Origin of the sequence: Psychroflexus aurantiacus (genome assembly GCF_010820555.1) — a bacterium.
GTDB lineage: Bacteria > Bacteroidota > Bacteroidia > Flavobacteriales > Flavobacteriaceae > Psychroflexus > Psychroflexus aurantiacus.
The window spans coordinates 115,344-172,212 of the sequence record NZ_JAAIKD010000003.1 but is presented as its reverse complement, the minus strand read 5'-3'; the positions used below and the strand labels follow the sequence as shown (position 1 = coordinate 172,212).

The 56,869-nt window shown below is 39.1% G+C and carries 62 protein-coding genes and 1 tRNA gene (2 of these 63 only partly in view); 23 read left to right on the top strand and 40 right to left on the bottom strand.

From position 1 onward, the window contains the following. Positions 1-655 carry the 3' portion of a DUF4382 domain-containing protein gene (locus G3567_RS06245; protein ID WP_164004471.1) on the top strand. 113 nt of this gene lie to the left of the window's left edge, so only the last 655 of its 768 coding nucleotides appear in the window; its start codon lies off the left edge, out of view; the stop codon is at positions 653-655. Between the two features lie 515 nt (positions 656-1,170). Here the strand turns inward: G3567_RS06245 and G3567_RS06240 are convergent. The 6 genes from G3567_RS06240 to G3567_RS06215 all read right to left on the bottom strand — a co-directional run bounded on the left by G3567_RS06240 (position 1,171) and on the right by G3567_RS06215 (position 6,333). Beyond that, complete coding sequence (locus G3567_RS06240) at positions 1,171-1,503, bottom strand: antibiotic biosynthesis monooxygenase (RefSeq protein ID WP_164004470.1); 333 nt, start codon at positions 1,501-1,503, stop codon at positions 1,171-1,173. 241 nt (positions 1,504-1,744) lie between these two features. Beyond that, positions 1,745-2,215 (bottom strand): VOC family protein, encoded by a 471-nt coding sequence (locus G3567_RS06235; protein WP_205521192.1) that lies wholly within the window; start codon positions 2,213-2,215, stop codon positions 1,745-1,747. Between the two features lie 69 nt (positions 2,216-2,284). Next, positions 2,285-2,881, bottom strand: a complete 597-nt coding sequence (gene sigZ / locus G3567_RS06230) for an RNA polymerase sigma factor SigZ (protein WP_164004469.1) — start codon at positions 2,879-2,881, stop codon at positions 2,285-2,287. Between the two features lie 169 nt (positions 2,882-3,050). Next, positions 3,051-3,902, bottom strand: a complete 852-nt coding sequence (locus G3567_RS06225; protein ID WP_164004468.1) for a TolB family protein — start codon at positions 3,900-3,902, stop codon at positions 3,051-3,053. A 23-nt stretch (positions 3,903-3,925) separates the two neighbouring features. Then, the gene (locus G3567_RS06220; RefSeq protein ID WP_205521191.1) at positions 3,926-6,100 is read right to left on the bottom strand and encodes an APC family permease; all 2,175 of its coding nucleotides are present in this window, start codon (positions 6,098-6,100) and stop codon (positions 3,926-3,928) included. A 56-nt stretch (positions 6,101-6,156) separates the two neighbouring features. Beyond that, positions 6,157-6,333 (bottom strand): hypothetical protein, encoded by a 177-nt coding sequence (locus G3567_RS06215; protein ID WP_164004467.1) that lies wholly within the window; start codon positions 6,331-6,333, stop codon positions 6,157-6,159. A gap of 335 nt (positions 6,334-6,668) precedes the next feature. On the opposite strand from G3567_RS06215, the gene G3567_RS06210 reads away from it, so the two are divergent. From G3567_RS06210 to G3567_RS06185, 7 genes are all read left to right on the top strand, one after another. After that, positions 6,669-7,259: a hypothetical protein gene (locus G3567_RS06210; RefSeq protein ID WP_164004466.1), complete on the top strand. Its 591-nt coding sequence runs from the start codon at positions 6,669-6,671 to the stop codon at positions 7,257-7,259. Beyond that, positions 7,256-7,555, top strand: a complete 300-nt coding sequence (locus G3567_RS06205; RefSeq protein WP_164004465.1) for a winged helix-turn-helix domain-containing protein — start codon at positions 7,256-7,258, stop codon at positions 7,553-7,555. The genes G3567_RS06210 and G3567_RS06205 overlap by 4 nt, the downstream gene beginning before the upstream one ends. Positions 7,556-7,645: 90 nt before the next feature. Then, complete coding sequence (locus G3567_RS06200; protein WP_164004464.1) at positions 7,646-7,978, top strand: potassium transporter KefB; 333 nt, start codon at positions 7,646-7,648, stop codon at positions 7,976-7,978. Between the two features lie 56 nt (positions 7,979-8,034). Next, positions 8,035-8,322 carry a hypothetical protein gene (locus G3567_RS06195; RefSeq protein ID WP_164004463.1) on the top strand — a complete coding sequence of 96 codons (288 nt, stop codon included), beginning with the start codon at positions 8,035-8,037 and terminating at the stop codon, positions 8,320-8,322. Positions 8,323-8,508: 186 nt separating this feature from the next. Next, positions 8,509-8,841, top strand: a complete 333-nt coding sequence (locus G3567_RS13330) for a hypothetical protein (RefSeq protein WP_205521190.1) — start codon at positions 8,509-8,511, stop codon at positions 8,839-8,841. 33 nt (positions 8,842-8,874) lie between these two features. Further along, complete coding sequence (locus tag G3567_RS13325) at positions 8,875-9,609, top strand: DUF4153 domain-containing protein (RefSeq protein WP_205521189.1); 735 nt, start codon at positions 8,875-8,877, stop codon at positions 9,607-9,609. A 270-nt stretch (positions 9,610-9,879) separates the two neighbouring features. Further along, on the top strand, positions 9,880-10,083 hold the full coding sequence (locus tag G3567_RS06185; RefSeq protein WP_164004462.1) for a dodecin family protein: 204 nt from the start codon (positions 9,880-9,882) through the stop codon (positions 10,081-10,083). Positions 10,084-10,243: 160 nt separating this feature from the next. On the opposite strand, the gene G3567_RS06180 is transcribed toward G3567_RS06185, so the two are convergent. The 12 genes from G3567_RS06180 to G3567_RS06125 all read right to left on the bottom strand — a co-directional run bounded on the left by G3567_RS06180 (position 10,244) and on the right by G3567_RS06125 (position 24,141). Then, positions 10,244-11,158: a M14 family metallopeptidase gene (locus tag G3567_RS06180; protein WP_164004461.1), complete on the bottom strand. Its 915-nt coding sequence runs from the start codon at positions 11,156-11,158 to the stop codon at positions 10,244-10,246. A gap of 110 nt (positions 11,159-11,268) precedes the next feature. Then, entirely contained in the window at positions 11,269-12,318 is a 1,050-nt protein-coding gene (locus G3567_RS06175) for a glutathione synthetase (protein WP_164004460.1), read from the bottom strand. Beyond that, positions 12,315-14,162, bottom strand: a complete 1,848-nt coding sequence (locus tag G3567_RS06170; protein WP_164004459.1) for a flavohemoglobin expression-modulating QEGLA motif protein — start codon at positions 14,160-14,162, stop codon at positions 12,315-12,317. Before G3567_RS06170 ends, G3567_RS06175 begins: the two co-directional genes overlap by 4 nt. A 230-nt stretch (positions 14,163-14,392) precedes the next feature. Continuing rightward, positions 14,393-15,412 (bottom strand): sodium:calcium antiporter, encoded by a 1,020-nt coding sequence (locus G3567_RS06165; protein WP_164004458.1) that lies wholly within the window; start codon positions 15,410-15,412, stop codon positions 14,393-14,395. 268 nt (positions 15,413-15,680) lie between these two features. Then, positions 15,681-16,802: an AI-2E family transporter gene (locus tag G3567_RS06160; protein ID WP_164004457.1), complete on the bottom strand. Its 1,122-nt coding sequence runs from the start codon at positions 16,800-16,802 to the stop codon at positions 15,681-15,683. A gap of 109 nt (positions 16,803-16,911) precedes the next feature. After that, positions 16,912-18,075: a baeRF7 domain-containing protein gene (locus G3567_RS06155; RefSeq protein ID WP_235923500.1), complete on the bottom strand. Its 1,164-nt coding sequence runs from the start codon at positions 18,073-18,075 to the stop codon at positions 16,912-16,914. Between the two features lie 297 nt (positions 18,076-18,372). Then, positions 18,373-19,188 carry a non-homologous end-joining DNA ligase gene (gene ligD, locus G3567_RS06150; RefSeq protein ID WP_164004456.1) on the bottom strand — a complete coding sequence of 272 codons (816 nt, stop codon included), beginning with the start codon at positions 19,186-19,188 and terminating at the stop codon, positions 18,373-18,375. Next, positions 19,185-20,192 (bottom strand): non-homologous end-joining DNA ligase, encoded by a 1,008-nt coding sequence (ligD, locus tag G3567_RS06145; protein ID WP_164004455.1) that lies wholly within the window; start codon positions 20,190-20,192, stop codon positions 19,185-19,187. Before ligD (G3567_RS06145) ends, ligD (G3567_RS06150) begins: the two co-directional genes overlap by 4 nt. Continuing rightward, the gene (locus G3567_RS06140; protein WP_164004454.1) at positions 20,189-20,785 is read right to left on the bottom strand and encodes a DNA polymerase ligase N-terminal domain-containing protein; all 597 of its coding nucleotides are present in this window, start codon (positions 20,783-20,785) and stop codon (positions 20,189-20,191) included. The genes ligD (G3567_RS06145) and G3567_RS06140 overlap by 4 nt, the downstream gene beginning before the upstream one ends. A 42-nt stretch (positions 20,786-20,827) precedes the next feature. Next, positions 20,828-21,460, bottom strand: a complete 633-nt coding sequence (locus G3567_RS06135) for a protein-L-isoaspartate(D-aspartate) O-methyltransferase (RefSeq protein ID WP_164004453.1) — start codon at positions 21,458-21,460, stop codon at positions 20,828-20,830. Between the two features lie 227 nt (positions 21,461-21,687). Continuing rightward, positions 21,688-22,986, bottom strand: coding sequence for an erythromycin esterase family protein (locus G3567_RS06130; RefSeq protein WP_164004452.1), 1,299 nt, complete (start codon positions 22,984-22,986; stop codon positions 21,688-21,690). Between the two features lie 12 nt (positions 22,987-22,998). Then, a complete protein-coding gene (locus G3567_RS06125) occupies positions 22,999-24,141 on the bottom strand; it encodes a hypothetical protein (protein WP_164004451.1) in 1,143 nt (380 codons plus the stop codon). A 307-nt stretch (positions 24,142-24,448) separates the two neighbouring features. On the opposite strand from G3567_RS06125, the gene G3567_RS06120 reads away from it, so the two are divergent. After that, the gene (locus G3567_RS06120) at positions 24,449-24,784 is read left to right on the top strand and encodes a DUF202 domain-containing protein (RefSeq protein WP_164004450.1); all 336 of its coding nucleotides are present in this window, start codon (positions 24,449-24,451) and stop codon (positions 24,782-24,784) included. On the opposite strand, the gene G3567_RS06115 is transcribed toward G3567_RS06120, so the two are convergent. Beyond that, the gene (locus G3567_RS06115) at positions 24,759-26,543 is read right to left on the bottom strand and encodes an SLC13 family permease (protein WP_164004449.1); all 1,785 of its coding nucleotides are present in this window, start codon (positions 26,541-26,543) and stop codon (positions 24,759-24,761) included. The two genes, G3567_RS06120 and G3567_RS06115, sit on opposite strands and share 26 nt — an antisense overlap. A gap of 417 nt (positions 26,544-26,960) precedes the next feature. Further along, a complete protein-coding gene (locus G3567_RS06110) occupies positions 26,961-27,350 on the bottom strand; it encodes a response regulator (RefSeq protein WP_164004448.1) in 390 nt (129 codons plus the stop codon). A gap of 293 nt (positions 27,351-27,643) precedes the next feature. Between G3567_RS06110 and G3567_RS06105 the strand changes: the two genes are divergently transcribed. Beyond that, a complete protein-coding gene (locus G3567_RS06105; protein WP_164004447.1) occupies positions 27,644-27,796 on the top strand; it encodes a hypothetical protein in 153 nt (50 codons plus the stop codon). Between the two features lie 337 nt (positions 27,797-28,133). On the opposite strand, the gene G3567_RS06100 is transcribed toward G3567_RS06105, so the two are convergent. Both G3567_RS06100 and G3567_RS06095 read right to left on the bottom strand, forming a co-directional pair. Continuing rightward, positions 28,134-28,207 (bottom strand) — tRNA-Arg (locus G3567_RS06100). 63 nt (positions 28,208-28,270) lie between these two features. After that, positions 28,271-28,720, bottom strand: coding sequence for a GatB/YqeY domain-containing protein (locus G3567_RS06095; protein WP_164004446.1), 450 nt, complete (start codon positions 28,718-28,720; stop codon positions 28,271-28,273). A gap of 132 nt (positions 28,721-28,852) precedes the next feature. On the opposite strand from G3567_RS06095, the gene G3567_RS06090 reads away from it, so the two are divergent. Then, positions 28,853-29,656, top strand: a complete 804-nt coding sequence (locus G3567_RS06090) for a sulfite exporter TauE/SafE family protein (protein ID WP_164004445.1) — start codon at positions 28,853-28,855, stop codon at positions 29,654-29,656. Between the two features lie 206 nt (positions 29,657-29,862). On the opposite strand, the gene G3567_RS06085 is transcribed toward G3567_RS06090, so the two are convergent. Continuing rightward, the gene (locus tag G3567_RS06085; protein ID WP_164004444.1) at positions 29,863-30,975 is read right to left on the bottom strand and encodes a porin; all 1,113 of its coding nucleotides are present in this window, start codon (positions 30,973-30,975) and stop codon (positions 29,863-29,865) included. 336 nt (positions 30,976-31,311) lie between these two features. Here G3567_RS06085 and G3567_RS06080 point away from each other — a divergent pair, with 336 nt between their 5' ends. From G3567_RS06080 to G3567_RS06050, 7 genes are all read left to right on the top strand, one after another. Beyond that, complete coding sequence (locus G3567_RS06080) at positions 31,312-32,514, top strand: DUF4856 domain-containing protein (protein WP_164004443.1); 1,203 nt, start codon at positions 31,312-31,314, stop codon at positions 32,512-32,514. A 74-nt stretch (positions 32,515-32,588) separates the two neighbouring features. After that, on the top strand, positions 32,589-33,704 hold the full coding sequence (locus G3567_RS06075) for an imelysin family protein (protein WP_205521188.1): 1,116 nt from the start codon (positions 32,589-32,591) through the stop codon (positions 33,702-33,704). A gap of 71 nt (positions 33,705-33,775) precedes the next feature. Further along, positions 33,776-35,140, top strand: coding sequence for an HTTM domain-containing protein (locus tag G3567_RS06070; RefSeq protein ID WP_164004442.1), 1,365 nt, complete (start codon positions 33,776-33,778; stop codon positions 35,138-35,140). Beyond that, entirely contained in the window at positions 35,121-37,550 is a 2,430-nt protein-coding gene (locus G3567_RS06065; protein WP_164004725.1) for a TonB-dependent receptor domain-containing protein, read from the top strand. The genes G3567_RS06070 and G3567_RS06065 overlap by 20 nt, the downstream gene beginning before the upstream one ends. 99 nt (positions 37,551-37,649) lie before the next feature. Next, the gene (locus G3567_RS06060; protein WP_164004441.1) at positions 37,650-38,246 is read left to right on the top strand and encodes a Crp/Fnr family transcriptional regulator; all 597 of its coding nucleotides are present in this window, start codon (positions 37,650-37,652) and stop codon (positions 38,244-38,246) included. Between the two features lie 76 nt (positions 38,247-38,322). Continuing rightward, entirely contained in the window at positions 38,323-38,610 is a 288-nt protein-coding gene (locus tag G3567_RS06055) for a hypothetical protein (protein ID WP_164004440.1), read from the top strand. After that, positions 38,607-38,999, top strand: a complete 393-nt coding sequence (locus G3567_RS06050; protein WP_164004439.1) for a group III truncated hemoglobin — start codon at positions 38,607-38,609, stop codon at positions 38,997-38,999. The genes G3567_RS06055 and G3567_RS06050 overlap by 4 nt, the downstream gene beginning before the upstream one ends. A gap of 61 nt (positions 39,000-39,060) precedes the next feature. Here G3567_RS06050 and nadA read toward each other — a convergent pair whose 3' ends face one another. From nadA to G3567_RS06035, 3 genes are read right to left on the bottom strand one after another with little or no spacing between them, the layout of a single operon-like run. After that, positions 39,061-39,984: a quinolinate synthase NadA gene (nadA, locus tag G3567_RS06045; RefSeq protein WP_164004438.1), complete on the bottom strand. Its 924-nt coding sequence runs from the start codon at positions 39,982-39,984 to the stop codon at positions 39,061-39,063. Between the two features lie 12 nt (positions 39,985-39,996). Further along, entirely contained in the window at positions 39,997-42,003 is a 2,007-nt protein-coding gene (locus tag G3567_RS06040) for a glycyl radical enzyme family protein (RefSeq protein ID WP_164004437.1), read from the bottom strand. Between the two features lie 60 nt (positions 42,004-42,063). Next, on the bottom strand, positions 42,064-42,495 hold the full coding sequence (locus G3567_RS06035; protein WP_164004436.1) for an RrF2 family transcriptional regulator: 432 nt from the start codon (positions 42,493-42,495) through the stop codon (positions 42,064-42,066). A gap of 76 nt (positions 42,496-42,571) precedes the next feature. On the opposite strand from G3567_RS06035, the gene G3567_RS06030 reads away from it, so the two are divergent. The 4 genes from G3567_RS06030 (at position 42,572) to G3567_RS06015 (ending at position 45,169) form a co-directional block, all read left to right on the top strand. Continuing rightward, complete coding sequence (locus G3567_RS06030; RefSeq protein ID WP_164004435.1) at positions 42,572-43,030, top strand: hemerythrin domain-containing protein; 459 nt, start codon at positions 42,572-42,574, stop codon at positions 43,028-43,030. 152 nt (positions 43,031-43,182) lie between these two features. Next, positions 43,183-44,109 carry a DnaJ C-terminal domain-containing protein gene (locus tag G3567_RS06025; protein ID WP_164004434.1) on the top strand — a complete coding sequence of 309 codons (927 nt, stop codon included), beginning with the start codon at positions 43,183-43,185 and terminating at the stop codon, positions 44,107-44,109. Next, positions 44,096-44,395 carry a chaperone modulator CbpM gene (locus tag G3567_RS06020; protein ID WP_164004433.1) on the top strand — a complete coding sequence of 100 codons (300 nt, stop codon included), beginning with the start codon at positions 44,096-44,098 and terminating at the stop codon, positions 44,393-44,395. Before G3567_RS06025 ends, G3567_RS06020 begins: the two co-directional genes overlap by 14 nt. A gap of 30 nt (positions 44,396-44,425) precedes the next feature. Continuing rightward, the gene (locus tag G3567_RS06015; RefSeq protein ID WP_164004432.1) at positions 44,426-45,169 is read left to right on the top strand and encodes a VIT1/CCC1 transporter family protein; all 744 of its coding nucleotides are present in this window, start codon (positions 44,426-44,428) and stop codon (positions 45,167-45,169) included. Between the two features lie 100 nt (positions 45,170-45,269). On the opposite strand, the gene G3567_RS13460 is transcribed toward G3567_RS06015, so the two are convergent. The 11 genes from G3567_RS13460 to G3567_RS05965 form a co-directional block, all read right to left on the bottom strand. Continuing rightward, complete coding sequence (locus tag G3567_RS13460) at positions 45,270-45,734, bottom strand: hypothetical protein (protein WP_235923499.1); 465 nt, start codon at positions 45,732-45,734, stop codon at positions 45,270-45,272. A gap of 72 nt (positions 45,735-45,806) precedes the next feature. Next, positions 45,807-46,526, bottom strand: a complete 720-nt coding sequence (locus G3567_RS13455; protein WP_235923497.1) for a hypothetical protein — start codon at positions 46,524-46,526, stop codon at positions 45,807-45,809. Between the two features lie 9 nt (positions 46,527-46,535). Beyond that, positions 46,536-47,255, bottom strand: coding sequence for an iron-sulfur cluster repair di-iron protein (gene ric, locus G3567_RS06005; RefSeq protein WP_164004431.1), 720 nt, complete (start codon positions 47,253-47,255; stop codon positions 46,536-46,538). 79 nt (positions 47,256-47,334) lie between these two features. Further along, a complete protein-coding gene (locus G3567_RS06000) occupies positions 47,335-48,117 on the bottom strand; it encodes an ABC transporter permease (RefSeq protein ID WP_164004430.1) in 783 nt (260 codons plus the stop codon). Then, positions 48,110-48,817 carry an ABC transporter ATP-binding protein gene (locus G3567_RS05995; RefSeq protein ID WP_164004429.1) on the bottom strand — a complete coding sequence of 236 codons (708 nt, stop codon included), beginning with the start codon at positions 48,815-48,817 and terminating at the stop codon, positions 48,110-48,112. Before G3567_RS05995 ends, G3567_RS06000 begins: the two co-directional genes overlap by 8 nt. Next, positions 48,811-50,058, bottom strand: coding sequence for a nitrous oxide reductase family maturation protein NosD (locus tag G3567_RS05990; protein ID WP_164004428.1), 1,248 nt, complete (start codon positions 50,056-50,058; stop codon positions 48,811-48,813). Before G3567_RS05990 ends, G3567_RS05995 begins: the two co-directional genes overlap by 7 nt. A gap of 1 nt (position 50,059) precedes the next feature. Continuing rightward, positions 50,060-50,512 carry a nitrous oxide reductase accessory protein NosL gene (locus G3567_RS05985; RefSeq protein ID WP_164004427.1) on the bottom strand — a complete coding sequence of 151 codons (453 nt, stop codon included), beginning with the start codon at positions 50,510-50,512 and terminating at the stop codon, positions 50,060-50,062. 1 nt (position 50,513) lies between these two features. Further along, complete coding sequence (locus G3567_RS05980; protein ID WP_164004426.1) at positions 50,514-51,119, bottom strand: hypothetical protein; 606 nt, start codon at positions 51,117-51,119, stop codon at positions 50,514-50,516. Between the two features lie 81 nt (positions 51,120-51,200). Then, positions 51,201-53,168, bottom strand: a complete 1,968-nt coding sequence (nosZ, locus tag G3567_RS05975) for a Sec-dependent nitrous-oxide reductase (RefSeq protein WP_164004425.1) — start codon at positions 53,166-53,168, stop codon at positions 51,201-51,203. Between the two features lie 17 nt (positions 53,169-53,185). Beyond that, positions 53,186-53,785, bottom strand: coding sequence for a fasciclin domain-containing protein (locus G3567_RS05970; RefSeq protein ID WP_164004424.1), 600 nt, complete (start codon positions 53,783-53,785; stop codon positions 53,186-53,188). 19 nt (positions 53,786-53,804) lie between these two features. Beyond that, positions 53,805-54,323 (bottom strand): c-type cytochrome, encoded by a 519-nt coding sequence (locus G3567_RS05965; protein WP_164004423.1) that lies wholly within the window; start codon positions 54,321-54,323, stop codon positions 53,805-53,807. Between the two features lie 509 nt (positions 54,324-54,832). Between G3567_RS05965 and G3567_RS05960 the strand changes: the two genes are divergently transcribed. Further along, entirely contained in the window at positions 54,833-55,561 is a 729-nt protein-coding gene (locus tag G3567_RS05960; RefSeq protein ID WP_235923496.1) for an energy transducer TonB, read from the top strand. A gap of 66 nt (positions 55,562-55,627) precedes the next feature. Here the strand turns inward: G3567_RS05960 and G3567_RS05955 are convergent, their stop codons facing one another. The 3 genes from G3567_RS05955 to G3567_RS05945 form a co-directional block, all read right to left on the bottom strand. Beyond that, positions 55,628-56,041 (bottom strand): nuclear transport factor 2 family protein, encoded by a 414-nt coding sequence (locus G3567_RS05955; protein ID WP_317164164.1) that lies wholly within the window; start codon positions 56,039-56,041, stop codon positions 55,628-55,630. Between the two features lie 312 nt (positions 56,042-56,353). After that, complete coding sequence (locus G3567_RS05950) at positions 56,354-56,749, bottom strand: PUR family DNA/RNA-binding protein (RefSeq protein ID WP_164004422.1); 396 nt, start codon at positions 56,747-56,749, stop codon at positions 56,354-56,356. 75 nt (positions 56,750-56,824) lie between these two features. After that, positions 56,825-56,869, bottom strand: the final stretch of a protein-coding gene (locus G3567_RS05945) for an ABC transporter ATP-binding protein (RefSeq protein WP_164004421.1). Its footprint extends 1,716 nt past the window's final position; 45 of the gene's 1,761 nt are visible here — the last part of the coding sequence; its start codon lies off the right edge, out of view; it ends in the stop codon at positions 56,825-56,827.

Sequence of the window (56,869 nt, the reverse complement as noted above, 5' to 3'; positions counted from 1 at the left end):
TGATGCTCCGGGAGACTATGAAAATGTATTCATAGATGTCGTTGGTGTTGAAGCTATTGTTGACGGTGAAATTGTAATGCTGGATACCAACGCTGGTGTTTATGATTTGCTTACCCTTACAGGTGGTAATTTTGTAAGCCTTGTGAATGAAGATATCCCGTCTGGAGATTTGAGCCAGGTTCGTCTTGTTTTGGGTGCAGATAACAGTGTTGTCCTTAACGGTGGTGAAACCATAGCGCTTCAGACCCCAAGTGCTCAACAATCAGGTTTAAAACTGGAAGTAAATTATGACTTGCAGCCAGGTGTAACCTATGAATTTATCATGGACTTTAAAGTCGATGAGTCTATTGTTGCACAAGGCAATGGAGGTTACTTGCTAAAGCCTGTTATTCGTATCACAACAAGTGCAGAAAGCGGTGCCATAGCTGGTTCTGTTGAACCTTTTGATACTGAAACTAAAGTGACTGCAACCAATGATGCTTCAGGAGAAGAAATCAGTGCGTACACAGATGAAACAGGTGAGTTTTTACTTTACGGAGTTCCTGAAGGAACGTATACCTTAGAAGTAGAGTCTGAAAGCGGTCTTACTGCAACTGTAAACGACGTAACGGTCGTGATTGGTGAAACCACTGTCCTTGAAGTTATAGTGCTTTAAGACATAGTTTAAAACCAGAAGGTATTAAAACCACTCTTTTAGAGTGGTTTTTTTATGGAATCAAATTCGAAAACAGGAATTTTGATTTTAGTTTCTGGAAGCGACTGCGCTTATGACCACGATCAGCATCAGAACCGCAAGAATGATAAAGCGTAACTCTCCCAAATCCTGACCGGATGTTGAGGTACAGGAGATCAACGAAATCATCAAAATTAAAAAAAAGAGGCTGTTTTTTTTTCATGTGAATCAACTTCAAAGCTTAAGATATTCATTTTAGTCTTTGACCCGAATAGCTTGAATTTTTGAATGCTTCTGTTTTATAAGCAGGTATTGATTCTTACTGTCATAATTTAAATGACTGAAGTGATAAATGCCTAAGATAAGATATACAAAACCACTCCAAAATATAAAATATTCTTTCGAGAATAAAGTCAGAATCCAAAGGGTAATAAATAATAGACCTGATATGAGGTTTGCATACAGTCTTTTTTTGGAATGGTTTATCTTCATTTGCTTTATAAAACGAGTTCAGTTTTCAACTCAAAATGTTCGGCAGTTGCCTCATACCGCTCTAAAACGCGTTTTGCATGTTCAGGAATATAGGCCTGCTCAACATCTTCTCCTGCAAAGGCTCTGACCGAATCCATGTTATCAAATTGAAGCGTAAGAAAGAATTCGACTTCATCGGTTTTGGTTTTAGTGGCAATGCTCACCTTTTCGAGTCCGTCAATCCCCTTCTTTTTTATCGTCGGAAACACGTCATTCACTAAAAGCGCTTCATACACAGGCGCATTTTCTAAAGTCGTCCAGCCTTTCCAGGTTCTTATGATTTTTGATGTGTTATTCATGTGGAATGCGTTGAAATTTATAAGAGTTAGACACAGCTTAGATATTCATCCTATTACGTCTTGCGAAAAACCCAACTTTAATGTAGCGTTTTTCTGTTTGATAAATCATAATACCACAAAAATCTTGTTCCCTTTTCTTCAATTTAATGCCTTAGTTTCGAAAATGACAGGCCTGGTTTAATACTATTTTCTCATGCTATTTTTGCCCTGCTCTAAGAGTATAGTTTCCACTCTCAAAAGTCTATTCCAAAAGCTTAGTCGTTTTTAGGTCAGCACTTTTTCCATCGTTTCCAGTCCATTGCTCCATGACTTCAGGCGCCGGTTTTGCATTGATACCCTCACCGTAAACCGTAGCTGTACCGTGGGTGAAAAAAGCTTCCCAATCCACCCCCTGAGGATCTGTTATCCAGCTTTTTTGGGATTTAGAATAGCAGCAGGTGCATTCTCCTTCTTCTCTTAGCGTCCCTTTTGCTTTTTGCATGTTTTCATACACCTGCTGCAATTCTGCTTCGGTTTCCAACTGTAAGCCCAGGTGTTCAATACCATGTTCAGTATGCCCTGTTGAAATGGCAAAATTTATTCGCGGGTCTTCGAGCATCCATTTGGCATAATCACCTTTTAAAAGGCTGGGTTGCTGGCTGAAAAGGGCATTGTAAAACGCAGTGCTTTCTTCAATACTTTTTACTCTGACGTGAATGTGAAATCGTTTCATTGTTCTTGATTTTAAGTGTTACTATTTAACTATACAATCAAGACGCAAAGGGTTTAAAAAAGACGCAACTTAGCGTTCAGTTTTTTTAATAATTTTTTGTAAGGGCTCGCAACTTTTTTTGATTTGAAAGGAAATCAGGCTTCCCTGTTTATCGGTTTCAAAATGACAGCAGGTCACAAATTCAGCTTTCAGCAATTTTCTTGCGCGTTGAATGCGCGATTTTGTTGCTGATAAGCCAAGATTAAGTTTTTTGGCGATGTCGGCCTGTTTCATATGATCAAGGTCTGAAAGCTTCAACGGAATAGCATATTCTTCCGGTAAAAAATTGAGCATGGGAAGAATGAAAGTTGTCGCTTCGGCAAAAGCTGCGTTCTCATCTTCGTTATCTAAGCCAGTAAGATCGTCTACTCCTGTAAACTTTTTCTGTTTACGGTAATGGTCGGTAATCGTGTTTTGTGTAATTTGAAATAGCCAGCTTCTTATATTTCTCACTCCTGAATTTGAAATGCAGAAATTATAAACCTTGATCAAAACGTCTTGCAAAATATCATTTGTCAGGTCCTGGTCTTTAACTCGTTTCAGAATAAAATTTCGCAATTCGTTTTTATGAGTTTGCCAAACTGCTGGAACATCACAATTCGTTTTTATACCTGCTTGCGTTGTCATTGAAATATTCTGTTTTTTTTGAGGCTTTTGTATGGCTCATGCTCCCTATAAAAATAAGCTTTTATCTGATTTCTTGAATTATAAATGAAAAATTAAGTCAGTTATGAATAAGCTCTGGCGGTGGGCATTTCAATTTAATAGACGCAAGGGATAGTGAAGTCATTAAAATTTAGCCGTTTTCATACGAGACAAAGGCAAATCGTCTGCCGTCTGGTGACCAGGAAGGCACATTGATGCTTCCTTGTCCGCCAGTGAATTCACATAAGGTTTTAATGGTGTTTGTTTGCAAATCAAAGAGTCTTAAGGCAACCCTTTTCATTGGCGGGTGGGCCTCCTCCTGGTCTTCCAGGTAGGATAAAAACACAAAAGAACCTCCCGCCGGGGAAGGATGTGGAAACCAGTTGGAGTACCCGTCACGGGTCAGTTGAGCCTTTTGACTGCCGTCTGTTTTCATTCTCCAGATTTCCATGCTTCCGGATTGCATAGAGTTGTAGTAAATGTAGCTGCCATCGTGAGAATAATCAGGGCCATCATCCAACCATTTACCGCCAGTTAATCTGGTTTCTTTCCCTCCCCGGAGGTCGATGCTGTAAATATCAAACCCTTCTTTTCGCTTGGCGGTATAGACCAAAGTTTGACCATCTGGCGACCAGCCGTGCCAGAATGAAGCTTCTTTGGGGGTGATGAGTTTGGGGGTGCCACCTGATTCTGAAAGTATATAAATCTTAGAGGTGAGCCACTGCTCTTTACCTGCTGCCTGGATAGCGTCAGCAGAACTTATGACTATCTGTCTGCCATTTGGCGAAATACCGTGGTCGTTGTTTAAGTCTTTGGCAAAGCCCGTGTCAACCTCAGTTTTCTTTTTTGTTTTCAAGTCCAACTTAAAGAGCCGACCCTCGCCATTCAATAGAAGATACTCGTTATTTCTACTCCAGTTAGGCGCTTCAAAATGTCCAATTTCATCATAAATCACTTCTCTTTGGTCTGTGGTTATCTCATAAATTTCTAAAATTGATTTCATTTCTTTTGCATGATTAACGGGTATCAATTTTTATTTTGCTGATCGTCATCCTCTTCTTCCTCCACTTCCTCAGCAGGGCTGTCTTCAGGTTCGGTATCTTCTTTCTGAACGCGTTCTTCGAGGACGACCAATAGGGGACATTCAATTTTGTCACTGATTTCTTCTCGTATTCTATTGATGAAGTTTTCCCGTTCCTTGGTATTAGCCTCTACCAGGATCACAAGATCGTCAGACCCACTTTTTTCCTCTACGGCTTCAGATATGTTACTAACCTTTACAGAACCTGTCTCAATCTGCTTTCTTCGAACTCCAGCCTGTTTTAGCCTGTTAAGAGCTTCACTTTTCATGTTGGAAATATCTTTAGCTTCTTCGTTTTCAGAGTCTTCTGAATTTTCGGGGCTTTCAATAAACATCAGGCTAGCAGGCAGGTTACTGGCTTTGGTTAATTCATAGATAACCGTTGCGTATCGTTTACTGAGTTGATTGATATCATAGACAGGAATCAGCAGTCGGTTGAGTTCGTCGATGGGTTTTACCACGAGTAGGGCCTGACAGTCATATTCTAAGATCACGTTGTCGATGGCCTGAGACACATCGGGAGTGAATACCAATTCGGTTATGACGTCAAAGGACTCATCTTCCAGTTCTTTTTTGACTTTATCCAGCTCCTTTTGAGATTCTCCATCGTCCTCTTCTTCAAATTGTTCAGGACTGATTTGTTCCTTCAGTTCCTTATAACCCAGCAGCAAAACTTCAAGGTCTGTAAAATTCCGCAAAATGGCTAACGGAATAGGCTTCTCAAGAGGAAGAGCAATGGGTAGCAAAATCCGTGGCTGACGCAACTGGGGTTCAATATGAGGCGGGGAGGGGTTGGTGAGCGTTTTTCCCTTGGCAAAAGCCAGATAATACAAGGCGCTCACCAGAAGAACACTTCCTCCCAGCATCAGTGATAAAGGTTTCATGAAAACTATAAGTCCAAATCCAGCTAGCATACCTATTGCGGGGATAACAGGATAGCCTGGCGTTTTAAAACCAGGGACATACCAAACCGGTCGTTTTTTACGCAATTTTAAAACACAGGCACAAATAAGTCCGTAAATCACCAAGTGGAGTAAGGAGGCCGTTTCTGCAAGAACTTCCAGTTTCCCTATAAATAGAATTCCAACAATGGGCAAACCCACCAAAACTAAAGCGCGATGAGGTGTGCCAAAACGTTCATGTATGGAAGACACCCATGCTGGTACAAGCCCATCCTTACTCAAGGCAAAAATGGTTCTGGAAGAGCTGAGGATGGACGCATTCGCACTGGAAAAGGTAGCCAGTAAACCTGCAAAAAGCACAATCAAAGCACCGATATCCCCAATGAGACTTCTAGCGACTTCCACAATAGCGGTTTCTCCCAGATCTTTAAGTTGATCTACAGGAAGTACAGAATTGGTTACAAACAGTGCTAAAAGATACAGGCTGAGAACGATAAGCACACTAGCCACCAAAGCCCGAGGCAGATTTCGCTGAGGATTGATGATTTCTCCTCCCACCGTTGCGATTTGAACAAAGCCCAGGTAAGAGGTGAAGATAAGTGCAGAAACCCCAAAGACGGGGCTGTAACCCATGGGTGCAAAAGGTGCTGGTAAACTAGACTCCCCTATAATTCCTAAGGCCTGGAGCACACCGTACATAAATAAAAGTGTCAAAATTCCGGTGAGTACCAAAACCACGTTATTCTGTAATCTTCCGGCGCTTTTGGTTCCCAAAACATTGATAAAGGTAAGAAGCAGTGCAGTGGCTAAACCGATAAGAATAATAGGGTCTCCGGGTTGGTAACCGATTTCTTTGAGTAAATCCAACAGGTAGCTCCCAAATCCATAGAGGTAAAAGGCACTGGCAAAGACAAGACCTAACCACTGTCCAACCCCAATGAGCATTCCCCAGAAGGGGCCAAAGGTTCTGGACACGAAATAATATCCGCCGCCGCTTTCAGGCATGGCCGTCGCCAGTTCGGCCGTAGATAAGGCCACAATAAAAGCTATACTGCCGGCAAGCAGGAAAGATAACATGGCGGCTGGACCGGCCTGCCCCGAAGCTATACCGGGAAAAACAAAAATTCCGGCTCCCACCATAATGCCAACACCAATGCTGATTGCTACGCGCAGGGAAAGTGTTCTGGATAGGGAGGAGTGATTAGTAGTCTTGCTCAAACCTTGTTTTAAATCGATTTGTTTTTACTAGTAAAACTTAATTTAGTCTTTGTTTTTCAGGTTCTTTCTCTGAAAGTTACATCCATAAATAGAACCTTGGTGAGCTGTACTGCGATTTGAACGGCTATTCCAATCAGAGCAAAAATTCCGGCTCCAATCATTGCGCCAACTCCAATGGAAGTTGCACTCCAAAGGCCCATTGTTTTTTTATTGCTATTTTCTTTTGATGACATTAAAAATTTGATTTTAAAATGAAAAGCGATGTTACTTTTTATTCTTGAAAAGATTCCAACGCGCAGTCACCTTAGACAAATGTAAAAATATTTAGTATTCTTAGTCGGGTATTTTAGAACTGTTTACAAACTGGTCAGGAGGAGAAAATCTATTAAACAATTTTTTATGTAGCTCATTTAAAGATAAAAGGGGGAGTACATTTAAAATCGAAAACCTGAGTTATTTTTTTTAAACTAAGCTCTACTCTTCAAGCTTACATGGCTATCTATATTTTTTTAAAAGATGGATAATCATATCAAATTAAATATTAACTTTGTATCACAAAGTACTTTCTATGAAAACGGAAAAAGATTATCTTAACGACTTAACAGAGATTCGCTCTCTTATGGAACGCTCCTCCAAGTTTTTATCGCTTACGGGCTTTTCCGGTATACTCGCCGGTGTGTACGCTTTAGCAGGGGTTTACGTGGCCTATATCTGGATTTATGATTCAGACAAATCGGCAGACGTTTTGAGTATTTTTAGTTTAGGAGTGCTGATTCTGGTGCTGGCCTTATCCACTGCAGTTGTTCTGTCTCAGAAAAAATCAGCTAAAAACGGGGAACGCCTTTGGAATCCAGTTGCCAAGAGACTGGTGATGAATCTTGCGATTCCGCTGGTTTCTGGAGGTATTTTTATCCTGATTCTTTTTTTGAAAGACAGACTTGAGTTGATAGCGCCAGCCATGCTCATTTTTTATGGGATGGCGCTTGCCAATGCCGGTAAGTTTACCTTTGAAGAAGTCAAGTTTTTTGGAATTATAGAGATTTTACTGGGATTGATAGCAGCCTATTATACGGATTACGGACTTTTATTCTGGGCTATTGGATTTGGATTTATGCATATTGTTTACGGTATTTATATGCATTGGAAGTATGAACGATGAAAACATTTATAAACGATTTACATAAAGCCTTTGAAAGCAGGGTTCGTTTGGGAATCATGGCTGCACTGGCGGTAAACGACACCCTGGACTTTAACGCGCTTAAAGATTATCTGGAAGTCACCGATGGTAACCTTGCCAGTCATCTCAAGGCTTTAGAAAAATTTGGGTTTGTAGAAGTTAGAAAAGCATTTGTGAAACGTAAACCCAATACAAAATACAGCATGACTACCTCGGGAAAAAAAGCTTTTGAAACCCATATCAATGCTCTTGAACACCTGATTAAATCGCAGCAATAGACGCTTATTTTATCCGTGCAATCCGGATTACAAAGTGAAACCTAAAATTTAATGCATTATAAATAAAGAATCAACCTTAAATCAAAACTTATGAGACAAAATCAAAATTTAGACAGAAGTCTTTTCAGCAGACCGCTTTTATATAAAGCAATGCTGGGTGCAGGAATGGCATTCATACTTATCCTGGCCTTCATTACAGGGGCAGAAACTCAGGCGGACTGGCCCGAGTACTGGAGGGTTCGACCAGTCATCATTACGCCTTTATTTGGTGCTTTTGGGGGAGTGTTTTATCACTTTACAAGTCAATTGCTGCCTCAGATAAGCATCCCCAAACCGATAGGGTATATCCTGGGTCTGATAGGTTTTGTGATAGCGCTATGGCTGGGTTTCGTTTTAGGACTGGCCGGAACGCTTTGGGATTAAGCCACTTTTAGATTATTAACATTTCATAGCCTTATTCATTTAAAACAGTAATCAAGATGAAAACAAAAAAACGGTTTTTCATTATCCTGCTTATAGTAGGATTCATACTTCTTATTCCTTTTATAGCCATGCAGTTTACAGACCAGGTGAACTGGGAAGCATTTGATTTTTTAATCATGGGAGCGGTTTTGCTGAGCGCGGGTATTCTTGCCGAGTTTGTTCTTAGACAGGTAAAGAATACTGAATACCGTATAGGTATTTTAGCTATTCTCTTAATGCTCTTTCTTCTGATCTGGGCAGAATTGGCTGTAGGCATATTTGGGTCTCCATTTGCAGGAAGTTAATTGAATAGCTCAACAGGATACTCGAACGCTTTTAATCTGAGGGGACTATGAGAAATCAAATTTTAAATGCTTTGAGCGAGCCTCAGAAATTGGAGGAACTCTACCGATCCGATAAAACTAAGTTCCGCAGGATCTTCAAACGTCTCTATCCGGAACTGAAAGAGGTTCCAATGGCTAGGTTTTGGCATGAAAGACTCAATTTTCGACAAAAAAACGACGAGTAAACCCACTGTTAAAGAGATTTTAAGTGTGGTATTGCTGGCCTTACTGGCAGGGAGCATGGCTAAACTGCCATACATTTTGAGTATAGATGAGGAATTTTTCTATCCCCGAAATATAGGCTTTATCATTTTTCCCGCTTTAGCAGCTTACGTGGACTTGAAAAAAAGACTATCGCTTCTTAAAGTCATCAGTACAGGTTTGGTTTTCATCCTTTTTGCTATTTATATAAATCTTCTTCCGAAAACCCTAAGCGATGATATGCTCATGTTAGTTTGCATTCATCTGCTCGTACTGTAGTGGTTTGTTTTTGCTTTTAGCTTTGTTGGAGACATGAGAAATCATCTGGAAGAGCGTCTTTTTTTTCTAAAGTTTAATGCCGATCTGATTGTGATGTCGGGTCTTTTATGCATTGCTGGTGGTATTTTAAGCGGGATGACTGTTGGACTTTTCAACTTTATTGGTTTGGATATTGAAAATTTATATTTTGAATACATCGCTATATACGGTCTTGCTACCGTTCCAGTTTTGGCAGCCTATCTCACGCAAAACAACTCCAATTTAGTCGGTCGGGTTTCTCCCGTCATCGCCAGGATATTTAGCCCAGTCGTACTGGTCATGCTGGTGATTTATCTGGCAGCAATCTTCTATGCCGAAAAGGACCCCTTCTCAAACCGGGAATTCTTGCTGATTTTTAATTTACTACTGATTGGCGTTTTGGCGATCTTATTTTTTTCTGTTTCAGAAAATTCCGCATCTAAAAAAAGCAACCTGGAGTATGCGGTGCTTTTCTCACTTTCATTAGTCACGACGATTGTGAATCTAATCGCATTACTGGCTATACTGATGCGTATTTCAGAATGGGGGTTTACACCAAACCGACTGGCGGTTCTTGGTGCAAATGTCTTATTTCTCATCCATTTGATTTGGGTAGGTTTTGGACTTTTCAGGGTATGTATTCAAAAAAAGAAGCCTGAGCTTGTTGAGAAAAGCATCGCTTATTACCTTCCGGTGTATGGGATATGGGCCTTCATAGTCAGTTTTTTATTTCCATTGATTTTTGGATAGATTGATATTAGATTCAGAAGTAAGAAGGGCAATGCGCAAAGAAAAGGAAACATAAAGCCGTTCTTAAGTTTTTTTTAATTCCTTACAGGGTTCTCTATTATGCCAGTAGTCTGTCAGACTATTCTAATGGTAGCTAAATACGGGAACTAACACCTTTAAAAATAGAGTTTTAAGATATTATTTTAACTTTTTGTTATAGTTCGTTAAATACAATTCGTTTTCTTATTGTTTTTGTTATTTTAGTAGAGAACCATTAAAAAAACAAACATTATGAGCATTGTAAAAGTTATAGAAGTATTAGCAACTTCAGATAAAAGTTTTGATGACGCTGCACAAAATGCAGTAACTGAAGCCTCAAAAACCGTAAAGAATATACAATCGGTTTATATTAAGGAAATGAATGCCAACGTGACTAACAATCAAATCGTTTCTTATGCAGTAAATGCAAAAGTTTCTTTTGAAATTGAAAGCTAAATCGATTTCGTTCTCCTAGTAAAAGCGGTAGGATTTTTAATCTTGCCGCTTTTTTTTGAATAAATTTTGAGTTTCCAGTATTCTATTTCTCTTCAATTTAACCGGAAACTGTCCATAGCAAAAGTCAAAACCAGCATTTCATCAAATCATTACTTTTACTTTATTCTACTTCTTCAATCACAAAAAAGCCGTCATTTCCCTGTGACTGATAAAGCGGCATAAAAATTCTTGCCTCCCACTCACTTCTAACTTCATTCCCGTTTTGTTTAGCCAGAAGTTCTCCCTTTTCAATCTTTTGAAAATTTTCATACCCGGGTTCCATTTCAAAAATGTCTGAATCTTCAAGCCCGTGTCTGTGAATCAGTTCAAAGGTTTTTTGCTTGGGCGCATTTTTTTCGGCAAATCGATTGACGCATTTCGGATAGGTTTCAATTTTTGAAAGATCGAGATGGCAGGCTTCTTTTAAAGCCAGCCAGATGACCCCTTCATGATTTTCCACAGAAGTTTCATCTTCGTGTTGTCCGGCTTCGAATACAAAGCCCGTCATTCCAATTCGACTGAGGTAATGATCTATATCACCGGTAATGATATCGCTGAATCCGCGAATAATGTAGGTAGGAAATTTATGCGCCCACTCATCATTATCATTGACGACCTGGACAGAAATATAGGGTAAACTGGGGGAGGAGGTGGTATGGCAATCCAGGAAATAGCGTTTGGTAAATTCTTCTTCGGGATACTGATTCAGAACACCAATAATTTCCCACATCTCTTTCTGCTCATGGGTTTCGGCTTTTTTCTGCTCAATGTTTTCTTTGGTCCATACCCTGTTCAGGTCTTCGTCGATGTAACGCTTGTTTTGATTAAGTGCCTTGTGATTTCCAGAAATACCAACCAGTTTTCCTTCGATGTCGGGTTTGCTTCTTTTCAGCTGTTTAAAAACTTCTTCCAGGGCTTTTACACCACTGGGTTCGTTACCGTGGATTCCTGCGCTTACAAAAAGCAGTGGACCTGCTTTATCGCTGGTATATTCTCCTATTATTCTTGGGATATGTTGATCGTCTTGTTGACTCATTTTTCAATGGTTTTAAAATTTTAATACTAGTAGCTAGCGTACGAGGTTTGAACTCGTAGAAACTAATACATAAACTTTAGATCTCGTCTGGAGGTCTGTTCTGTAGGCATTTACTCCATGCAGGCAAGTTCCCTGTTTTTTAATTGGTGGCCGTAAAGCTTTTTATATTCCACTTTACGTTCAATGGCTTTCACAATGACAGGGGTAAAGTCGGGAAGCCCTACTTCGTCGAAATGCTCCATACCGCCAGGGCTCAATACGTTGATTTCTATCAATTTATCATCTACTACATCTAAGCCCACAAAGAAAAGGCCGTCGCTTATAAGCTTGGGAGCAGTTAATTCAACTATACGTTCCATTTCCGGGGTCAGATCACTGTGGTCTGCAGAGGCTCCAAGCGCAAAATTACTTCTGAATTCACCTTCACCACTCACACGCCTTATGATGGACTGCTTATCCTCCTTTACCATAACCCGACCGTTCATCAGCAGGATACGCACATCCCCATTCTTGACGTCTGGTAAGAACTCCTGAGCGATGATATACCCATGCTGACTGATGGTTTCAATGATTTGATTTAGGTTTTTTTGGTTCTCATCCACAAGAAACACGTTTTGCCCACCAGAACCTTCCAGGGGTTTTAAAACCATTTTTTTATTATTTTCTTCCCAGAATTTCAGAATGTCTTTCTTATTTCTGGTAATGATGGAATTTGGTTTTATTTCCTGAGGAAGTTCTTCAAAATAAAGTTTGTCTATAAAGGCCTGAGACAGGGCATACGCATCGTTTAAAACCAAAACGCCTTGCTGCTGTACGAGTTTTCCAAAAGCAATACCGGCATGTTCAGCCCATTCCCGACCTGATCCTTCCTCGGTGGGATTGTTTCTGATGAATAATACATCCAAGTCCTGAGAGGTTATATTTTTTTGGAGGGCTTTCGAATTTTTTAAAGCCTTCAAATAGTCCTGAGCAGTATCGATTTTTGCATCTTTAGGAACTTGAGTACTGTTGATACGAATAGGTCCGCCATGATGAAAGTTGAAATCACCAACGCTCATGGCATAAACGTCATGCCCGCGGTCATGGGCGGTCTTCATGATCATGATAGAGGTTCCATACCTCTCATTTTCAATGTCGTTTAATACAAAGCAGATGTTCATTTTGTTATCATTTTTGAGATGGGAAGCCCATCTCTGATTGAATTTAATTTTTCAGTTACGTCTTCGGTCATTAAATAACTTGGCCGAAGCGCAGCAGGTTCTAATATTTTTCTTTCGGTTAGTTCATTTATAATTTTAGTGTGCTTTAAGGCAAATTTTCCGCCCAGTAAGGGTTCGTATTCTCCACCATTCTGAAGATGCTCACGCAGCTGCACCAGACCTTTTAAATAAATAATGTCTTTTAAAAAACCGCCTCCCTGCATAATTCTGGAAGTGATATTGAAGGACCGTTCAGCTGAAAAGCCGTACTCCAGTTTTAAGAGATTGAATATCTCCTGAAATCTGCCTCCTTCCAATCGGGCGGAACCTGCAATAACTCGTCCTGCCAGGGTCCTTAACCTATTGGCCGTTAATCCGCCTACCAGATATTCAGACATGACTGCCAGGCCTTCCTGAAGCGGGTCATAATCTGCCAGGCCACTACTCAGCAAATCCAGGGGTTGGCGCATACCGTTGTAATAGGTGAGTATATGCGTACCCACCTCATGCTGGATGAGCGCCCTGGCTTCAATTTTGTTCATTCGGTAGTCAGCAGGTATGTAAAGCTCACCCTTATTTACCATCATAATGTTTACATCCTTACGAATGTGAATCTTACTTTTAAAATCTTTATGCTGTTTCGAAAAATAGTCAAATTCTCTGCGTGCCAGACTGGCAAAGCCTTTGGCATCTATAAAGTCTTCATTTTCATTTTCCTCTTCCTCATCTACTTCAGTGAGTATTGATTTAGCCTCGTTATTCAACTTTCGGCTAATTCCTTTGTAAAGTCGTATGCTGTTATAGAAAAAATTGGAAGTTCCACGTTCATTCAGCATGGTGATTTGATGATCCAATTCCTCACGTTTTTCTCGAAAAATATGAGACATGGCCGGGTCATCGATGTCTTCAATTCTAAGGTTATACAGTTCTCTTTTCAGAATATCGGGATCGATAGGGAGAATACGATAATGGTAATCCAGAACCTTTTCGTAATGACTTTCAAAAAAGCTGGTTTTGATGCTATGAATATTAGCAGGTGAAACCAACCATAAAAACTGATAAGAGCGTTCTATTTTTGCTAAGGCCTTATCGATCTCAAAGACCTTATCCTTTAAGTGTTCTCTACCCATCGACAAATAACTCTCCATTCTACAAGAGGTGTGAATCCGCACATAATCAAAGATGATTTTATGAATAGAATCCAAAAGATAGTCTTTAAACTGCCTTAAAAACACAGGATAAACATCACCGTCTTCACTGCGGTAGACCGGTGGAACTTCCAGTCCCAAGACGACAGCTCCTAATCGTTTTGCATCCTCAACGCTCATGAGTTCGGGATCTCCCTCTTTCTGGCGGTTTGGAGTGTCCTGAACTTTAATTTTTAAATCCAGGGCTTTAAATTTTTTGTTTAACTCGTTCAGCTCCTCTTCCAGCACTTGAACCGTGCTCCTTATTTTTGTAGCCGGAGCTTTTATGCTAAAACAAGTGCTGGGCTCTCCAGCGTAGATTTCAAAAATCATATAGGATTTAAAATCAGTGCTAAGCCTTTTGACCAGGGCGTGAATCAGAGTTTGGTAATCTTCAAAGTTCTTCCGACCAATCAGCAGGTAAGAAGCTTCACTTAAGACTAATTTCTCAGTACCTGCATCCGCCTCCCTTTCTCTGTAAACCATCAAATAAGGCAGGTTTTCTTCGATATGAAGTAAGCCTCCGCCAGGTAAACTCGCACTTATTTTTCCCTCTTCATCAAGTGTTTTTAAAATCAGTTCTATCGATTTTTTTGATAATTCAGATATTTTCAGCATTTCAAATCTTATTCTGGGTTGTCATTAATTATTTAAGAAAACAGACGTATGTCTTCAACTAAACAGTGAACACTTCTAAAAATAAAAATAAAATAAGACATAAGCGTCTGCAGCCTCAGTTTAGGTTTTATTTATGAGATAGGGCAGGGTGGTAGCAGGGGTTAACTACTTGTGACAGTATTTTTCTCCCCGAAGCATCGAATAAATCTACCTGCGCCGACTAGGGATTTTTAAAAAAAAGTATATAGGACCACATTTCCCAGGAGGAAAATTAAAATGATGAGGGCGCTTTCCCAGCCAATATTTCCTATGCCTTTGCGTTGCCTGTGAAGCAAACCCATAATTAAGATACTCGCCATAAGCATGGTCATGGGTACGAGAAAGGATTGATAGGTTGTGATATTATGCAGAATACTTCCGTCCTGATAGGCTATATCGGAAAAAGCAACAAAAAGCACATCAAAAGAATTCCCTCCAATGATATTGCCAACGGCAAGGGCGAGTGCCTTCTGCCTTACAGCGGCTAAAGTAACGATGAGTTCCGGAAGCGATGTGGCTATGGCGGTGAATATGGAACCAACGAAGCCTTCACTCAATGCAGTGGCATTCGAAATGCTGATTCCGGATATACCAATCGCATAGCCTGAAAACCCGACCAGAATCGACAACAACACAAATTTGATGATAAGATGACTCAATTTTGTTTTTTTGATATTTTTTTGATCCGGAGTGTCTTCAACAGTAGAGAGAGTAATTTTAGGATTCCACATCGGTTTTTCTTTTGCCATGGAAATCATTCGGGTTCCAAGCAAATAGGCGATAATGATAGTTATGGAAATGGGGTGAATGTTGAATAGCGTGTAATTTGGACTCGCCACACCCAGTAAGACGAGAGTCAGTAAACCGATAAGCAAAACGCCTTGCATTAAATTAGTTAACGAGGCAGATGCATGTTCCAGATTAATCTTTCTATAGGTAATATCTGCAATGGAGAGAAAAAGAGTCTGGGCTGCAATTCCTCCTATCGCATTGCTGATAGCCAGTTCAGGATGGTTGTTGTAAGCCGCTGAGACGGAGGTGATAATCCCAGCAATAGAAGTAACTCCCCCTAAAAAGACAGCACCTACCAAGGCTCCACCCAGGCCCGTTTTATCTGCGAGCTGATCTGCATATTTTGTCAGTGCAGTTCCGGCAACAACGATAACCAATGTTGCCACACTGAAAATTATAAGAGACAGGGTTAAACTCATGCGTTAAGGTAAATTTTTTGTATTTCAAAACAGGTCATGGTATAATTCCTTTTCTCAGCATTCCTTTTTAGGGCGAAAGTTTGATGTAGTTCTCAATTTCAATATTTTTTTTCCACTTAAAATTCAACAGGTATTTAAAAAAATAAAGTTTTTCAACCCAATAATCCTAAAGCTCAGATACTATTTTTTGTGAATTTCCAGTTCCTTAAAATCAGACTCGAATGTAGCAAATGAAGTTAGAACTATTTTTTTTTACTCACTTACTCACTTACTCACTATTTCCGTTTCCCTTCTCTCGTCCCATAATTTTATTTTTCCAGTAGGATAAAAATTTCAGCTTAGCGCCACTTTCTTCGTAACCTATAAGGAAGCCTGCCGGTTTAAGTTCCGGAGTATGATCAAAAATTATTTTCATGACTCCAAACAAGGGAACAAATAGGATCAGGCCTGCAAAGCCCCATATCGCTCCCCCTAAAACGATGGCTATAATGATAAATAACGGACTTTGTTTGACTTCAGACCCAATAAGTAAGGGCTCTAGCACATAACTTTCGATGAGTTGAATAATAATAATCAGAATGGTGAAGGATATGATTTCAGTAGAATTTTGACTAATTACCAGCATAAAAAGTATAGGTAAAAGTCCACTTAAAAAAGGACCGATATAAGGTATAATGGTTACCAAAACTCCGAAAATAAGCAGGAGAGCAGTATACTCAAGATCATAAGCCAGGAAGGTAATAGCGTACATTAAACCCAGGACGAACATCACTTGAATTCTTCCCCACAAATAGCGATTTGCCACATTTTTGGCTTTATCCAGAATTTGCTTGGTGTTTTGTTTTTTCTCTTCAGAAATATATTTCATGAGAAAGCTGTGAAATTTCTTTCGGTTGATCAGAAATAAAAAAACATAAATCAGCGTAAGTAAAAAGCTAACGAGAATATTTATGAACTCGCTAAAAACATTGGATAGATGGGTTTGAACCTGTTTGAGCATGCCGTAAAGGCGTTCGTTGAACATTTCATTTTGCTGCTTGAGGGTGAATCCTGTAGAATCCACAATTTGCTGTCGAACTTTATCTACAAATCCAAATACATCGCCCTTACGTTCCAACAGGTCATTTATAAATAGGTTGAGTTGACTGAATAACAAGAAGAAAAGTCCGCCAATGACAATAAACAGGAGGAATGTGCTAAGGAATGATGCGATAATTCTTCCCAGGTTTAGTTTGTTCTCCAGAAAGTTGCAAATGGGTATCATTAAAGTTGTTAAAAATACACCGAAGGTTAGGGGTATCAAAAAAGGCGCACCATAGTATAATCCAATAATCAATAAGAAGGAGAATAATAAAACCGAATTTATTTTTTGCAATTTACTTCTGGCCATTTTTTTAGAGTTTGAACTAAGATAGGTTTTAAATCAAAAATGACAGGAAATAGTGGTTTAAAACCAGCATGGTTTCCTGTCATTTTAGCTATTTTATAAAAAAGATGAATTAATATCTATAGACAGCATTTACTGTTTTATGATTCTCATCTGGCATCTCTTCCTTTTCTAGGATATAGATACTTCCGCCTTTCTCAAACACTTTTATGGCGATGAGGTTCAATAACGACACATTAGAATCTGTAAGTTCTTTTTGAACATTAGCTTTCTGCGTACTGCTATCGTATTCGCCAAATAGTTCAGCTCCGTTTTGTACAAAAAGGGTGTCAATTTTACCTTCTATCGCCGCTTTAATAATCATATTGACATCTGCAGATGCTTTTCCTGTTCCGATATACTCATTATAAAGCTTCAGTTTTTCTTCACGGGTTTTATTAAAGTAAGGTTGTAATAAATCCCATGCTTCGTCATGTAGCTGATGTATATTTTTATCTTCAGGATTTCCTGATACATGTTCTTCATACAGATTATTGTAGGAGTTTACCTCTTTATAAACAGGGAATTGAAAATCCTGGCAACACACGACCAAAGGCGGATTTTGATCCTCATGTAACATCTCCATGATGCCATCATTTACGGCTCTAAAGTAACGCTTCATCTCATTTAAGGCTTCTGCATTTCCTTCGCCGGCACCATGATACATACCTGCCTTGTTATCGCCTTGTTGTCCGGATCTGAACTGAAGGTTTTTTTGTTCATAATCATAACCCACTACATCTTCTAGTCTCGAAGGAACTTCTTCGGGAGTGATAACTTCTGTCATGGTGTGTCGTGTACCCTCGTAAAATTTAACTTCATCTGCTTTCAGAGTGAGAACATAAAATAAGCCGTTACCATTGAATAAAGGCATCAACGGTTTTAAATAAAATTCGTCGGATACGTAATTGAATTCTTCAAAATGAACGGGTACTGTGTACTTTTTGAAGTTGTTTTTTGAAATGAAAAGCGCCAAGCCATCCGATTGGTGTCTCCAAAAATCACTGTCGTCCACGAGCTTATTTACAGGCTCTACGAACTCTTCAATTTCTTTATCACTTAAACCCAAGTTTTCAAGTTTTGCTTTAACCTTTTTAAGCTGTGTTTTAAGTTTAATTTCGTCATGCCCTTCCAGGGTCTCTTTTCCTGCACGATGAGTAGGAATAAATATAGAGACACAAGGAGATTCATGATCGCTTGCTAGTTTTAAAACTTCGTTTTTTGTAATCATTGCCATTTTATTAGTTTTTTTAAGTGGTTGTAATAATTGACTACAAATTCATTTGTAAATGAATTTGCAACTTGCTTCAAGCTAATAAACACAGAGGCTACCACCTTCTATTTAAGAATATTTTAAAATAAATTGACGTAGATTGTCTCTTTGCCGTTTACTTATCTGTACAATCCGGCTTTGAACAAATATCCTGGTATGTTGAGATGTGTCGAAAATCATTTCAGTTGAAATCAAAAAAAATGAATCTCCTATAGGTGCCGTCGGGATGTAGCGAGAACTTGTTTTAAGAGTAGTCTTGTCTCACCCATTTTTTTGTCCCAGGCGTCTGAAAATATTAGAAAACCGATACTGGTCTGGCTTTTTGATTTTAGATAATTCTTCCCAGTCTAAGGGTGTAGCAACACCAGCTGATGGAATCGGTCTAAGGGAATATGGACAAACGGAAGTCTGACCGTAGGCATTGCGCAGGTAATCGATAAACACTTTATTGTCCCGGTTATCTTTTCTGGTAGCTGTAGTCAGGATTTCAGGATGTTCTTCTTTCATCTTTTCAGCAAACGATTTGGCTTCTTCCCGGCGTTCATCAAAATCTTTGGTTCTCCTGATGTCATACCAGACATGAAACCCACTTTTCCCTGTGGTCATCACATGAGGGTTTTTTCCTTGTTTTTGTAGGAAGGCACCAATGTTCTGTGTAGCCTCTTTCACTTTTTCAAAAGCATCTTTAGGAGGATCTAAATCAAAAATAACTTTGTCAGGTGTATTTAGTTTTTCTTTTTTTGATAACCAAATGTGGAAGGTTATGACGCCCTGATTTGCTAAATAGATAAGCGTTTTTTTGTCATTGCAAATCACCTGTGTATTACGTCCCTCTTTGGTTTCTATGGAAATGGTTTCTATAAACTCCGGAAAATAATCCGCCGCGTTTTTTTGATAAAAACCGTCAGATTCAATGCCATCCGGAAAGCGCTGAAGAGTGAGTGGCCGGTCCTTAAGGTAAGGCAGCATTTTGTCAGCGATCTTGTCGTAATAGGTTACCAGATCCAGCTTGGTAATTTCCCTGTCCGGAAAAATGGGTTTGTCGGGGTGTGATATGTCGATGTCTTCTATTTTCATTTTGGGACTTCTTTAGTTACCTGTTTTGCTTCTTTATCATCGCGAATGCCTAAAAATCGGGGATGACGTAGCTTATTATTGTCGGTCCATTCTGTGAAACCAAATTCTCCAACATAGTTCGGTTTGATCCAGTGATTGAATCCGTTTTCGTCGTCACTAAAATTTTCAAAAGGACTGGAATCCTGTTCTATCTGATCAAATTTTTTTCGCCATTTCTTAAGAAACTCATCGTCATATCCGGTTCCGACTTTTCCAGCGTACATCAATGCATCCTCTTCGTAATAGCCAACAAGCAGAGCTCCAAAGCCCACGCGTTCGCCTTCAGGCTCGGTAAAACCACCTATGACCAGTTCCTGACCTTTAGCGCATTTAAACTTGAGCCATTTTTTGCTACGGCTGTGTACATAAGCAGACTCCCCGTCTTTAGCAATAATACCTTCCCAGCCTTTTTTACAGGCTTTTTCATGGTAGGTTTTCCCGTCTTCATTGCGATGAGAGACATAGCGAATGGGGTCTTCCCAGTTAAGCACTTCTTTCAGAACTTTTTTTCGCGTTTTCAAGGGAAGTTGCTCGAGTGCAAAATCCTGATAATACATGATGTCAAACACATATAAAAAGACCTTCACATCAGAGTTTTTCGCTTTCTCTGAATTCTTGAGTTGCATTCTATCCTGTAACTTGCTGAAACTGGTTACATCTCCATCAAAAGTGACTATTTCACCATCCAGAATAAGATTAGGATAGTTTTCTTTTTCCAAAGCTTTTTCAAACTCAGGATAGGTCGAATTCAGTTGCTTTTCATTTCTGGAAAAGATAGAAACCTTTTCATTTTTGATTAAAATTTCACAGCGTTCGCCGTCCAGTTTTCTTTCATAAATCCACTGCGGATCATCAAAGTAATCCTCCGTTAACGTAGCAAGCATGAGCGGCATAAAGCCCGATAACTTTTTCTTTTCAGCTTTTTTTAAAACCTCTTCTGCCAGGATGTCTTTCAGAGCTTTCATGAGTCGCTTTCTTCTTTTTCAATGGCATCCAGGGTCCTTCCTGTTTCAACACTTTTTGGTTCGGTGCTGGTAGGGTTTCGCCGCGCATCGGCTTCATCATCTTCCATTTTGATGAGTAACCAGTTACCTTCCATTTTTCCGCTATCCATCTCGACCAAAGCATAGCCCCCTTTCAGTTTTTCTCCATGCAGCTTAATTTCAATCGTTCCTTTTTTTAAAGACTCCTTGAGACTTAAAGCATTTCCATCTTCATCTTTTTTGATGTTTTCAAAGGTGCCCTTATCCCAGATCATAACCGTTCCGCCGCCATATTCCTCTTCTGGAATTACGCCTTCAAAATCTGCATAATCAATGGGATGATCACCAGTAGGTATCGCCATTTGCTTATCGCTGGGATCAGTGCTTGGTCCTTTTGGGACAGACCAGGACTTCAGGGTACCATCTATCTCTATTCTGAAATCGTAGTGAAGCTGACTTGCATCGTGTTTTTGAATGACAAAAATCGGTTGATCACCACTGCTTTTTTTCTTACTCCCCATAGGCTCGTCAGTTTTATCAAAATCTCTTTTTTCTTCATAATTCTTATGTCCCATCTTTGTTTGTTTTTATTACATTAAGGATTGAAATCTCCAGGTCTATTCTTTTTGAGCCTGACCGGTCATAGGAACAAATCTGACCATCAATAAATCTTTTTCTTCGAACTTATCTTCTTCGAGGCGCTCTATTAGAACCAACCGTTGCGAAGAGGTTCCTACAGGGGCTAAAAGTTTACCGCCAATTTTCAACTGTTTTTTAAGGGTTTCAGGAATTTTTGGGGGTGCTGCTGTAAGTTGAATCGCATCAAAAGGCCCTTTTTCCGGCCAGCCTTCATAACCATCAGCGTGGCGGGTCTCTATATTGTCGTGATCTGTTTTTCCCAGATTTTCTTTAGCCAAATCGGCCAGCCACTCTATTATTTCTACCGAATAGACCTTGTTAACCAGCCGAGATAGTACGGCAGCATTATAACCGCAACCTGTTCCTATTTCAAGGACCTTGTCATCTTCTTTCAAATCTAAAGCCTGGGCCATATAAGCAACGATATAAGGCTGACTAATCGTCTGAGATTTACCTATTGGCAAAGGACTATCCTGATAAGCTTTGTCCTTCATGTCATCAGGTACAAAAAGCTTTCTATCCACTTCCTCCATAGCTTTTAAGACTGCCGGATCTTCAATATCTCTGTTTTTAAGTTGACGTTCTATCATGTCTTTTTTTGTACTCATCATATATTATTTTTTAATAAATCATCCTTTCATTGAACTACAGCAACTGAATTCATTTTTTCACTAATTTTTAAAAGCATTCATTGCAAAGCGCTTCGCAAGAAGGAAAATTTATAAATCACTGACACGCTATACTTTGCGTCTTTTTTACTCATTTTTTCTGAATTTGTTTTCAATTACTAGTATATGCTCTTTTTCTAATCTTAAGCTTTTTACTAACACATCATGACTCACAAGCCATAAGGATAGGTTTCAGGAATTTTAGAATTCTCAACAGAAACATCTATAGGATTTAAAGCTTGTGTTTTATCAAAAAACAGAAAGTGATCATAACGTTCTGTGATTAGTGTAGGCACATAATTTCCAAAGCGCTCATGTTTTGGGTTATATACTACACCCACTGCTCGGTGTGGAATCCTTTCCTGTAATTCAGGAATATGTTTAAGATCATCCATGTTAATGTGAAACTGATCTCCGGCGCGATGACATAGATCTTCCCAGCTATCCTCACGTCCTTCCGGTAATTCCATGTCCTGAACTGCTGAGCCCCAGGAGCTTCCTGCCAGTACGCTTCCGCGGTAACTTCCAAACCCAATAAGAGACACCTCATCTTTACCATATTCTTCTCTGCCAAGCTCTCCTATATTGTATAAGCCCTGTCCGGCCATATCGGTAAAAGAAGCATCTCCAATGTGTGTGTTATGGGCCCAGACAATACCCTTGGCATGTTCACCGTGAAATTTCATAAGCCGGCTTAGGGTATCCATCATGTGTCGGTCTCGAAGATTCCAGGTAGATTCATCTCCGGAAGCCATGATGCGATAATACTTTTCAGCGTTTTTGGTGACTAGTGCATTTTGTTCGGTGCTAAAAGCATGTTCCCGGTCTGAATTGTAATTCGTGGCATTTTGGCGTATTTCAGAGAGTAACTGAGTCACTTCTTTGCTGCAGCCCTCGGGAACCAATCTGGTGGATAGGGCATATTTTTGTCCACCTTCATCGCGATGAGGCTCAAAACAGCGAATGGCCGTTTTTGCGGTTTCCAGGGCAGAAGGGTCTTCTTTTTTCAGATACTCCATAATGGCATCCAGCGACTCCCATAGGCTGTAAACATCCAGGCCATAAAAGCCTTTGCGTTGATCTGAAGGAAGCTCTTTGTTAAATTCTTTTAGCCATTGTGCCCACTCATGGACTTCCCAGTTGGCCCACATCCAGGACGGCCATCTTTGAAACTCCTTAAGTACTTTTTTTGTTTCTTCTTCCGCATCTTCATAGTTTTTGACATGGCGATTGAGTTCATAGCATGCGGGCCAGTCTCCCTCAACCGCTACAAAATCAAACCCATGTTCTTCCATCAATAGCTTAGAGATTTTGGCTCTCCAATTGTAATAGTCATGAGTTCCATGAGAAGCTTCACCAATCATCACAATTTTTTTGTCTTTGATAGACTGGATCAAGGCCTTTAAATCTGCTTTATCCTTAAAATCATTTTTAGTTTCCTGTAGTGTTGCAATAACTGAATCTTTCATAAGTTTATTTTTTTAATGTGTTCTGGTATAAATGTGAGGTGCTTTACGGGCTAGCAAACTAGCCGCCAGGCTCACTTCATTGATATCCAGGTGATCCTGAAATGTAGACACCTGAGTATGTTCCGGGTTAAGCCAAAAGGCTTCTATGTCATCGGCAATACTCCAGATTTTGGAGTCGATGTCTGGTATTAAACCATTTTTTTCCAGGAATTCTAAATTTCCTTTTAGACAGCGAAGCCCTAGTGAAAGTCCACATTCTCTAAAGGCCAGACGATACTCTGCCGATTTTTCGGGCTCATAAGATCTATAAAAAGCCTTTAGGCTTTGTTCTGTAACTCTTAGCAGTCTTTCCGGTTTTACAGCATCCTGCAAGTCAAATGTTTGCTGAAGTTCTGTAGCGCGTATGACATTTAAAAGTAAACCGCCAATTCCCAGCGCATCTTCAGTCTGCCAGTTGGAGTAGTGGCAAAGCGACTTCAGCTTGTTGATGTAAGCATCAAATTCTTCAGGGTAAACACCCGAGATGTCCCATGCTTGCAAGGCACAAAGCAAACCCTCCAAAGGATCGTGTGCGCCCATGCCAGGGACCAGAGGTCGCGAAAGATCCACACTCATTTTCCAGTGCATGCTTAAACTTTCCTTTTTATCTTCTATAAAATGAGCGCCTGCTAAACTGAGTTCTACTGCCCATCTGAGAAATTCTTCTTTCTCTAAGGCTTCCCCGGCTTTTACCAGTGCTGAAATCCAGCGCGTATGGTAATGGTAATACTGTCCGTCTCTTTCCCATTCCAGTTGCCGGTTATAAGGTTCATCCGGCTTACGTTCGGGAAGTTGTTTACCTATTCGAAGGCCTTTAACGGTGGGGTGATTCTTCGCTTTTTCTTCAGGAAGTTCACTTATCCAACCGGTTCTGGGGTCGTTTTTTGCGAATTTTCCTAAATGATGATGAACTTCGTGGATGAGTTTTAAAGCTGAGTCCTGGTTTTCATTACTCTCGTCACTTCTTTTAAGCGCTAAAAAGTTGAATAGAGCAAAAGCATCGGTCCAGAGATAGCGCTGGCTGGTCTGGCCATTTTCAGGACCAAGTCCTGTTCGTTTTGCAAAGCGCTTCATCAGCGTATTTGCATCCTTAAGTATTTGTTCCGTACCATGCATTGATAAAAAGATTTAAAGTTTGGATGTTAGTCAAAACATTAAATTTTAAACTTTTTCACTTTCATTAGTTAAGTTGTATTACACTTCAGAAAGCTCGATTTAATCATCGTCTGAAACCAGGATCTGATGATAAACCCCGCTATAATTCAGTATAAAGTACCTTATTAATCATAATTTATTATGAAATACTTAGTTTTTGTTCAAATTAGCTACTAATGAAATAAATTCAAAGCTTTTAAGAGTATTATAAGAAGATTTGAAAATCCCATACTTTTTTTTAAATTGAAATGCATCTTAAAGATTAAAAATGAAAAGATTTAGACGATTTAGAAGTGACTTCAGGAATAATGAAAAAATAATTCTGCGCGATTTTTTAGCCATGGAACGAACCACGCTGGCCAATGAGCGAACCTTTTTTTCTTACATCCGCACTAGTTTTTATCTGATCATCGCGGGTATAGCTTTCGTAAAACTGGAAGACTTTGAACCCTTAAGCTGGGTAGGCTACGCCTTATTTTTCATCAGTGCTTTTTTACTGACGTTTGGGATTATTCGCTATCAGCTTTTACAAAAAAAATTAAACCGGTTTTACGATGATTCTGAAATAGAAGAACGTTTTAAAACGGATAAAAGTAAGGAATAAGAATACTGGCTACTATCAGGAATGTAAGGCTCAGTGGGGCGCCTACTTTAGTGAAGTCGGTAAACTTGTATTTACCGGCACTAAAAACCATGGTGTTGGTCTGGTAACCTATAGGCGTCATAAAACTCGCACTTCCAGCTATGGCAATAGTCACTAAAAGCGGTAGAATATTGGTGTCCAGGCTTCCTGCAACAGAAAAGGCTATAGGCACCATCAAAGCAGCAGAGGCATTGTTACTCATCGTTTCTGTAAGTAAAGCTGTGAATAAATAAAAAATAGCCACAATAAGCATTTGGCTTTGGTACTGGCTGGTGAAATTTAAAAGCAGTTCACTGATATTTTCAGATAGGCCACTACTTGTCATTGCGGCACCTAAACTCATGGAACCCGCTAATAAAAAAATAACTTTCCAGTCTACCGCTCTGTAAGCCTCCTGCATAGTGATAACCCCAAAAATGTTTAAGACGACGACTCCTGCAAAAGCTGAAATAACCAATGGTAAAATATTGAAAGTAGCCAGAAGAATGACAGATAGAATGACTGAAATGGTAATGTAAAGCTTCTTGGGATCCAGATCGCTTAGTATTTTTTCGCTCACGGAGATAAATGGTGAATTTCGTTTTTTCTGACTTTCTTCCAAAAGCTGATACCCGTTTTTGTTAGTCAGCAGAACTAAGATATCACCGGCTTGAAGTTTAACTTCTTTCAAATCTGAGAGTTGCTTTTCACCTCTTTGGCGAATGCCAATAACATTTGCGTTATACCGATTGAGAAAATCCACCTCTTCAAGTTTCTGACCAATTATTTCAGAATTAGGTAAAAGGATAATTTCGACCATGCGGGTTTCTTCATCCGGGAATTCCTTGTCCTCAAAGTCTTCTGCAAGACTCAAATAATCTTCTTTAATCAATTTATTGATTTCCTTAAGTGAACCTTCAATGAGCAAGGTGTCTCCTTCTTTTAACTCCTTAGATTGATCAAGATCTTTTTCGGTCTCTCCATTCCTTTTCAGTATTTTGATTTTGATGTCATTTTCCTCAATGAAATTATTTAGAGTCAATTCTTTCTCTTCAGATTTTTCTTTTATCCTAACCTCAGCCAGGAACTGTTTAATTTCTTCCTCTTCTTCCATCAAGTCCTTGGTTCCCATATCTGGTAACAGATAACGACCAACAAAAATCACATAAATAACCCCTACGATTAACAAGCAGAGTCCTACCGGAGCGAGGGTGAACATTTCGAAACCTTCAAATCCTCTGTCGGATGCCATACCGCTTACCAGCAGGTTGGTAGACGTGCCAATCAAGGTACACATCCCTCCAAAAATGGCTAAATAAGAAAGTGGAATTAAGTACTTGGATGGAGGATGCTTGAGTTTTTTTGTGGTTCTGTTCACGACCGGTATAAAGGTTGCAACCACCGGTGTGTTGTTAATAAAAGCGGAGATACCTCCCATCATAAAGGCCATACTCAATATAGACGTGCTATACGTTTTGTTAAGCATCTTTTCCATAAACGGACCTAAAAAGTCAATTAAATTTGATTTTAGCAATGATCGGCTGAGTATGAACATCGCTGCTACAGCCAGGGTAGCCTGATTGGCGAATCCGGAAATGGCCTCACCCGCATCAACGACCCCGGTGATGACTAAACTGACCATGATGCCAAGCGCTACCAAATCTACCGGAATAGATTCCTTCATAAAGCAGAACATACTAATGCCAATAATGGCGAGTGTGATATAAGCTTCCAGACTCATTGTTGAAAATTTTAAACCTAAATATTGAAGTTAATTAAAATGAATTAACGCGCTAATTTTTTTTCCAATTTATATCTCTTCGAGTAATCTAAGGATAGGATTGCCTCAATGTATTATTAATATTTCTCAACAGTGAAAATTGATTAATGCTCCAATTTAGAAAGAAAAGCTAGTGATGAAAATTTGAGGACCGGCGTGTAATTTTTGCGTGTCTTCTTTTTGTGTTGAATCGACAAAAATCTGCTTTGATATTATTCTATCAAATTCTTTTTTCGAGTCTAAGCAAGGGGATACTTACCTGTGCCCCGGTTTTAGTTGTTTTAAGCCCAAGGTTTCGAGTAGTATAATAATATAAGGTTTATTCAGAACCCCTGACCTAAGCTAGTTTTACCACTTTTTTCAATTCCTCAGTTAGGTTTATGAGGAAATCGATTCTAAAATTGGTAATAATTTACTTTTGTTGAGTGGCTTATCGATGTATGAGTTGACGAAGTGATAACCTTCAGCCCTTTTTTTATCTTCCTCTGATATGGAGGAGGAAAGCATATGAATTTCGAAATTGAGTGAAGAAAAATCGCTTTGCAGAATATCCATGAATTCCCAACCATCCATCTCTGTCATATTAATATCTAAAAAAATGATGTACAGAAGATTTTTATCAACACCTTCAGATCTCAAAAAATCTAAGGCTAAAGAAGCAGACATAAAATCGTAGGTATCCTTTACTGGATATTCATTTTTAAGATATTTTTTATTGATAAAATTGATCAGAAAGTCGTCATCTAATAACAATATCTTGGTTTTCATAGAAGTAAATTTTACCTAGTGATCAAATTCAAATTTATAAGAAAAAAAACAAAACTTATCAAAATTTAAATAAAAGTTAAGGTATAGTGGATTTCAACTTTTGGGAATTTTTTTGAAATGTAATACATCTAATAAAACTACGTTATACTGTGTTTTTCTTTGAAATCATCTTAATTTTTTTTTAAGAATTTTGAATTGATTATTTAAATATATGCATGTGCCAAGATGAGTTTTACAACTCTTAATGGTTTTAGCTTCTGAGTTTTCAATTGATCTATAGCAAAAATAAATGAATGAATGAAGTCGAACGCCTCGAGGTGCTTCAAGATTACCAGGTATTAGATACACTGGAGGACCGATACCTCAATGAATTAACACAGATAGCCTCTGCTATCTGTGAAACCAAAATAAGCTTCATCAGTTTGGTGGGTAAAGACCGGCAGTGATTTAAACCTGTGCATGGCATTAATACTAAAGAAACTTCTCGTGAGTCTTCTTTTTATCAGCATGTTATACCGGATCCCTATAGGTTATTTTCTCTAAAATCAGAAATCAGAAATCAGAAATCAGAAATCAGAAATCTCAAATCAAAAATGTAAACCCTGCCTGCCAAAGGCCAGTCAGGCAGGCGTGGCAGGATTGCATATCCTTTGCGTTTTCTTTTGCAAATAGCAAACCAAGGACTATCGTCCTGGTTCTTTATTTTATTTCAAAACCTCAAACTGCGTTTGGTTTTTCATAAAACAAAGAACCACGCTTCTCAGCGTGGTTTTCTGCTTGTAGTGACCGCGGCAGGATTCAAACCTGCAACCCTCAGAGCCGAAATCTGATATTCTATTCAGTTGAACTACGCGGCCTTCAATTTCCGTGTTCACGGAAATCTCTTATTTTGAATTGCAAAAATACAATACTATTCTGCTTTAAGACAAATTCTCTTTAACGATTTTGGAAATTGTTTTGCCATCTGCTTTTCCAGCCAGGCGCTGGGTCGCCAATCCCATCACTTTTCCCATATCTTTCATGGAGTCAGCCCCCGCTTCTTCGATAATGGCTTTCACTTCTTTACTGACTTCCTCCTCGCTTAGCTGCGCCGGAAGAAATTGCTCGATAACTTTAGCTTCTTCCAATTCGGCATCAGCCAAATCCTTACGGTTTTGCTCCAGATATAAGTCGGCACTGTCTTTTCTCTGTTTTACCAGTTTTTGAACCAGCTTCAACTCGTCAGCTTCAGTCATGTCCTCTTTGCTTGAAGTGGCCGTTTTAGCTTTCAGAATCTCACTTTTTATAGATCGTAAAGAAGCCAGGGCGACTGTATCTTTAGCCTTCATCGCTTCTTTCATTTTTTGCATTACCTCTTGTTCTAGTGCCATTTCCTATTTTTTCGCTAAGATAAATAATTATCTTTCAAAATCAATTTAAAGCCTTACTTTCAATGTAACCAAAGTTACTGCCCCGGCTTTGGCCGGGTTCTATCTTTGCCGCTTTCAAATGAAATTTAGCTTATGGAATTCATAGAATTATTAGGATTTTTTGGCGCCCTGGTTATAGGTGTGGTACTTGGATTAATTGGGGGAGGTGGCTCCATACTTACCGTTCCTGTGCTGGTTTATTTGCTTTCCGAAGATCCGGTTACCGCTACAGCCTATTCGCTTTTTGTGGTAGGTACGGCCAGTCTGGTTGGGGCAGTCAGAAATATGCAGAAAGGACTTGTAGATCTAAAAACAGCCACGGTTTTTGCCATCCCTGCTTTTATCGCCGTTTACCTCACCCGTAAATTCGCCATACCGTCCATACCCGAGTCCATATTTACCATTTCTGGCTTCGAAGTGACCAAGGATATAGGTATCATGTTGTTTTTTGCCCTAATTATGGTATTGGCATCCTATTCCATGATCAAAGACGAAAAGGAAGAACTGGAGGAAGCCGAGGTGGAAGTGAAGTATAATTACCCGCTTATCATCGTAGAAGGTATTGTTGTGGGTTTCCTTACAGGAATTGTTGGGGCAGGAGGTGGCTTTCTGATTATCCCCGCTTTGGTATTGCTGGCCAAACTGCCCATGAAGAAAGCGGTTGCTACCTCATTACTGATTATAGCGGTGAAATCCTTAATTGGGTTCCTGGGCGATGTTCAAAACCTGGACATCCAATGGGAATTCCTGGGGATGTTCACCGGGCTTTCGGTCATCGGTATTTTCGTGGGTATCTGGCTGAACAAATATATTGATGGTGGCAAACTCAAAAAAGTCTTTGGTTGGTTTGTCCTGCTCATGGGGATTTATATCGTGTATAAAGAATTTACGCACTAGGATGTGAAGTGAGATATCAGAAGTAAGATACTAGGTATTAGAATTGCAATGTTAGCAGTTAAATATTTAGTCTCTATACCTGGCTCTTGTTTCAAAGATTAGCGAGTACTGAATAAAAAATATCAGATAAAAAATATTGATTTTTTTTAATTTCAGCTCACGGCTCACGGCTCACGGCTCACGGCTCACGGCTCACGGCTCACAATTTACTTCCCAAGGATCTCCATAAACTGAATCGCCACAGATCCTCCTACGAAAAAGTTGGAAGTAGTATTGTTATCGGGAGTTCCAAAAATGGCATCTTGACTTTCAAACCAGCGGGCTTCGAGTCTGCAGGCCAGGTTGGGAATGGGAGAATAGTCTACATTTACAGACAGACCGGTGGTTTTAAATCCGTTGGTTGTCTCAGTGGGAATAATCACCCCGTTTTCATCCTGATAATATTCTAGTCTGAAGGCGGTACTCCAGGTCTCGTCAATGATATACTGACCAATTATGACAGGGGTATACCACAAATTGTAACTTGAACTGTCCTTCATCTTCTGTTGAGCGCCCAGGTCGAAACCTGCTATAAGGTTAAAGCTTTCAGCCAGTCGAAACTGAGCATACATATTGCTGAAATAACGCATACGACGGGTTGCATCGGGATCATCTGTGCCTATAAATGTACTCCAGTTGAGACTGAGTTTGTCTGAGGCTGCGTAATTCAGTTGAGTCCCAAAAGAGGGTAATGAATTACCTTCAAGCCTTTGAATCCGTTGCCAGCCGTTAAGCATGAGTCCGGTAAGCTCTAATTTTTCACTAGCCTTATAAGTCACTTTAGCACCTGCTAAAAAGTAAGGAGAGCTTTCTGCTGAAAGTGAACGCGTTAGCGTGAAATTATCGAGTGAAATAGCACTTTCAAATCCTAAATGCGAGGGAAAAATTCCTACATCCAGCCATAGGTTTTGATTGGAAGTTAAGGCGACACCAACGTTAGCTTCAAAAAGGTTTTTAAACACCCCGGATTCCTCTGCGTAATTATCATTGGCATAAGTTCCTGTCTGAAAAGCCAGGTTAGCTCTGTATCTGGAGTGATTCAGACCCAACCGGATGAGGCCTAAATTTAAATTGTATTCATTATGCCTGTTGTGATTAAAAAGAAAAGACTGTCTTTGTTTAGTTTGTGGTTCGTTGAAGTCATACACGTAAAAGGCATCCACAAACCCATAAAGACTAAGAGACGGTTTTTCTTTCCAGGATTCATCGAGTTGTGCGAATGTTTGTATGCTGAACAAACAACACATAAAGACAGGACTATAACTAAGAAGCTGTTTCATTTTGAAATAGGTTGAAATCAGATTATCGATCATTTGATGATCTCAAATTTAATATTTTACCACTAAATCCCGCGTTCGGGATGGAAGTGGAAAGCCCGTAACCCCCAAAGCATTGGGGGGCGGACTTGTAACGGACAGCCCGTTAAAACGCCCAAAACCTTTTTTAAATGGATATCCAACTGGCTGGGAATTCTAAAGCTTCGGATTTCACCTTAAATTTTAACTATCCTTATTTAAACTTAATATAAATAAACTTTGTTCAAATTAAAATGAATACTATATTTGCACTGTATTTATAACAAGTCTAAATTAAAACAAACAAATTAAAATCAAGAAATGAAAAGGTCAAATGTAATTACAAGTCTATTTTTAAGTGCTTCAGCTTTAGTATTTATGTCCTGTAGTGATGATGATATAATCATTGATCCTGTTGTAGAAGTTCCAGAAACTTACAGTTTTGAGCGTAATGGAACGAGCACCGTGAGTTATGATGGACAAACCACCAGGATTTTGATGGCGAATGAACTGAAAAGCTCTTTACTAGACAATACTAAAACAGAAACAGAATTGCTTTCCATGTATGCGCATCAGGAAGGGGACAGTGATTTTTCAGATGCCGATTTAAATGCATCAGGTAAGAATTTAAGAAGTAAAACAGCAGCATCCAAAGACTATTTTTCGGCCAATACTACTCAAGCCCTAGCCATAAGAAACCAAGTTGACGCATGGATCAGTGCCCAGGCCAACGATATTTTTACGAATTGGAATACTAACGCTACAGTTGGTGTGGCAGGTCAGATTCAAGAAGCTGGCGGAGGAAGCATCAGGTACGTGAATGCCAAAGGACTGGAGTATGACCAGGCTATCATTTTAACGCTTTTAGGCGGTGTAATGACCGATCAGATGCTTAATAATTATTTGAGTTCTTCTGTATTGGATGAAGCCGATAACATCGAAAACAACAATAACGAAATTACGGTAGACGGTAAAAGTTATACGGTAATGGAGCACAAATGGGATGAGGCCTTTGGATACCTTTATGGTACCGATAATAAAGACAATCCGCAATTCGGACAGGATCAATACTTAAACAAGTACTTGGGCAGAGTTGAAAATGATCCTGACTTTACCGGTATTGCAGATGTGGTTTATGACGCTTTTGTATTAGGTCGCGCAGCTATCGTTGCTGAGGATTATGATTTAAGAGATCAGCAGGCAGAAATCATCAGAGAGCAGATTTCTAAAATCAGTGGTATCAGAGCGGTGTATTACCTGCAGCAAGCCAAAAGCAGCTTAGCCAACGATAAAGGGGCCGCTTTTCATGATTTATCTGAAGCTTACGGATTTATCAACAGTCTTCAGTTTACTAGAATGCCCGGGTCTGTGAGTCCTTACTTTTCTAAAGCAGAAGTCGATGCCATGCTATCTACTTTGATGGAAGGCAATGGATTTTGGGATGTAACTGAAGCCACCTTAGATGCACTTTCTAACCAGATAGCAGCGCGATTTAGCTTTACTGTAGAGCAGGCTGGAAGCTAATTTAGAATTAGTTTAAGATTAAATTAATTAAGCAAAGATCACTTTACTTTTATATTTGCAAAAAAAATAAGCATATGATTAAGAGAACATTTTTAGCCTTATTTACAGGTGTCATATTCATGTTTTCCTGTAGCTCAGATGATACTTCTGGTGGAACTGATAATCAAACGGATAACTTTGATCGTTCCGCGATGCTCGTCAACTGGGCCGATAATATCATCATTCCCGTTTACGAGGATTTGAATTCCAAGCTTGAAATTCTGGCAGCTGAAAAAGAGGTTTTTATAGCTGAGCCAACGCCAACAAACCTTTTCAGTTTAAGAACGGCATGGCAGGATGCTTATAAAGTCTGGCAGTATGCAGAGATGTTTAACGTGGGTATGGCTGAAAACATCAACTACATTTTTCAGATGAATGTGTACCCTACAAACGTTCAGGACATCCAGAACAATATCGAATCTCAGGATTATGATTTGTCAAGTGTCAACAACAATGATGCTGTAGGTTTCCCGGCTCTAGATTATATGCTTTATGGTGTAGGAAGTACAGAAACGGAAGTGGTGGATTTTTATACTACCTCTGCTTCAGCTGATAAACGCAAAATCTATCTTTCCGATTTGACCGATAGAATGCAAAGCTTAACCCAAACCGTTTTGGAGGACTGGAAAAATGGCTATCGGGATACATTTGTTAGTAGTACGGATAATACAGCCACGGGTTCTATCAATTTGGTCGTGAATGATTTCATTTATTATTATGAAAAAGGGTTCAGAGCCAATAAATTTGGAATTCCGGCAGGTGTTTTTTCTCAAAACCCTTTACCAGACCGCGTAGAAGCTTATTATACCTATGATTTTTCTAAGGTCCTGGCTTTAGAGGCTATGACTGCTGTTCAGGATTTCTTTAATGGCCGCGCGTATCAAAGTGGAAGTGATGGCAGGAGTTTAGCTGATTATCTGAATTCCATCAACGGCAGTGAAGATTTAAGTACATCCATCACGTCTCAGTATGCTGCAGCCCGAACCAAAATTAATACCCTGAACGATAGTTTTGCTGAACAGGTGAACACCAATAATGTCGCGATGACCGAGACCTTCGACAGCATTCAGCTGGCAGTTGTGTTATTGAAAGTCGATATGCTTCAGGCTTTAGATATCAGTGTGGATTATGTTGATGCAGATGGAGACTAATCATTTTTAAGTTTATCAATTTTAAATTTAAAAAGGGATTTTCATAGTTTTGAAAATCCCTTTCTTTACCTATGTTAAAGCACGTTAAAGCCTATTTCAATCAGCAAAATTCAGCCGCACCTTTAGCGGTTTTTAGGATTGGTTTTGGTTTGATGATGCTTATTAGCATTATTCGGTTTTGGAGTTATGGCTGGATTGAAAAGCTGTATCTCGATCCGAAATTTCATTTTTCCTATTACGGTTTTGAATGGATAAAACCCATTGGAGACTGGACGTATCTCATCTTTATCCTCTGTGGACTCTCTGCTTTATGTGTGGCGCTGGGGTTGAAATACCGTCTGGCTATCATTCTGTTTTTTTTGAGTTTTACCTACATAGAACTCATGGATAAGACGACTTATCTCAACCATTACTACTTTATAAGTCTTGTCAGTTTTTTAATGATTTTTTTACCGGCCAGTGCTTTTTATTCAATCGACACTCTATTTAAAAAGAAGCAATACCTGCTCATACCCCAATGGACGATTGACTCTATAAAATTATTACTGGCTCTGGTTTATTTTTATGCGGGTTTAGCAAAGCTTAACAGTGACTGGCTGTTTAAGGCGATGCCCTTAAAAATATGGCTGCCCTCTAAATATGGTCTGCCGTTTATCGGTGGAAATCTGATGCAGCAGGAGTGGTTTCACTTCGCCATGAGCTGGTCTGGAATGTTATATGATCTCTTCATTCCGTTCCTGCTCCTGTATAAAAGAACCCGAATCTTTGCCTTTGCACTGGTTGTGTTTTTCCATGTGTTTACACGTGTCCTTTTTCCCATAGGAATGTTTCCGTACATCATGATCATTGGAAGTTTGGTGTTTTTTGACCCTAAAGTGCATCATAAAATCATTCGCAGCATTCAAAAGTTTCTAAAGCTGTTCAGCATAAAACCGAAACCCATTGCTACTGGAACTTTTAAGTATCCAAACCCAAAAATAATCATTTCGGGTTTGGCTGTGTTTTTTGTCATTCAAATGCTTTTACCATTCCGGTACGTCTTATATCCCAGCGAATTGTTTTGGCGAGAGGAAGGCTACCGGTTTTCCTGGCGAGTGATGCTGATGGAGAAGCGAGGATATGCCAATTTCAAGGTGGTGAATCCTGAAGAAAACACCTATTTTTATGTGGATAACACAGATTTTCTATCTTCGTTCCAGGAAAAACAAATGAGTACACAACCTGATTTTATTTTGGAATATGCCCATTTTCTGGGGGAGCAGTTTAAAGCCCAGGGTCATGAGCCCATCGAAATTTATGTAGAAAGCTATGTAGCGCTCAATGGCAGAAAAAGTCAGCCTTTTATCGATCCCGATGTGGATTTATTAAAACAATACGAATCATTCCAGCCCAAAAGCTGGATACTACCACTCAATGATGACATTAAAGGACTTTAGTATAGTAATAGTTTTGGTTTTATGTTCAGTCCAAGGACGGGCTCAGACCTATACCGTTGAAGGTTATGTATATGAAAAAACCAGCCAAAAGCCACTGAAGTCGGTCAATGTTTACGATAAGGAAAAAGGCATTTTAGCACAAACCAATGCCTCGGGCTATTTTGAGTTTGAAACCACTAAACCCGAATTGAATTTAATTTTCTACGGACTTCAGTACGAGATTCTTGAACGGACTATCAATCCGGCTGAAACGTCTTCACTAAAGGTTGAACTGGAAGCCCTGTCTGAAGAGCTTTCCGAAGTTCAAATCATCGCTCAAAAAGAGAAAGTCTTTGCGCTCAACCGTCTTAAAGATGTGGAGGGGACGGCTATTTATGCCGGGAAGAAGACGGAAGTTATTCAGGTAGACCAGTCCATGGCCAATTTGGCGACCAATAATGCCAGGCAAATTTACAGTCAGGTTGCCGGCTTAAATATTTTTCAAAATGATGATGGCGGCTTGCAGCTAAATATAGGAGGCAGGGGGCTAAATCCGAACCGGACAGCCAATTTCAATACGCGACAAAATGGATACGATATCAGCGCTGATGTTTTAGGTTATCCTGAAAGTTATTATACCCCGGCATCTGAAGGTTTACAACAGATACAAATCATTAGGGGAGCGGCTTCACTCCAATATGGAACTCAGTTTGGCGGGCTTGTCAATTTCATTATGAAAGAACCTAATCCGTATAAGACGCTTGAAGTTGTTACGCGTAATACAGCCGGCAGTTTTGGACTTTACACCAATTTCACCAGCCTAAGTGGTACCAAAGACAACTGGAGTTACTATACTTACCTGAATTATAAGCGGGGTGATGGTTTCAGACCCAACTCTGAATACGAATCCATCAACCTGTTTTCGCATCTGGGCTATGAATTTGACGAAAAAACGAAACTGACTGGCGAAGTCACCTACATGAATTACCTCGCCCAGCAAGGCGGTGGTTTAACCGACGCTATGTTTGCTGAAGATCCTTACCAAAGCAACCGGGAGCGCAACTGGTTTGAGGTAGATTGGTTATTATACAATCTTAAGCTTTCGCATGAATTTTCAAAACAAACCCAGTTTACCTTCAATTTTTTTGGTCTTAATGCTGAAAGAAATGCTTTAGGCTTTAGAACCAACAGAGTCAATCAAATCGATCCTAACCAGGAGCGTGATTTGATTGTGAGTGATTTCAGCAACTTTGGATTTGAAGCTCGGTTGTTGAGTGAATACAAACTATTGGAGAACGATGCCACTTTTTTGATTGGAGCGAAATATTACGATTCGGATAACCAGGAACAGCAGGGGGCCGGTTCTGATGGATTTGGTCCTGATTTTAGATTTAGAAATGACGATTATCCGGGGTATCCCAACCAATCCGAATTCGATTTACCCAATACAAATGTGGCGGTGTTCGGGGAAAATATTTTTTATCTAAACGACAAATTCTCAGTAACCCCTGGTTTCAGGTTTGAATACATTAAAACGGAAAGCGATGGGTTTTTCAGGCGTATCAACACCGATGCGGCCGGAAACGTGATCGATGACCGAAGCATTCCGGATCAGCGAAGTTTTGAACGTTCGTTTGTGCTTTTAGGCCTTGGTTTGAGCTATAAGCCCATTGAGGATGTAGAAATGTATGCCAACATTTCAGAAAATTACCGGTCGGTTACCTTTTCCGATATCAATATCAGCAATCCTGCTTTCTCTGTAGATCCCGATATCACCGATGAAGAAGGTTTTACAGCCGATTTAGGTCTAAGGGGAAACTTTAATAATTTCCTTTCGTACGATGCCAATGCATTCGCTTTAGCTTATCGAGACAGAATTGGATTCGTACAAAAGGTTTTGGACGATAATCGAATAATTAGTGAACGTGGAAATGTAGGCGATGCCATGATCTATGGCGTAGAGTCCTTATTTGATTTTAATCTGAAAAAGATTTTAAGCTTAGGTTCATCGTATAGTTTGAATTATTTTGTCAATACTTCCGTAATCAATTCAGAATACACCAATTCTCAACGCCCGGGAATAGAGGGGAACAACGTTGAATTCGTCCCTGATTTCAACCTGAAAACCGGAGCCAGATTTGCGTTCAAAAATTTTGGAGCAAGTATACAGTATTCTTATTTATCAGATCAGTTTACAGATGCGACCAATTCAGTTGAGGCCGGCTTAAGCGGCGTTATAGGTGAAATTCCGGCCTATGATGTGCTTGATTTTTCTATGTCCTACCGCTATAAAAATTTTAAACTCGAAACAGGGGTTAACAATCTTCTGGATGAAGCCTATTTTACCAGGAGGGCAACAGGCTATCCGGGACCCGGAATTATTCCTTCCGCCCCCAGAAACTGGTATGCAACTTTAGAGATTGAGTTTTAAGTTCGAAATTCATTTAGGATTGCAGTACTGCTTTAATTTTTTCTATGTAGTCAAATGACCTGAAAAATTAGCATCTTTAATATTGATAAAACAATTCTTATGATTGATATGCATTTATTAGAGCAATTTGATGCCGAACGTATTGAAATAGAGAAGGGGAATGTCATTTTTGATTACGGGAGTAAAGCGCAGTATTATTTTCAGGTGAAATCCGGTGAGGTAAAAATGAATAATTTCAACCGGGACGGCAAGGAGTTCATCCAGGGTATTTTTTATGCAGGTCAAAGTTTTGGTGAGCCTCCCTTATTTGCAGATGTGACTTACCCTGCCGGAGCTGAAGCTATCACAGATGTTGAACTATACCGTTTACCAAAAGACGTTTTTTTCGAATTATTAAAAGAAAATCCAGAAGCCCATCTCAGGGTGTCTGAAGTCCTGGCTTCCCGGCTTTACTACAAAGCGATTATGGCTTCAGAAATTTCATCTCAGGAACCCGAACACCGTATCCTGCGCTTACTGGACTATACCAAAAAACATATCCATGAGCTGGATTCAACAGACATTCTGGAAGTGGACCTAACGCGTCAGCAAATCGCTGACCTTACCGGCTTGCGGGTGGAGACGGTGATACGGGCATGTAAGGCCATGGAAAAAAAGGGCGAAATCCAAATCAAAAAGCGTAAAATCTTCAGATAAATGGCTTAATTAGGCTAACCTGATTCAAATCATAACTAGTGCTCATGTGACTTTGTACTTTGTAAAAAAAAGTAACATGAACAGTACTGAACGATTATCTAAAGATTTTGAGAGGTTTTATATGGCCAATTCCATTTTGGGCATCATTGTTTCCAGTTGTCTGGGGTCTATAGCTGCTATGATGATTTTGGCAGATGGGAATTCCATATACCATGTCATCCACTTAAGCTGGATTGTTATCGCCGCTATGATTTATAATGCTTCCGTTTTGGTTGGTTTAAAATCTAAAATAGTCTTTTTTCTTCAGGTCTTCAGTGTATTGTCAAGTGTGCTTAGCATTGCCTATTATATTTTTTTCAGATGAAAACAGATTTGAAAACAAGGGATGATGTTTCTAAATTAGTGCATCAGTTCTATACAAAAGTTCGTAAAAACGAGGAGGTTGGCTATTTTTTTAATGAAAGCATTGAAGACTGGGATGCGCATCTTGAGAAATTAACCGATTTCTGGGAAACCAATTTATTTTTTAAACGCAACTATAAAGGCAATCCGAAACGTATCCATCAACGTGTTGACCAGGATTTTAAGGAAAGCATCGGACAAAAACATTTTGGGGTCTGGTTAAATCTTTGGTTTGAGACTGTAGACGATTATTTTGAAGGCGATCTCGCCGATCGTGCCAAAAACAACGCGAGAAATATGGCCTCTCTTATTTTTATGCAGATGTATATACACAGAAAGACCGATTCCTAAAAGCTAATATTAGTTTTAAAAAAAAACTTAGAGCGCGAACCCCAAACAGCCTTTTATTGCTTTAGTGGTTACTAAGCATTTCTTGTAAGGGCAAGGCTGCTTTATAAGCGATTTCATGATTGAGTTGTACTTCTGGTTTTTCATTTTTTAAACAGTCATAAAGCTTTTGTAAAGTATTCAGTTTCATAAAATCACATGCCCTGCAGGCACATGAAATATTGTCCTGAATCGGGGCAGGGATTAGTTTTTTATGGGGAACTAATCTTTGCATCTCCTGAAGAATTTCAGCCTCAACAGCGATGATAAATTCTTGATATTCCATCTGTTTTACATACTTCAATAGCTTTGAAGTAGTACCGACAAAATGCGCTATTTTCAAAATTTCAGCATCACTATCGGGATGCGCAATTATTTGGACATAAGGGTATTCCATGATTAAATCTAAAATTTTATTGTAATAAAAAGCCTCATGTGGAAGACACGACCCATCCCAGAGTATTATATCTCTTCCGGTTTCTTTAATCAAGTAATTTCCTAAATGTTCATCTGGAGCAAATAATATTTTTTTATGCTTAGGAATGCTGTTAACGACCTCCAAAGCATTGGAAGATGTACACACTAAATCGCTCATGGCTTTAATTTCTGCATTACAATTGATGCTAGCGAGGATAAGGTGTTCAGGATAGTTATCGATAAATTTTTTAAAATCTGTTGCTTTACAATCATCTGCCAAAGAGCAGCCGGCCTCCAGATCGGGTACTAAAACTTTTTTAGATGGATTTAAAATTTTAGCGGTTTCAGCCATGAAATGAACACCTGCAAAAACGATTAGTTTTGCAGATGTTTCTTGGGCTTTTTTAGCGAGTTCGAGACTATTGCCAACGTGGTCTGCGATATCTTGAATAGACGGATCCTGGTAATAATGCGCTAAGATCACTGCATTTTTTTCTTCTTTAAGTTGTTTAATCTCTTTCCTTAAGTTCATTATAGTCAGCATTTATATTAAACAGGTATCGGTATTGCAAAACTTTTCTCCTTTACCATCTTCAAAAGACTGTATGCTGAAATCCGCTTTCATATTAGATTTCATCTGGTTGTATTTTTCTTTGGAAATGGCTTCATAGGGCATTTGCGCATAAGCACCCATTTCTAACTTGGGTAAAAAGCTAATAGACTTAAGCTCGTATTTAAAAAAATCTAAAATCGGTTTAATTTGACCTGCTTCTTCGGGCTTAAAGGTAACTGTACAGGACACCTGATTATCGGACCAGTAGCGTTGTAAAAACACAGCTAAACTTACTTGTTCCCAGATGCTGACCTCTTTTAAGGATTTGCCTTCATTATGAATAGGAAACGCAACTACGGCCGAACTCGGATCCATTACATCGTCTTCAATTTCTAATCCAGCTTCAAAAAGTTGAGGGATTAATTTTGAATTTTTAGCAATACGGATTCTTCGGATATAATAATTAAATTCAGGATAATGACAGCCAGGATTTACTCCTGCCAAGAGACTTACTGTTCCTGAAGGCTTAACACTAGTGGATTTAATACTTTTGGGAACACATAACCAGGACGAATAAATCTCATCCCAATTTTGAATCTCCTTATAACCAGACTCTAGCCAGCTTTTGAAAATGTCTAAAGTATGCTGACCAATAAAATTTGTAACCCCTGTAACAGATGTTCCAATACGGCGATTGCGTTTTTGAACCCGATTGGTTTCATGCCATGTTGTGGTCACCAAGGTGGCAGTTTTCCCAACGAGATAGGCAAATTTTAAAGTTCGTAAGTAATCCTCTTTGCTTTCAGCTCGTGATGGAAAAGTTTCTACCAAGCAGCAAAGTTCGTAGCTCTCCAGAGACTGCTCTCCACAAGGATTAGTACCCACTGCTTTATGATCTTTATGATCTGCAGGATCACTCATCCTGGAATATGCTCTAATGTTATCCAAGAAGACATAACCAGGTTCGCCATTAATGGCCGTTTGTTTAGCTAGATCTTCAAAATCTGTGTTATTATCCACTAACACACTGTTGTTGGATGCCCATCCATAAACTGCGCGATGTGCGTTTTCTCCGACATAGGTTTCGGTTTTGCTATCCCACTGATAGTCTTTAAGTTTCCTGTACTCTTCACTTTCAGCATTTCCCAAAGCAATTTGCGCGGTACGTCTTACATTTCCAGCAACCACACACTGTCCTATCATATTCATGATATCGGCTATAACTGTGATACTTATATTCTTTTGATTCACCTGGTTTAAAGTAGTTCGAATCTGCCCATGAAGCTTTTCTAAAGGTTTTGGACCAGAGGAGATGCCACCAAACCCGCGAATGGGTTCTCCTTCTTTTCTGATTAGGCTATAATCAAATTCTATTTTATGGGTATGATTAGTGTTGAAATGCTGACCAAAATAAGAGGCTAATAACAACTCAAGGCTTTTTACCCAGCCTTCTCTGGAGTCAGGAATAACATAGGTTTCAGAATGTTTTTCAGGTTGATGAATCCGTACTTTATGCTCACCTGAAACATCAAAGCCAACACCAACACCTACCATACTCATGTCCATCATAAAAGTGAAGGGCTTTACGGCATCCACAATGCTTTTATCGATGTCTTTTGTAGAAACAAAGGCACAATTGAACAACGCCTGACCAACTTTCTTTTCATGGATAATGGGAGTTCCTAACGCCCAAAGCATTCTGCCAGGTGGCAAAAACTTCATTGTGAACATTCGGTCGTACATTTCCTGAGCTGAGCGCTGGGCTTTGGTATCGTTCCAGCCCAGTTCATTTCTAAGAATATGTTCTTTTTGAAGACTATAACAACCTTCTACAACACGTCTTATAGTCTCAAACCACTGCTCATTTTCTCCATTGGCTTTTAATCTGGAGTAGGTGCGGTGATAAGTTAATAATCCTAAGCCGTTAAAACCAAAATCTGGTTTAATCTGGCTATACTTTTGAATAAAGCTCTCGTCAAGTTTAAAGTTTAGTAACATAAGTCGTGTTTTTAATAATTATATCAGGACAATTTTGTCTTATTTTAAAATAATTTTTTTTTATTCCTTGAAATAAGCGTTTTTTTCATTCACGCGTTTTGCTATTATTTCTAAATTGGTGTCTCTCAATTTTAGCTTTAAAATTTCTCTGGCAGATTTTAATTGATGATGAACAACGCAAGGATTTTTTTCTGAACAGGCTCCAAAACCTAATAAACAACCCTCTAATAATTTATGTCCATCTATGGCTTCAATAATTTGCTTAAGATTAATATCAATTTGAGCAGATAAAGAAAAACCGCCAAATCGGCCGCGTGTGCTCACTAACAAATCAGATTTGACTAAATCTTGTAAAATTTTAGCTGTGAAGGCTTTTGGAGAGTCAATCGCCTTAGAAATGGCGTCCACATCTACTTTTTTATTTGATTTTTTTTGTTGATGTGCAATAAAGGTCATTATTTTTATCGCATATTCACAGCGTTTTGAAAACATATACTCGATTTTAAAGTAAAAATACAGTTAATATTATAATAAGACAAATAAGTCCTGTTTTAGTTATCAACAACTTATGAACACACCTATCAAACGTCACGATGCCCTAAAAAACCTCAGCAGAGAACATCATGACGGGCTTATTTTTGCTCTGCGCCTGCAGAAAGGTGTGGCCAAAAAAGCTAAGCTTCAGGCTATGGAAGCCTATGCCGCCTGGTTTTGGAAACACCATCTGCTGCCTCATTTCACAATGGAAGAAAAACAGCTGTTCCCCAGAGTTGATGAGGGACACCCTTTGGTAAAGGAAGCCAGGCAGCAGCATGGTGAATTAAAGTCTCTTTTTGAAATCCAGGCTAAGTCGTATGAAGATTTCAAAGCGATTTATGAATTGCTGCAGAAGCATATCCGCCTGGAAGAGCGTGAACTGTTTAACTGGATTCAGGAAAAATTGACTGAAAACCAACTTGCAGCATACCAGGACATTCATGAGGCGCAGCAATCCTGCGAAGTCTGGCCGAATCCGTTTTGGAAATAAAAGGCATTTGATCTTTATACTCATTTAAATGCTTCTGATTTATAAAGTATTTAACTGTAGTCCTTAAATTTTATGAGTCAAACTTAAGAGGTTTTGAAACAAAGTATCTACCTTTGATATAGGTAGTTAGTAATCAAATTCAACGCTCAACTATGGAATTTATTGATTATTATAACATATTAGGCCTTTCCAAAAAGGCTACTGAAAAGGAGATCAAAGCGGCTTACCGTAAGCTGGCCAGGAAATACCATCCCGATTTGAATCCCAACAATCAGGAGGCTGAAACCAAGTTTAAACAGGTGAGTGAGGCTTATGAAGTACTGAGTAATCCTGAAAATCGAAAAAAATACGATGAATTCGGTAAGGACTGGAAACACGCAGATGAATTTAAAAAAGCTCAGCAGCAGCAACGACAACAGCAACAGGCCTATCGAACCGCTGGTGGGCACTCTAATCAACAGGAATTTTCAGGAGATTTTTCAGACTTTTTTGAATCCATGTTTGGTGGTCAGGGCAGCAGAAGTCAGCAGGGTAGCAGAACCGGACAAACCCGGTACAGAGGCCAGGATTTAAACGCTGAGTTGGAGTTAAATTTAAAAGACGTCTATACCTCACAACAGCAAACTCTGACTGTAAACGGCAAAAAAATCCGTTTAACCTTTCCGGCGGGTATTGAAAACGGGCAGGTGATAAAAATAAGCGGACATGGTGCCCCGGGTCCTGGTGGAGGACCACGGGGGGATTTATACATTACCTTTTCAATACAAAACCATACCGATTTTAAACGAGACGGAAAGCATTTATACACCACAGCAGAGATAGATTTATACACGGCTCTCCTTGGTGGTGAAGTCAGGATAGACACGTTCGACGGCAAAGTTAAACTGAAGGTAGCTCCAGGAACCCAACCCGGCACAAAAGTCAAACTAAAGGGCAAAGGCTTTCCCGTGTATAAAAAGGAAAATGAGTTTGGTGATTTGTTTGTAACCTATCAGGTGAAATTACCAACAGACCTCTCAGAAAAAGAAAAAGAACTTCTAACTGAATTACAAAACCTCAGGACGCATGGAAACCAATAAAATGATACTCGTTGAACATTTCTGTTCCAACTGTGATATTAATTTTTCCTTTATCGAGGCCCTGAATGACAATGGTGTTATTGAAATCGTAGTGGTAGAGGATAAAAAATACATTTTAAACGAACAGCTAAAAACCCTTGAAAGAGCCATTCAATTTCATTATGAGTTGAATATAAATATAGAAGGCATCGATGTGATACATAATTTACTGCATCAAATCGATGATTTACAGGAAGAGCTTAGGGCAGCCAAAAATAAGTTGAAGGCATTTGATGTCGAGGAATAAATGATATAACAAATCACCCTAAGAAAGGCCATGGCAAATAAAAAAGCGACAGAGGTATCTGCAGATAAGGATGCTGAAAACATCGATACTTACTTAGATGCGCATTATGTGCAGCGCAGCAATTGGTTGCGTGCAGCGGTCCTTGGAGCAAATGACGGTATTATTTCGACAGCAAGTCTGGCTATTGGGGTAACCGCTGCAAGTGTAACACGAGACCCTGTTTTGCTTGCCGCAACTGCTGGTGTTGTAGCCGGAGCTTTGTCTATGGCTGCGGGAGAATACGTCTCAGTGAGTTCTCAAACCGATGTCGAAACAGCCGATATTGAACGCGAGAAACAAGAACTGGAAGAGATGCCCGAATTGGAATTACAGATGCTGGCCAAAATTTATGAAGAACGCGGACTTAAAAAAGAAACAGCGCTTAAGGTAGCCGAAGAATTGACGGCAAACGACGCTTTGAGTGCGCACATGCGAGATGAGTTGGGCATTACTGATATCAATCAGGCTAAGCCTATCCAGGCTGCTTTAACCTCATGCGTGGCATTTGCTTTTGGCGGGGCCTTACCCTTGCTGGTCACCATTTTCGCCCCGATGAATCTGATGGAATATTACTTATACGGTTTCACTAGTGTCTCCTTGATTATTCTGGGAGCTGTCTCGGCAAAAACAGGCGGGTCCGATGTTCTGAAGGCTGTCGTGAGAATACTGGTCTGGGGTTCTATAGCTATGGGCTTATCGGCTCTGGTAGGCTATTTGTTTGGGGTGAATGTGTAATCTCAATCTCAACTGAATTAAAGATACCTATTCATATTTACTCATGTAAAATACGTTGACTACATCCATGTCTCTTTGGTCTCTGTAGCAAAATAATCTTCTAAAATTCAATATAATCCGTTTTGGAATTCATCTGATTTTTATTTTTTCGAATTAAAAGGGTCTGCCATAAAATTATAACTAACGCAGTGCTAAATAAGAAAGAAGCCAGTGCTAAATAGGTATTTAAATGCGAAAAATACTGCCATCCAAAGGCAGCACTGCCAGCGCGGTAGAAAATCAAAAATTCTGTAGTAAGAAAGGCGATGAGGTAGAGGCTTAGGCTTAGATTTGAAAGTTTGATCCACTTCAGGTAGGAGGCCAGAAACACTAAAAATAAACTGACGAAGCCTAAGAAGAACCAATGCAAATAACCGATGACCACATCTAAGTTGGCAGCGGCTATTTCAGCAAAAACAGGTATTCCGCTTAAGGTTTGCATGATCAGCTTTAAGATGAAAACAAAGCCTATAAACCTCAAGGTAAATTTAGATTGTGGAGGTAATTCTCTGTAAAAGAGTTCCATCGGCTTTTTAATAGATTTCCCTAAATAAAATAAACCAAGCCATAAAGACAGATTTCCCAGACTGCTAAACAGTTACACAGTCCAGTCTGAGCTTGCCCAAAGCGTGGACTGGAAAAAACTGCCGAAGATTCCTATATGAATGAGATATATAAATTTTGTAAACGGCTGGGTTTTGATCCTAAAATGATATTTCTCCAGGATGAACACCAGGAGGCCTATAACGGCCAGGACAAACCAGGCGTTATACTGGAAGTGGAGGTAAAAGTAAATCGCTAATTTATACCACACCGAGGTTTTGCCTAGAGTGGTCATAATCGCGCCCAGAGCCCAGGGTCCAAATGACGATAATGCCATATAGAACAAGGCATGTTTGATGAGAAGGAATGATTTTTTTAATTTGAATTCAGCTTGCGTATGTCTAAGAATAAATCCGAAGAATACATAACTTACAAGCATGAATAAGGTGGAGAATGTTATCGACATTAAAGCATAACCCTGAACAGGAAAAGCTATAAGCATCCCGATTAAACAAACCTGAGTTGCCCAGAAAATTCTGGTATAATGTTTTTTGACTTTCGACTTTGAAATAAAAAAATAAACGATAAAACTACTTAAGCCTAAATAAACCCAGCCCAGTAAGGCAATATGTGAATGCGCATGTACCACATAGTTGTAGTTCTTTATGACACCGATTTCAAGGGGAGTGGCCTCGAGCCTAAGAAAAAACCCTAAAACAGCGGTGACAAGTAAATATAAAAAGCTACTTATAAAATACTGTTTTAGGGTCATCATCAAAACAAACTATGAAAAGATACTTTTCTCCATGGCCAGAGCCTTTGGGAAAAGAATGTTATTTTCTAAATGTATGTGCAAATGCAAATCGGTTTCAAATTCCTGTAGTTTATGAAACATGGCCCTATAGGTATTACAGGCATGTTCTGGCAAGGTATAATTGCTTGTTATGCGAGCTATTTCCTTAAGTAAATCTCCTGCAGCTTCATGTTCATCTTCCATCATGGCAATGGGATTTTCAACTGTTCCAAAGTGAGCCCGGTCTATTGTTTCGCCGTTTTTCATCGCTTTTTCCATTTTTCGTATAAATGGAAATAGAATCAGCTCTTCTTTTTTCATATGCTGAGTTAATTCATTGGCAATTTCAGCGAACAAATCGTTTACCTGAATCAATTCGGGGTTTGAATCGCCATTTACGCTTGCCACTTTTTGGGTATACTGAATCAGAAGGGGTATGCTGTCTTCTACATAGCGGTGATGTACCTGTTCAATATGTTGAACCAGAAAATCAAGATCCCATTCCTTGTAGTTGTAGGTGCGTTCTTTTCCTTCAATATTTTGAAGATCTTCCAACAGTTCATGTAGCTTAACCTGATTTTTTTCGCAAGCTTTACCAATGCTAATCCCACCACCACAGCAAAAATCAATACCGTGTTTTTTGAAAACATGAGCCGTGTTTATGTTTTCACTTACCAAATCTGCAACCGTTTTATCCTTTAATAAAGTCATGATATGTATGTTTTAATTTAATCTAAAATTACCCATAGCCTAGGACTTTGTTTATGATTTCAATCAAGTCGAGAAAAAATTAAAAATCTTTTTTGTTAACTGTATGAAGCATTCGCCATAGAGGGAATACCACCCATAAAACCAAAACTCCTACAGAGACAAAACTCCCCCAGACTGTACCAAAGAAAGCGCTAAAAATAGCTCCCGTATAGCCCAGTAGAGCAGAAATATCAAGTTTCAACAGAATTAAAATTCGAGACAAATCAATGGGATTAAAAAGTGTAGCCAGTAAGGAGAACTGGTCTAAAGGATATTCCTGGAAATACATCAAAGCCATCAGGAAAGCACCGTCATAAATAACGGCAAGAAGTAGCCAGACTAAAATGGCATAACCAAAGCCTTTAATTTTATTGGTGTTGGATAAGGCAATATTGAAGGCTAAAGCACTAAAGATGAAACTCAGGAAAACAGCCACAACAATCAGAATTAAAAAGTCAAAAATCACGTTGGACTGGAATAAACCATATAATACAAAAGGGATGCCCAAACCTAATAGCACACTAAGGGAAAGGGAAGTGGCTACTCCTAAGAACTGTCCCAAAAAAATGGATTTTCGTGTAATGGGCTGTGCCATAAGCAATTCGGTAAATTCCTGCGAATCGTAATAATACATCACCCCAAAAATAGTTCCGATAAGGGGAACCAAAATAATGACAACGTTGAGCAGAGTGATAATAGCCTTGGAGAGATCGTTATTCAAAAATAACAATACAGAACTTAAAAGCAGATAGAATAAAAAATAGACATAGCTCCAGCGGCTTCTTACCAAGTCAAAAAAACTGTATTTTAAAATTTTAAGCATGATTGGTTTTTAATAGATTAGCAATGGCATATTCAAAATTGGCTTTCCCTGTCGTTGACTTTAACTCGCCTATACTTCCGTCGAAATAGACTTTTCCATCCAAAATGAAACTGATATGATCTGAAATTTCTTCCACAAAACTCATAATGTGAGAGGTGATCAGAATGGTTTTTCCCTGCTCCTGTTCTTTTTTGAGCAGCTCTTTCAACTTGATTAATGACAAGGGATCTAAGCCTGAAGTCGGTTCATCTAAGATGATGAAAGGGCTGTCAAACATAAGACTTAGGACTAAGTTTACCTTTTGTTTATAACCGCCAGAGAGATGACTGAGATTGGTATTGAGGTAAGGCTTTAGTTCAAAATAGGCTGTCAATTCTTTATCGCGAGCTGTTTGCTGTCGCAAATCCTTCATCATGGCTATAATCTCTTTCACCTTTATGTTACCGGGAAAATTGGCGATTTGGGGCAGGTAGTCCATGTTTTTTCTATAAGACCAGTTGTTTCTGATAGAGGTGTTGTTTACCAGAATTTCACCTGAATTGGCGTGATTCATTCCCAATAGTATTTTAATCAAGGTGGTCTTTCCAGAGCCATTTGGGCCCAGAATCGCGGTGGTTTTCCCTTTCTGAATCTTTAAATTTATACCTGAAAGCACCTCGTTTTTTCCAAATTTTTTATGAATATCTTTAAATTCTACCATTGTACTTCGTGCATTAAGGGTTGGTAGTCTACCAGGTTTTCTGGTGTAAAAACGGGGGTGACTTTTTCAGAAAAATTAATGATATCGATAAATAAACTTCTCAATAAAATAATGCTTTCTGGAGTCTGGTTTACGAGATAGCTGAAGAGTTTCACAGGCCTGTAAGGCACGTCTCCATAACCGTCCTTATCTAAATCGTAACCTGTGTAATCACTCCAGTAATTGGTGTCAAAGCTATTGTTGTTCAGACCGCCAGAGTAACTCAGATCAAAATTGTTGTAAAGAAAATTATTTCTTGAAAAATCATTTTGATAGCTTCCTCCTACAAACTTGACGGCGTAGCCATTGTTGATAAAGTCATTTTCTCGATAAACCATTCGGGTAGAACCATCGGCGGTAATACCTATGGTATTGTTTTCGAACGTATTATTATAAATTTTGCCATCATTGATTTCCTTCAGCAATAGCCCGTAAGAGGCAGTGCCCCAGTTTTTTTTGAATACGTTGTGGTTCATCTCAATACGTTTTGAAAACATGACCGCAACGCCTGCACTATTATTTTGAAACGTATTATAGCTGTAGCGATTATCATCGGAAAACATAAAATGCAGTCCATACCGCATATTGTCATGACTGTAGTTGTTTTCGAACACATTATCACCCCCAAATTCAATGTAAATCCCATCCCGCATGTCGTAAACCTCGTTATCCCTTATGGTCATTTCTTTTGAATTCCAGAGGTGAATAGCGTTTCCGGAACTGGCTTCAGATTGACCTGTGCCGGAAATATCGTTTTGTTCGACAACTCCATCTTTAGATTTCTCAATTAAAAAACCGAAAAAAGCCTTTTCTAAAGTGATATTTTTTAGTTTGAAATCAAAACATTTAAAAAGGTAAATCGCGGCGTAATCTGAAGTATAACTTACCTCCACATTTTTTATGCTAAGATTGGTGATGCTGAAATCGCTGGCTTCAACTTTAAAGCCGTAGCCTTTATGATCAATATCGACAATACTTCCTTTTTCACCATAGAGGTGAATGGATTTCTGGTCGATAAAAATATCGTGTTCCTTATAAATCCCTTTTTTAATGAAAATGGAATCCCCGGGTTTTGCCTGGTCGACTGCGGTCTGAATAGAAGAAAATTCACAATCCTGGGCGCAGACATTTAGGGTCCTGTTTTGAGCATGACTTGCAACAGAAACTATAATAAAGAAAAACAGGATAAAATTGATTTTCATTTTAGTGGTTTAAGGGATTGTTCTTATGAATGACCTCCTTGATTTCATACCATGTGTACACTTGACCACCTAATTTTGTTTGAACTGCTTTGGCCTCTGCTGAAGATACAAAAGCAGTTAAATTAGCGCCCATAGGACTGGCTAGATTTTCACTGATTAAGTAAGTTGACTGCTCTGCAGGAATCATTTTACCAGGTTGATTATAATTGGCGACGAATAAATTTGCTTCTTCAAATTTTCCGGGTTCTTCTTTGATGTAATTTACCATGCATTCGATGGCATCAAACTTATATTGCTTTCCCTTTTCAGTCACCAACTGCGCAGAATGTGTTTTTTGCACAATAGACATGCTGCAGAAATCGCACTGATCTTCACCATACGCAATGGGTTTGGCAGATTTGTCACATGCTGCCACAGCAAGACAGTATAAGATTATAATGGCATATTTTTGCATGTTATTTTGCTTTTTTAAGTCCGATGATATAGGCGGCAAAGGTGAGGGTCATTCCTATTCCCATCAGTAGGGCACCGGTAGCCGGATAAGAATGAGCTGTAAAATTCAAAATGTCTTTGGAGCCAAACAGAGGCGGTTTATAACTCAAAGGATTGCCTTCATCATCTGTCATTTTCATAATGGCTTTAGGATCTAAATTGGTGCCGTAATCGGTCATCCAGTTATTAAAATCGATCATACCAAGAACACCTAATACAAGCATTAAAATAAGCCAGCCTAAAAACCACCGGTATGATATTTTTTTAAAAAAAGCTAGAATTCCAGTGATAATTCCCAGTATAGCCATACCACCAACAACTTTAGGAAATACAGAAAATTCCCACATTTCATCATCTTTTGGTAATTTACGCATACCTATATAGTGATTAAGACCATCTATATTTTGAATATCATGCTTTTCGTGACCTTCAAGTCCGTCGAGGTGAATATACATTCCTATGCCACTCGGGTATTGAGGTGCTTCCAGGCTGATGCTCCATAGCGGGTAAAAAAACAACCCAAACAATAGGGCAGAACCAATAATCATAGTGATGCTTGCCGTTTTCATAGTATAAGTTTTATTAACAAGGGGCGAGCAGAGTATCTACCCGCCCCAGATTAAGTAATCAAAATGCGGTGTCAACTTGTATTAGTCTTTCCACTCGTCATCCAGTGACCAGCGTAATTTAGTGTTGCTGTTTTTAGCAGAAACTCTAACGTAACCTTGCATCTCCTGGTGAAGTGCAGAACAGAAATCTGTACAGTAGAAAGGCCATACTCCCTCGCGTTTAGGTTCCCAAATAATGGTTTTAGTTTGTCCAGGCATGACTAATATTTCTGAGGTATTGGCTCCAATCATTGCAAACCCGTGAGGAACATCAAAATCCTGCTCGAGATTCGTGATATGGAAATAGACTTTGTCGCCTACTTTTATACCTTCGATATTATCGGGTGCAAAGTGACTTCTTACTGTTGTTGCATAGACATGAACTTCATTTCCATTACGTTCCAGACGCGTGTCAGCTTCATTTTTTACTGCATATTTATGATTGTTTTCTTCCAGCTCATAATACTTTTTGGATTGCGCTTTTATTTTCTCAGCAGGGATTCCAGCAGCATAGTGAGGCTCACCGTGGGTTGGGAAATCTAAAAGCAGTTCCATTTTCTCTCCAGTAATATCATAGAGCTGAGCAGAGTGCTCGAGTTCCGGTCCGGTAGGTAAATACCTGTCTTTGGTGATTTTGTTCAAACTCACCATATACTTACCGTAGGGATTTCTGGAGTTACCACCGGGAATCATCAGGTGACCAACAGAATAATAGGAAGGCTGTCTGTCGATAACTTCCCAAGTCCCCAATTCCCACTTGACAACTTCAGATGAAATAAAATAGGTGGTATAGCCAAAACCTTTTCCATCAAATTCAGTATGCAACGGGCCTAATCCCCCGCTGTCTACGACTCCTTCAAGTACAGATTCAAAGCTTAAAATAGGAATGCCGTAAGCATCACCATCAAAATCTTTGTTTTGAATTGCATTTTGAATTTTTTCAAAAGAATACACACTCAATTGAGTCGATAATTTACCATTACCTATGATGTACCGCCCTGATGGGTCTACATCCAGTCCGTGAGGAGATTTAGGCACAGGCATATAATATACAGCACCTTCAACCTCTCTTGGGTCTACAGATATAACCCCTTGTTTCATTTCGGTAGTGGCTGTCATAGTGGATTCATCATAGGTATTATGCGCGTAAGTTCCAGCTACTTTGGTTCCGCCGCCATTTTTTATATATTCCGCTATCATTTGCCAGTTCACAGCAGCGATAAAATCTTTATCGTTTTGTGAAGCATTGACTTCCTGCATGGTATGTGCTTCTTCAGTATTATAAGAGGTAAAGAAGAACCATCCATGAGATTTATCCCGTCCGGGATGAGCTAAGTCATAATTGAAGCCTGGCATGTTTAATTGAAACTCAAGATTCATATGACCATGTTCCTGATCGATTGAAATAAAACTCAAAGGGCCCTTAAATTCGCCTTTCATTTCATCAATAGGCATGTCTCTCTGCGGATTTGGAACTGCAAAACGAGTTCCTGCGACAATATATTCTGTATTTTCAGTAACAAATGAGGAAGCGTGATTACCAGCCGAATTTGGAAGTTCGATAATTTCTTCCGTTTCAAAAGTGGTTAAGCTTATTCTTGCCACTCTTGGGGTGTTATTTTCATTGATAAATATCCAGCGACCATCCAGTTCACCATTGGTTTGTGAAATATCAGGATGGTGAGAATCTCCCCAGGGCACAAAACCAAAAGAGGTGTTGAGCATGGCTTTACTTTCTTCAGAATACCCGTATCCATTTGTTGGAAACTGAGAAAAAACAGGAATTTCCTTTAACATTCTTCCACTTGGCAGGCCATAAACGGTTAAGTTTCCTGAATATCCACCCGACATAAAGGCGTAGAATTCGTCGTGTTCACCCGGAGCAAGATATACTTTCTCGGCATTAGAAGATGCCATAGCACCAGCCGAACCCTCTTTTGAATTGTTACCGCAGCCTATAAGCAGTAAACCTGCACCCAGACCTAGTAAAAGTTTTTGAATTGTTTTCATTGTTTTGATTTTAAGGTTTAGTTATTTGGTAATAAAACGTTATCAATAATGTGAACCCATCCGTTGCTTACATTAACGGAAGCCATGATTTTGGCATCACCTATATAAAGATCTTCTCCTTTTCTGACCACTTCCAGGTAAGAACCATCGGCCATATAAAGCTTTCTGTCTTTTTCTATGTTTTTTTCCAGAGTTTTAACCGGGTAATTGCTAGGGGCAACGTGATGCACTAAAATGTTAGCGAGTTTAGCTTTGTTTTCAGGCTTTAGTAAGTCTTCCAGTGTGGCCTGATCTATTTTGTCAAAAGCCGAATTGGTAGGTGCAAACACCGTAAGCGGTCCAACATTAACCAAAGCATTTTCAACTCCTGCAGCCTTTACAGCGGTCACCAGTGTGGTGTGGTCTTCAGAGCCAATTGCTAGTTGAAGTGCGTTTTTTTCTTCGCTGTCTCCCTCTATGAAGGCTTGTCCTTTATTGGAAGCGGAAGTTTCGGTTAAGTCTGCTGCTTCCCCTGTGGATTGGTTTGGATTACTTTTTTCGTCTGATGAGTTGCATGCCAGGAAGCCTGCTAAAACCAATACAGAGGTCAATGATTTAATCGTAAATTGAATATTCATAACATCATATTTTTGTAGGTTAATTATTCTTATCATAGGTTCTGAAATACTCCAGAATAGCCCGAGCATCTTCTCTAGACACGTTTTGATTGGCCATGACTGCCATATTATTTTCAATAAGCAAGCGTTTAGCAATCGGGTCTTTTTTAATCATTTCTTCAGGATTCAAAATCATGTTCATGATCCATTCCGGTGTTCTGCGATCAGTCACATTAATCAGGGAGGGTCCTACAAATTTCTTCTCCATTTTATGACAAGCGGTACACAGATTACCAAAGACTTCTTTGCCTCGATTAGCAAGGCTTTGATCTATGCCTTCCTCGATATCAACAGAGTTAACAGGGCCAATTCCCAGATTGGCCAAATCCTCTTCTGTTGTAGTTTCAGCAGATGATGAGGATTTAGGTTCAGCTTTTTTTTCTGTTCGAGATTGCTGACCAACTTTTATGGGGTCTTTTTCTTTCTTTTCTCCATTTCCACCACAAGCCATGAGTAAACCTAGAAGTACAATGCAAGAGATTTTAATGAGTGATTTCATGTTTTTCTGATTTTAATAATTTTAACAAAACTAAATATTAAGAAATGTTTACTATATGATTAAAGTCATATTGCTCAGGCCAATCTCTCTATAGTCTTAGTATAAGTAATTGATAATCAATTATATAAATTAAAAAATCAGAATAACTGATTTTTATCATGTTTTGATGAAAGATTTTGATGAAATCAGATGAGTCTCATCCTAAGTTGAAGTTTGTCCTGCTGTATATTGCAAAAGTCTTCTCCTCAAAACCTTTAAAAGTGGTCTTTTCGGGTTTCCTTAAGTAAATACTGCTTCATTTCTGGTCTAAGCCTTATAGAAATTGAATAGCATTCTAATTGCTCAAGTTAGCTAATGAAATCGCCTTAATTTTTTGAACAAATACACATGGCATCATTCTTGGTATTTTGAAAATGCTAGAACATAGATGAATTCGTTTTTGATCCTTAAAGCTTAAAAAGTTATTTATCTTTTTAATGCTATGATATCTCTCACCTTTAAAAAAACGAATGATGAAACCCAAAAAATATCCAAGTAAAAATCTGAATAGAAAGAAAACCTTATTTTTTCAAATGGGTCTAATAGTAACACTTGTCTGTATTTTGATCTTGGTGGAATGGAAAACGGAAGCCCGAACTACTCCTGATCAAGACACCATAACTTATCTCCTTTTGGATAATGAAGAAATGCCAGTGGTAAAGATTCCAGAGGAAAAACTCAAGCCTATTCCAGAATCAAAACCAGACACAGAAGAGTTTAGTATTGATGAAGATGAGTCGGAAGTTCAGGAAAAACTACCTGAGCCTGAGGACCGAGTCTCAACACCAGTCTTCTTAGATCTCGATGAAATCGATAAGGTTGAGGATGAACCCATCAAAGAAATGGCCTTTGAATTTATAGAGGACGTTCCTATTTTTCCTGGCTGTGAGCAATACCAAGATAACGAGCAGAGAAAATCCTGCATGAGCGAACAGCTCAAAACCTTCATCAATGAAGAATTTGACAGGGGGCTGGCTTCAGATCTTGGATTATCAGGTGTAAATAGAATATATACGTCCTTCAAAATAAAAGCTAATGGTGAAGCTGAGTTTATAAACGCCAGAGCGCCTCACCCTAAACTTATAGAAGAAAGTCGACGAGTGATCGAAAAACTCCCCAGGATGAAACCTGGCAGACAACGCGGGAATCCAATTGATGTTACTTTTTCGCTCCCTATTGTCTTTAAAATTTCGAATTAGATTTTCAAAATAAAAACGCCTGTAAATTTAAACTTACAGGCGTTAAATTAAGATTTCAAATCAATATTATTCAACAGTTGTAGAATCTGAAGTAGAAGGCATCATCATTTCTTGTTTAAAGGATTCATGGGTGTGTGCGATTTTCCACTGGACATCTACTTTCTCAGAGACCATAGAAGCATAGAAATCATTGATTCCCATTTTCGTTCCATTTTTTGCCTCGCCTTTTGCACTTCCTTTAAATACGGCATAGGCTGTATTTTCATCAATAACTCTTACCATGATGGTATCCTTGATGAAGTTGATCATTTCCAAGCCAGAGTACATTTCTTCAGTGGCATCCTTGTAGGTATCATAATCAACTACTCCATAAGAAGGGTCGATCAAAATAGCCTGGTCGTCATTCCAATATACCGATCTGAAATAGTCTGTATCCAGATTATTAGCGGCATCAGCAATGCCTTGGGTGGCTTGTTTGATTTCCTGTTCGATGTTCTCTTTTTCCTGATCTGTTAGGTTTGGGTACAGGAGACTAGCCCTAGAAGAGTCAGACTTAGAATTAATGTGATTTTTTTCATTTTTAAATGACTTTTGTTAATTTATTTAAGAATAAATATACTCTAATTCATAAAAAGCTCAATTTCAGTAAAGTATACATGTTTTATTATTATAACACACTACTGATGTGTTAAAAACACGACCCTGAATTTTGCTTCTGAAAACCTATATAAAAAACAAAAACCCCCTAACACCTGCAGGTGTTAGGGGGTTGATTATGGGGGGAGCTATGCTCTAAATATCATCAAAACTTATGTTGGTAAAGGCTGCAGCGCTTGTCTTGGCTACAGGTTCGGGTTGAGTGGAGTGCTCAGAGTCCGCTTCCGAAGGTTTTGTAAAGTCTTTTTGATGACGATCGCTTATGACTTCCTCTCCTTTGTTATCAATGATAAAGTTGGTGGTTTCATCCAAGGCTTCCTTGAAGTTTTCGAAATCTTCTTTGTACAGGTAAATCTTATGTTTTCTGTAAAAAAAAGACCCGTCATCGTTGGTGAATTTTTTACTCTCGGTTATCGTTAGATAATAATCATCTGCCTTGGTAGATCTAACATCAAAAAAGTAAGTTCTTCTTCCTGCTCTTATTACTTTCGAGAAAATGTCTTCGTTCTTCATCGGTCCTTGGTCACTCATAATACGTTTGTTAAATAAGATTAATATAAGGTTTGTTCAAAAGTCTTAAAAAAAATTAAAAACGCAAATAAATTTTCAATTTTCTTTTTCTGAAAGTTGTTTTTGATACAGGTCTTTATA

Bases quoted from the DNA above. Each gene is read 5' to 3' on its own strand.
- G3567_RS06240 (WP_164004470.1), bottom strand. From the start codon at position 1,503: ATGAATAACACATCAAAAATCATAAGAACCTGGAAAGGCTGGACGACT.
- G3567_RS06235 (WP_205521192.1), bottom strand. From the start codon at position 2,215: ATGAAACGATTTCACATTCACGTCAGAGTAAAAAGTATTGAAGAAAGC.
- sigZ (WP_164004469.1), bottom strand. From the start codon at position 2,881: ATGACAACGCAAGCAGGTATAAAAACGAATTGTGATGTTCCAGCAGTT.
- G3567_RS06225 (WP_164004468.1), bottom strand. From the start codon at position 3,902: ATGAAATCAATTTTAGAAATTTATGAGATAACCACAGACCAAAGAGAA.
- G3567_RS06215 (WP_164004467.1), bottom strand. From the start codon at position 6,333: ATGTCATCAAAAGAAAATAGCAATAAAAAAACAATGGGCCTTTGGAGT.
- G3567_RS06210 (WP_164004466.1), top strand. From the start codon at position 6,669: ATGAAAACGGAAAAAGATTATCTTAACGACTTAACAGAGATTCGCTCT.
- G3567_RS06205 (WP_164004465.1), top strand. From the start codon at position 7,256: ATGAAAACATTTATAAACGATTTACATAAAGCCTTTGAAAGCAGGGTT.
- G3567_RS06200 (WP_164004464.1), top strand. From the start codon at position 7,646: ATGAGACAAAATCAAAATTTAGACAGAAGTCTTTTCAGCAGACCGCTT.
- G3567_RS06195 (WP_164004463.1), top strand. From the start codon at position 8,035: ATGAAAACAAAAAAACGGTTTTTCATTATCCTGCTTATAGTAGGATTC.
- G3567_RS13330 (WP_205521190.1), top strand. From the start codon at position 8,509: ATGAAAGACTCAATTTTCGACAAAAAAACGACGAGTAAACCCACTGTT.
- G3567_RS13325 (WP_205521189.1), top strand. From the start codon at position 8,875: ATGAGAAATCATCTGGAAGAGCGTCTTTTTTTTCTAAAGTTTAATGCC.
- G3567_RS06185 (WP_164004462.1), top strand. From the start codon at position 9,880: ATGAGCATTGTAAAAGTTATAGAAGTATTAGCAACTTCAGATAAAAGT.
- G3567_RS06180 (WP_164004461.1), bottom strand. From the start codon at position 11,158: ATGAGTCAACAAGACGATCAACATATCCCAAGAATAATAGGAGAATAT.
- G3567_RS06175 (WP_164004460.1), bottom strand. From the start codon at position 12,318: ATGAACATCTGCTTTGTATTAAACGACATTGAAAATGAGAGGTATGGA.
- G3567_RS06170 (WP_164004459.1), bottom strand. From the start codon at position 14,162: ATGCTGAAAATATCTGAATTATCAAAAAAATCGATAGAACTGATTTTA.
- G3567_RS06165 (WP_164004458.1), bottom strand. From the start codon at position 15,412: ATGAGTTTAACCCTGTCTCTTATAATTTTCAGTGTGGCAACATTGGTT.
- G3567_RS06160 (WP_164004457.1), bottom strand. From the start codon at position 16,802: ATGGCCAGAAGTAAATTGCAAAAAATAAATTCGGTTTTATTATTCTCC.
- G3567_RS06155 (WP_235923500.1), bottom strand. From the start codon at position 18,075: ATGGCAATGATTACAAAAAACGAAGTTTTAAAACTAGCAAGCGATCAT.
- ligD (WP_164004456.1), bottom strand. From the start codon at position 19,188: ATGAAAATAGAAGACATCGACATATCACACCCCGACAAACCCATTTTT.
- ligD (WP_164004455.1), bottom strand. From the start codon at position 20,192: ATGAAAGCTCTGAAAGACATCCTGGCAGAAGAGGTTTTAAAAAAAGCT.
- G3567_RS06140 (WP_164004454.1), bottom strand. From the start codon at position 20,785: ATGGGACATAAGAATTATGAAGAAAAAAGAGATTTTGATAAAACTGAC.
- G3567_RS06135 (WP_164004453.1), bottom strand. From the start codon at position 21,460: ATGATGAGTACAAAAAAAGACATGATAGAACGTCAACTTAAAAACAGA.
- G3567_RS06130 (WP_164004452.1), bottom strand. From the start codon at position 22,986: ATGAAAGATTCAGTTATTGCAACACTACAGGAAACTAAAAATGATTTT.
- G3567_RS06125 (WP_164004451.1), bottom strand. From the start codon at position 24,141: ATGCATGGTACGGAACAAATACTTAAGGATGCAAATACGCTGATGAAG.
- G3567_RS06120 (WP_164004450.1), top strand. From the start codon at position 24,449: ATGAAAAGATTTAGACGATTTAGAAGTGACTTCAGGAATAATGAAAAA.
- G3567_RS06115 (WP_164004449.1), bottom strand. From the start codon at position 26,543: ATGAGTCTGGAAGCTTATATCACACTCGCCATTATTGGCATTAGTATG.
- G3567_RS06110 (WP_164004448.1), bottom strand. From the start codon at position 27,350: ATGAAAACCAAGATATTGTTATTAGATGACGACTTTCTGATCAATTTT.
- G3567_RS06105 (WP_164004447.1), top strand. From the start codon at position 27,644: ATGAATGAAGTCGAACGCCTCGAGGTGCTTCAAGATTACCAGGTATTA.
- G3567_RS06095 (WP_164004446.1), bottom strand. From the start codon at position 28,720: ATGGCACTAGAACAAGAGGTAATGCAAAAAATGAAAGAAGCGATGAAG.
- G3567_RS06090 (WP_164004445.1), top strand. From the start codon at position 28,853: ATGGAATTCATAGAATTATTAGGATTTTTTGGCGCCCTGGTTATAGGT.
- G3567_RS06085 (WP_164004444.1), bottom strand. From the start codon at position 30,975: ATGAAACAGCTTCTTAGTTATAGTCCTGTCTTTATGTGTTGTTTGTTC.
- G3567_RS06080 (WP_164004443.1), top strand. From the start codon at position 31,312: ATGAAAAGGTCAAATGTAATTACAAGTCTATTTTTAAGTGCTTCAGCT.
- G3567_RS06075 (WP_205521188.1), top strand. From the start codon at position 32,589: ATGATTAAGAGAACATTTTTAGCCTTATTTACAGGTGTCATATTCATG.
- G3567_RS06070 (WP_164004442.1), top strand. From the start codon at position 33,776: ATGTTAAAGCACGTTAAAGCCTATTTCAATCAGCAAAATTCAGCCGCA.
- G3567_RS06065 (WP_164004725.1), top strand. From the start codon at position 35,121: ATGACATTAAAGGACTTTAGTATAGTAATAGTTTTGGTTTTATGTTCA.
- G3567_RS06060 (WP_164004441.1), top strand. From the start codon at position 37,650: ATGATTGATATGCATTTATTAGAGCAATTTGATGCCGAACGTATTGAA.
- G3567_RS06055 (WP_164004440.1), top strand. From the start codon at position 38,323: ATGAACAGTACTGAACGATTATCTAAAGATTTTGAGAGGTTTTATATG.
- G3567_RS06050 (WP_164004439.1), top strand. From the start codon at position 38,607: ATGAAAACAGATTTGAAAACAAGGGATGATGTTTCTAAATTAGTGCAT.
- nadA (WP_164004438.1), bottom strand. From the start codon at position 39,984: ATGAACTTAAGGAAAGAGATTAAACAACTTAAAGAAGAAAAAAATGCA.
- G3567_RS06040 (WP_164004437.1), bottom strand. From the start codon at position 42,003: ATGTTACTAAACTTTAAACTTGACGAGAGCTTTATTCAAAAGTATAGC.
- G3567_RS06035 (WP_164004436.1), bottom strand. From the start codon at position 42,495: ATGTTTTCAAAACGCTGTGAATATGCGATAAAAATAATGACCTTTATT.
- G3567_RS06030 (WP_164004435.1), top strand. From the start codon at position 42,572: ATGAACACACCTATCAAACGTCACGATGCCCTAAAAAACCTCAGCAGA.
- G3567_RS06025 (WP_164004434.1), top strand. From the start codon at position 43,183: ATGGAATTTATTGATTATTATAACATATTAGGCCTTTCCAAAAAGGCT.
- G3567_RS06020 (WP_164004433.1), top strand. From the start codon at position 44,096: ATGGAAACCAATAAAATGATACTCGTTGAACATTTCTGTTCCAACTGT.
- G3567_RS06015 (WP_164004432.1), top strand. From the start codon at position 44,426: ATGGCAAATAAAAAAGCGACAGAGGTATCTGCAGATAAGGATGCTGAA.
- G3567_RS13460 (WP_235923499.1), bottom strand. From the start codon at position 45,734: ATGGAACTCTTTTACAGAGAATTACCTCCACAATCTAAATTTACCTTG.
- G3567_RS13455 (WP_235923497.1), bottom strand. From the start codon at position 46,526: ATGATGACCCTAAAACAGTATTTTATAAGTAGCTTTTTATATTTACTT.
- ric (WP_164004431.1), bottom strand. From the start codon at position 47,255: ATGACTTTATTAAAGGATAAAACGGTTGCAGATTTGGTAAGTGAAAAC.
- G3567_RS06000 (WP_164004430.1), bottom strand. From the start codon at position 48,117: ATGCTTAAAATTTTAAAATACAGTTTTTTTGACTTGGTAAGAAGCCGC.
- G3567_RS05995 (WP_164004429.1), bottom strand. From the start codon at position 48,817: ATGGTAGAATTTAAAGATATTCATAAAAAATTTGGAAAAAACGAGGTG.
- G3567_RS05990 (WP_164004428.1), bottom strand. From the start codon at position 50,058: ATGAAAATCAATTTTATCCTGTTTTTCTTTATTATAGTTTCTGTTGCA.
- G3567_RS05985 (WP_164004427.1), bottom strand. From the start codon at position 50,512: ATGCAAAAATATGCCATTATAATCTTATACTGTCTTGCTGTGGCAGCA.
- G3567_RS05980 (WP_164004426.1), bottom strand. From the start codon at position 51,119: ATGAAAACGGCAAGCATCACTATGATTATTGGTTCTGCCCTATTGTTT.
- nosZ (WP_164004425.1), bottom strand. From the start codon at position 53,168: ATGAAAACAATTCAAAAACTTTTACTAGGTCTGGGTGCAGGTTTACTG.
- G3567_RS05970 (WP_164004424.1), bottom strand. From the start codon at position 53,785: ATGAATATTCAATTTACGATTAAATCATTGACCTCTGTATTGGTTTTA.
- G3567_RS05965 (WP_164004423.1), bottom strand. From the start codon at position 54,323: ATGAAATCACTCATTAAAATCTCTTGCATTGTACTTCTAGGTTTACTC.
- G3567_RS05960 (WP_235923496.1), top strand. From the start codon at position 54,833: ATGATGAAACCCAAAAAATATCCAAGTAAAAATCTGAATAGAAAGAAA.
- G3567_RS05950 (WP_164004422.1), bottom strand. From the start codon at position 56,749: ATGAGTGACCAAGGACCGATGAAGAACGAAGACATTTTCTCGAAAGTA.